Below are 55,735 nucleotides of genomic sequence, written 5' to 3' on the forward strand. Positions count from 1 at the left end.
CCACATCCGGTGTCCGCGATTGCCTTCGCGACATCCCGCGCCTCCAAAATGGCGCCCCCAGAACTAAACCTACCAGACAGCCAGCTTTGCCGGCCTAGTTTTTTTGCGGGATCGGCATTACGGCGACACTTCGAACCCCGCCGGACGCGGGATCGACGGCATGGAACACGCGGCGGCGGGAGCGCTTGCTAAGGGCCGGTCGCGCCCGATATGCCGTGTCGCTTCCGTTCGAACGGCCTGACTTTTCGCGAACGCACTCTCCCATCCAACACATTTCCCTTTCGCACACCCCATTTCGATTGAAGGACACCGCCGGATGCGCGTGGTTATCTCCCGACTCTTGAGCTCGACCAGAGGACTCAGCACGGCCCTGCGGATTGCGCCGTTCGCCCTCCTGATGGTGGCGGTCAGCCCGGCCCAGGCCCAGCGTGAGGACCAGGGCCTTCAGCTGGGATGCGCCAACGACTATTTCCGCCTCTGTGCCGGCGTGGATCCCAATAGCCAGGATGCGGAGCGCTGCATGGATCGCAACCGCGCCCGCCTGTCGCCCGAGTGCAAGGCGGCCATCGGCGACTACGACCGCCGCACCGGCGGGAAATCGCAGAAGTAAGGTGCCGCACGGCACACCGCATCACGGGCGGGACGGGCAACGACGCTGCCCGTCCCCAGACAGAGGTTTGACAGCATGACCCTGACCGTCGCGGTGCAGATGGACCCGATCCAAACGATCCGGATCGCCGGGGACACCACCTTCGCGCTCCTGCTCGAGGCCCAGGCCCGGGGACACCGGTTGCTGCACTACACGCCGGATCGCTTGTCGATGCAGGGTCAGGTCGTGACGGCCCGCGTCGAGGCCCTCACGGTGCAGGACGTGGAGGGGGCGCACGCCACTCTTGGGCCGGTCGAGCGCATCGATCTGTCGAGCGTCGATGTGGTCCTGATGCGTCAGGACCCGCCCTTCGACATGGCCTACATCACCGCAACCCACATGCTGGAGCGGATCCACCCGCGGACCCTCGTGGTGAACAACCCCGCCGAGGTCCGCAATGCGCCCGAGAAGCTGTTCGTGCTCGATTTTCCCGAGTTGATGCCCCCTACCCTGATCACCCGCGACAAGGCCGAGATCGAGGCGTTCCGGGCCGAGCACGGCGCCATCGTGATGAAGCCCCTGCACGGGCATGGCGGAGCTGCGGTGTTTCGGGTCCTGCCGGAGGACGCGAATTTCGGCTCGATGTTCGACCTGTTCTCGGTGACCTTCCGCGAACAATGGGTCGTGCAGCGTTTCCTGCCGCGCATCACCGAGGGCGACAAGCGCATCATCCTGGTGGACGGCGAGCCGATGGGCGCGATCAACCGGGTGCCCGCCCTCAACGACATCCGCTCGAACATGGTGCGAGGCGGGGCAGCGGCGGCTTCGGATCTCACGGAGCGCGAGCGCGCGATCTGCGCCGCCATCGGCCCGGAGCTGAAGCGCCGGGGCCTGATCCTCGTGGGGATCGACGTGATCGACGGAAATCTTACCGAGATCAACGTGACGTCGCCGACCGGCATTCGGGCGATCAGGCGCCTCGGCGGGCCGGACTTGGCGGTCTCGGTATGGAACGCGATCGAGGGCCGCGTCGGCAAGGTCCTGTCGGCCTGAGGGGCGCCGAGGCTCGGACGGCCCCGTGTGGCAGGTCCGGTATATCTCGGACCTGCCCCGTTCGTTCCGGCGTCAGACCAGACCGAGCTTCTGCGCCAGGCCGATCCGCTGGAGCTTGCCGGTGGCGCCCTTCGGGATCTCGTCCAGGATCATGATCTTGGCCGGCACCTTGAAGGCGGCGAGACGCTCCGAGGCGAAGCCGCGCAACTCCTTCTCGACAAGGTGGTGTCCCTCGCGTAGCACGATCGCGGCACAGACGTCCTCACCGAGCTTGTCGTGCGGCATCGCGAAGGTGACGCACTGCGACACCGCCGGGTGGTCCATGAGAATCTCGTCGACTTCGCGGGGCGAGATCTTCTCGCCGCCTCGGTTGATGATCTCCTTGAGGCGCCCCGTGATGGTCAGGTAGCCCTCGGGTGAGAGCGAGCCCTGGTCGCCGGTGCGGAACCAGCCCTGCTTGGTGAAGGCCTCCGCATTGGCCTTGTCGTTGTTCTCGTAGCCAGACATCACGTTGTCGCCGCGGATGACGATCTCGCCGGTCTCACCGGCGGGCAGGGGCTCGCCATCCTCGTCCACGATGGCGATCTCCGGACCGGCCGCGAGACCGACCGAGCCGGCGTAGTGCGGGCGCGGCGGCAGCGGGTTCGAGGCCATCTGGTGGGAAGCCTCCGTCATGCCGTAGGCCTCGATCAGGGGTGCGCCGAAGACCTCCTCGATCTCCTTCATGACCTGCGGCGGCATGGAGGAGGAAGACGAGCGGATGAAGCGCAGGGGATTGGCTTCGATGGTCTCCCGGTTGCGGGAGGCGCGGCCGAGGATCGCCTGGTGCATCGTCGGCACCGCCGTGTACCAGGTCGGGCGGATCTCGCTCATCCAACCGAAGAACTTCAGGGCGTTGAAGCCCGGGGTGCAGCAAACCTGGCCGCCGGCCGAGAGCGGCGCCAGGATGCCGGCGATCAGCCCGTGGATGTGGAACAGCGGCATGATGTTGAGACCGCGATCCTCGGCCGCGAAGGCCAGGGTGGTGCGGATGTTGCGAGCCGAGGCGCAGACGTTCGATTGCTTGAGGGGCACGATCTTGGGGCGCGAGGTGGTGCCCGAGGTATGCAGCACGAGGCCGATATCGTCGGGATGGGCTGGGCCGCCCTGGGCCGCCGGGGCTGCGGTGGAGTCCTCGAAAGACAGGGTGAAGCTGCCCGCGCCTTCTGCCGGGGTGGGGGTCAGGCGCACCACGGGTACGCCCAGGCGCGCAGCCACGGCCACGGCCGGGCTCTCGGAGCCCGCGGCGACGACCAGCAGGCGAGCGTTGAGGTCGGAGAGGTAGAACGTGAACTCGTCCGCCTTGTAGCTCGGGTTGAGGGGGGCCGCCGTCGTGCCTGCTCCGATGGCGATGAAGGCGGCCGCCATCTCCGGCCCGTTGTCGAGGACGATGCCGACCCGATCGTTCCGACCGATGCCCTGCGCGTTGAGGGCCGCGATCGTCCGGTCCGTGAGCGCACGGAGACGGCCGAAGGTCAGCGGCACGCCACCGGGGCTCGACAGGGCGGTGGCCTCCCCGGCCCCCGCGCGGATCAGGGCGTGGAGAGTGGTGGCGGCGGTCGTCGGTGCGGCGGTCTCGGCCATGGTCATCGTCCTCGAATGTCTGGGGTTCAGGCCGGCGTGATGGAGAGGCGCCCCTGCGCCCGCTCCAGGCTCTGGGCGAGGAGGCGCATCAGGGCGTAGACGGTGTCGATATGGGGCGTCGGGGTGTCGGTGAGGCGCCCGAGTTCGATGATCGAGCCGACCAGGGCCTCGAGCTCGATTGGCCGCCCGGCCTCCACGTCCTGCAGCATCGAGGTCTTGTGGGCGCCGACCTTCTCGGCCCCCGCGATGCGGCGCTCGATGCCGAGCTTGAAGGTGACGCCGAGGCGGTTCGCGATCGTCTCCGCTTCCCGCATCATGTCGGCGGCGAGCGCCCGGGTTTCGGGAAACTGGCAGATGTCCACCAGGGTGGCGTGGGCCAGCGCCGAGATCGGGTTGAAGCTGAGATTGCCCCACAGCTTGAGCCAGATCTCCGCCCGGATGTCGCTGGTCACCGGTGCGCGAAAGCCCGCCTTGATTAAGGTCTGGGCCAGGGACTGCACCCGCGCCGACATCGAGCCGTCGAGCTCGCCGAGGCCGAAGCGATGGCCCTCCACCACCTGAACCACGCCGGGCTCGGTGAGCACGGCCGCCGGGTACACCACCGACCCGATGACGTGCTTCGGGTCGAGGTGCTGGGCGATGAGGCCGGCCGGATCGGCGGTCTCCAGGTGCGTACCTGTCAGGTCCCCGCCATACCCCTGCGAAAAGTACCACCACGGGATGCCATTCTGCATCGTCACCACCATCGTCTCGGGTCCGATGAGGTGGTGAAGGTCGGCTGCGATCGGCCCGACCTGATGCGCCTTGACGGTGAGGAGCACGATGTCGTGCTGGCCCGCCTCGGCCATGGACTTGGTGGCCTTCAGGTTCGTGACGTGGATCTCGGAGCCGTCCTCCTCGATCAGCCGCATGCCGTTTCGCTGGATGGCGTCGAGGTTGGCGCCGCGCGCGATGAAGGTGACGTCCTCGCCCGCATGGGCGAGGCGCACGCCGAGAAATCCTCCGATGGCGCCGGCGCCGACGATCGCGATGCTCATATGGGTGTCCTCAAAACCTGTCCTGATCACGTCCGCTTCGTGGGAGTCGGGTGTCTCATGAAACGCCGTTCGACAACACGCCGATGCCGGCGATCTCGACCTCTACCGTGGCGCCCCTGGGGATCGGGCCGCTGCCCACCGAGGTGCCGCAGGCGATGAGGTCGCCGGGCTCCAGGGTCATGTCCCGAGAAAGCTCGGCCACGAGTTCGGCGGGCCGGCGCATCATGTCGGCGAGCGGATAGCGCTGGCGCTCGCGTCCGTTCACCCGCACCGCCACATCGAGCCCCTCGGGATCGATGTCGGTGGCAATCACCGGACCGAAGGGGCCGAAACCGTCGAAGCCCTTGGAGCGGGTCCAGTGCACGAAGCTCGGGTCGGCTTTCAGCGCTTCCAGCGCGGTGACGTCGTTCACGCAGGTGTAGCCGAAGATGTGGGCGGCCGCCGTCTCCGGCGTGAGGTCTCGGCCGCGCCGGCCGATCACGATCCCGAGTTCGCCCTCGAACAGCAGCCGGCCGGAGCCCTCAGGCGCCGTGATCGTCTGCCCGCTGGCGAGGTAACAGCTCGCCGGCTTCACGAAGTAGAGCGGCACATCGGGCCGGGTGAGCCCCTGCTTCTCGGCCGAGGCGTGGAAGTTGTTCCACAGGGCGATGTACTTCGACGGTCGGCACGGAAGGTCGAGGGTGACCTCGGACAGCAGCAGGATCGCGCCGGTGGGTGTCGGATCGGCGAACAGATCGCCCGCGTGAACGTGGATGGTCTCGCCGTCGAGGCGGCCGAAGCCGCTCGCGCCGTGGTGGAGGTAGCGGAGCCAGCGTGCCATCGGGTCAGCTCCGGGCGATGAATCGGGCGCGCATCGGCTTCAGCACGAAGAGCGCGAGGAACCCGGCCAGGAAGGCCATGCCGGAGGCGGCGTAGAACACGTTCTGCCACGAGCCGGTCTTGGCCTGGATCATGAGCAGGATCGGCAGGAGCAGGGCGGCGGTGCCCTTGGCGGTGTAGAGAAGGCCGGCATTGGCCGCCGCGTTCTTGTCGCCGTAGGTGTCGCTGCAGGTGGCGGGGAACAGCGAGTAGATCTCGCCCCAGGCGAAGAACACGAGCCCAGTGAGCAGCACGAAGGCCATCGGGATATGAGCGAACATGCCGAGCGCCAGGATGCCGGCGCCCTCGATCATGAAGGCGATGACCATCGTGTTCTCGCGCCCGATCTTGTCCGAGACCCAGCCGAAGAACGGCCGCGTCACACCGTTGAGCACCCGGTCGATGGTGAGCGCGAAGGTCAGGGCCGGCAGGGTAATGCCGATGAGCGAGACCTCGACCCCCGCGACCTTGAAGTCCTTGGCGATGGGAGCGAGGGAGGCGGCCGCCATCAGGCCACCGGCGGCCATCATCACGAACATCAGGTAGAGCAGCCAGAAGACCGGCGTCCGGACCATCTCGGCGGTCGAGTACTGGCGCCGGGTGACGGTGTTCACGGTCGCGGTGCGGCCGGCCAGCATCCGATCCTTGAAGGCGGCGCTCGGCGAGACGAGGAGCAGGGCCGCCAGCATGACGACCAAGCCCTGGCCGAGGCCGAACACGAAGAAGGTGTGCTGGTAGCCGGAATCGCGGATCATGTTGGCGATCGGGATCACAGTCAGGGCCGAGCCCGCGCCGAAACCGGCCGCGGTGAGGCCGGCCGCGAAGCCGCGCCGGTCGGGAAACCACTTCAGGGCATTGCCGACGCAGGTGCCGTAGACCGCGCCCGCGCCGACGCCACTGATCGCGGCGGCCGCATAGAGCATGGTCAGCGTGTCGGCGTAGGAATTCATCACCCAGCCCAGCGCGCAGAGGGCGCCGCCGAAGATGGTGACCAGGCGCGGGCCGTACTTGTCGACGAACCAGCCCTCGATCGGCACCAACCAGGTTTCCATCACCACGAAGATCGTGAAGGCCCACTGGATCGCGGTGCGTTCCCAGCCGAACTTCTGCTGGATCGGATCGACGAACAGCGTCCAGCCATACTGCAGGTTGGCGATCATCGACATGCAGAGCACGCCGAGGACGAGCTGTCCCCACCGGCCGAGCGGTGGCGCATCCACTTTCGCAGCAAGCTCCCTGCGGCTTGCAGCAACGTCGGCGGGCGCGATCGACGTCGTCCCGGGCGGGACAGGCGCAGCAGTACGCGCGGTCATGGGCGTCTTCCTTGACTCAACTCTTGTTTGCGGATTTCGGTTTTATCGGCAATTATTTTGAATTCAAGGAGCTATACCTCGGCCAAACCTGTGGTTCGTCTGCAAAATTTTTGGGTTAAGCCCCTAAAAAATTTGAGATGCTGCTCAATTCGCGCATTCGGCCCGTAGATTTTCTTGCAGTGCAAAGGACGACGTTTGCGGTGCGACATCAGAAGTGCAGTGGACAGGCTCAGGCCAGGCGGGAAACTGTCGGATATGGAACCAACGGGAGCAGGCACCGTTACGCTTGCCAGACGACGCCGGGTGGCATCCTGCGACCGGACGTTCAGCCTGGAACCAACTTTACGGAGCGTTTGATGAGCAGCACGACGGACAAGATCAAGGGTCTCGCCAACGAGGCCGTCGGCAACATCAAGCAAGGCATCGGTTCGGCCACCGGCAATGAAAAGCTGCAGGCCGAGGGCAAGGCTCAGGAACTGAAGGGCGAAGCCCAGAAGACCGTCGGCGATGCCAAGGACGGCATCAAGGGCGCGGCCCAGAGCGCCGCCGACGCCGTCAAGAAGATCTGAGCGGATCGTCCCTCGCCTCGGTCCCTGACGGGCCGAGGCGTCGCGCCGTCGGGCCGACCCACAGCATCATCGAAACAGTCCTGGCCGGAGTGCCCGCGCGCGTTCGGGTGTTCTGACTAGGGCCGAGACGAGAAGGATCTTCAAGATGAACCGCGACCAGATCGAGGGTGGAATCCGGAACATCCAGGGCCGCGGGCGCTCGGCCCTCGGTGCCGTGACCGGACGGGTCCGTCCGCAGGCCGAGGGCGCCTACGACCAGGCGGCCGGTGCCGTCCAGTCTGCCTATGGCCGGGCCCGTCATGCCGCCGATGACCTGCAGCGCGACGGAGCCCACCGTGTCGACGAGGCCCGCCACAGGGGCCGGGCCATCGCGGGCAACCTCCAGGACCGCGGCCGGCTCTACCAGGACGAGGCCGTGCGACGCGGCCGCGCCATCGCCCGCCGGGCCGACGAGAACAAGGGTGCCACCCTCCTCCTCGTGGCCGCGGCCGCCTTCGGCGCCGGCTGGCTCCTGCGCCGCACCCGCTGAATCATCGATCCATTGCCTGAGAGGGGGGCCGGGGCGTTTACGCGCCCCGGCCCGCTTCGCGTTCGACGGTGCGGCAGCCCCTCTTGGATGAGGCATGGTTTCCGTGGCACGCAGGATGGCGCGCGGCGTCTCGATCGCTTCGCCCGAGGAGAACGGCGATGCCGATACACCAATGGGCCGAGTTGACGACGGACGAGATCCGGGATCGCGACATGGGTCGCACGATCGCGGTGCTGCCCGTCGCCGCCATTGAGCAGCACGGCCCGCACCTGCCGCTGGCCACCGACGCGATCATCGCCGAGGGCTATCTCGCGCGTCTCATGACGTTGCCGGCCCAAGATCTCGACGTCCTGCTCCTGCCGGTCCAGGTCGTCGGCAAGTCGGACGAGCACGAGAGTTTTCCCGGGACCCTGTCGCTGACCACCGCGACGGCCCTGCAGGCCTGGACCGGGATCGGCGATGCCGTCCGCCGCGGCGGCTGCGGCAAGCTCGTCATCGTGACCTCGCATGGTGGCAACAGCGGCCTGATCGATCTCGTGGCGGGGGATCTGCGCGGGCGCCACGCCATGGTGGCGGTGACCACCGCCTGGAGTCGGTTCGGTTATCCCGACGGGCTGTTCCCCGAGGCGGAGATCCGTCACGGCATCCATGGCGGCGGTATCGAGACCGCCCTGATGCTGGCCCTGCGGCCGGATCTGGTGCGGCGTTCCGAGATCGCGGATTTCACGCCGCGCACGCTGGCGATGGAGCGGACCTTCACCCATCTGCGCGCGGGTCGTCCTGCCGCCTTCGCCTGGCGGGCGGAAGATCTCAACCCGGCCGGCGCCATCGGCGACGCCCGCCTCGGTACCGCGGAAGCCGGGGATCGTGCCCTCGACCACGGCGCCCGCGCCTTCCTCGAGCTGCTGCGCGACGTCGACCGCTTCCGCTTGGCCGAGTGAGAGGGCGACGATCGTGACGTCGGTCCCATGCGCTCCGTAACCTCCGGGAAGCCCGGCGCGAACAAGCCTGATGCGAGAGAGCCGACCTCCCGGATGTCGACCTCTTGGATCATGGAGCACCCCCGATGGCCTGTGCCGTCCCGGCCGGACACGATCGGCCGACCCCGCAGGCCCGCGACCCCTTCGGCTGGGCGACGGTCGCCCGGCCCGCCGCGGCGGCCAGCGGGCGCACCGAGCGCATGAGCCGGGATCAGGCTCTGGCGTGCGATATGGCGGCCGCCCAGGCGGGCGACGCGGAGGCCTATCGCCGCCTCTTCCGCGACTGCCTTCCGGTGATCGCCGGACTGGCGCGGGCGCAGGGGGTCCGGGCGGAGGCGGTGGACGATGTGGTGCAGGACGTGCTGCTGACGATCCACCGGGCGCGGGCGACCTACGATCCGGCCCGGCCCTTCCTGCCCTGGCTGCGCGCCATCACCCGGCGCCGGGCCATCGACGGGATGCGCCGGGCGAGTCGCCGCCCGCGGGAAGTCCACGACCCCATCGCCTACGAGGCGGAGGTCGATCGCGGGCCGGCGCCGGGCCACCACCTGGAGGCGCGCGACCGGGAGCGGGTCCTGGCCCGGGCCGTCGCCGCCCTGCCGGATGGCCAGCGCCAGGCCGTGGAGCATCTCGCCCTTCAGGAGCGCAGCCTGGAGGAGACGGCCGCCCTGACGGGGCGCACCAAGGGTGCCCTGAAGGTCAACCTGCACCGGGCCTTGAAGGCCCTGCGACGGACGCTGGGATCGGGTTCCGCGGACCGGGACGAGGCCGCGTCCCGGCCGGGCGAGCGAGGAACCCACGATGTCTGACACGGCCCGCACGTCTTCGCATGACCGCCTGATGGACAGCCTCGCCGGCGGTCTGCGGCCCGTCCGGCGCCTGCCCGGGCCGGCCTTTCGGGCGCTCGCCTGGTGCGCGGCCGCCGTCGGGATGGGCCTGGCCCTGATGCCCTTCGCCGATCTCGAGGCCCTGCGCATCCGCATGGCGGTGGCCGATCTACGCTACGCCGCCCTCGGCGCGGTGCTGACCGCCGTCGCGGCGGCGGTCGCCGCCTTCCAGACCAGCGTGCCGGGGCGCGCCTCCGCCTGGGCGCTCCTGCCCCTGGCGCCGGCCGCATTCTGGATCGGGGCCAGCGGCGCCGGCTGCCTGCGCGACTGGGCGGTCCCCGGGGCCGACCCCGCCGACATGCACCAGACCGGGGGGTGCGTCGCCTTCCTACTCGCCGTCTCGCTTCCGTTGTCGCTGGTCCTCGTCTGGATGCTGCGGCGGGCCTGTCCCCTGCGCCCCAACCTCACGGCGGCGCTGGCGGGGCTCTCGGCGGCGGCGGCCGCGGCGGCGCTCCTGGTGCCGTTCCATCCGCACGACGCCACCGCGACGGACCTCGCCCTGCACGCGCTCGTGGTCGGTCTCGTGATCGGGGCCAACGGGCTCGCCGGCGGACGCCTGCTGCGGCGGGGCTGAGGGACGCGCCGGTATACCGGCGGGGTCGTGTCGAGGTCGCGGGGGTTTCGCCCCGCGCCGCTCAGCCGGCGCGGATCGCGGCCGCGACCTCGCCCGGATATTCCTCGTGCGGGCTGAGCGCCCCCGGCACCGAGGCCCGGGCGACCCGGCCGGTGGCGATCAGCGCGTCCATCTCGGCGCCGGAGCGGCGCGGCGCCCGCTCCGGCCGCAGGACCAGGACCGGCGGCAGGCCGGGGGCCTCGAACAGGTCGAGGAAGTCTCGGCGAGTCGCGAACGGGTCGAGGCCGCCGGTGACGAAGGCGGCGGTGCCGAAGCGGCCGCCGTTCTGGCGGGTGATGGCGTGCTTGTCGGCGATGACCCCGGGCGTGACGTGGTCGGGGTCGGCATAGACGTGGGCGCGCATCATCCGGCCGATGACGGGGCGGCTGATGTTGATGCGGTAGAGGGCGTCGCCCAGGAGCGGCAGCTCGACGGCCCGGCGCAGGCCGGCGAACAGGCCCTGGCGCTCGGGCCCCAGGGCGGTGGGCAGCGGGCCCCGCCAGGTCGGGGCGACGAGGACGAGGCGCGCGAAGGCCCCGGGATGGCGCCGGGCCGCGGCCACGAGGTAGCCGGCGGCGTGGCCGGCCCCGACCCCGAGGGCGTAGGGCCCGGGGGCCGCCGCCAGCAGGGCGTCCAGGAAGGCGTGCATCGTCTCCGGATTCATCGGCACCCGGGCGCGGACATGGTCGCCGAAGCCCGGCCAGTCCGGCACGAGGCAGCGATAGGCATGGCCGAGGTCCTTGGCCAGGGGCCGCATCTCGACCCGGGCCGAGATCGAGGACAGGGCCGGCAGCAGCAGGGCCTCGGGGCCGCTGCCGACGACGTCGTAGGGCGTCGGCACGCGACGCCCGGCGAAGGTCAGCGCGAAGCTGCGGGCGGAATGGGCCGGGTCGATCATCGTTACGCCTCTCCCTCGCATCCGAACCGATGTCACCGGCCCCAGATGGGGCAGGGCCGGCCGCACCGGCACGCGACCGAGCGCCGCCCCGACAGGGGCGCCGCCCGGCCCCCGGTCGAGCGACCCGGCGACGCCCCCGGGATCAGGTGCGCAGGAGTTCGTTGATGGCGGTCTTGGCGCGGGTGCCGGCATCGACGCGCTTGACGATCACCGCGCAGTACAGGCCCGGGCCGGGGCTGCCGTCGGGCAGGTCCTTGCCCGGCGTGGTGCCGGAGACCACCACCGAGTAGGGCGGCACGCGGCCGTACATCACCTCGCCGGTGGTCCGGTCGATGATCTTGGTCGAGGCGCCGATGTAGACGCCCATGGAGAGCACGCTGCCCTCGCCGACGATCACGCCCTCGGCCACCTCGGCGCGGGCGCCGATGAAGCAGTTGTCCTCGATGATGACCGGGTTGGCCTGGAGCGGCTCGAGCACGCCCGCGATGCCGGCGCCGCCGGAGATGTGGCAGTTCTTCCCCACCTGGGCGCAGGAGCCGATGGTGACCCAGGTGTCGACCATGGTGCCCTCGCCCACATGGGCGCCGAGGTTGATGAAGCTCGGCATCAGCACGGCGCCGGGGGCGATGTAGGAGCCGCGGCGCACGACGCAGCCGGGCACGGCCCGGAAGCCGGCCTCGCGAAACTGCTTCTTCTTCCAGCCCTCGAACTTCGAGGGCACCTTGTCCCACCAGGTCGCGCCGTCGGGGCCGCCATGGATGATCTCCATGTCGTTGAGGCGGAAGGAGAGCAGCACCGCCTTCTTGAGCCACTGGTTGACCTGCCAGTCGTCGCCGACCTTCTCGGCGACCCGGGCCTTGCCGGAATCCAGGAGGTCGAGGGCCGCGTCGACGGCCTCGCGCACGGCGCCCTTGGTGCCGGTGTCGATGCCGGCGCGCTCCTCCCAGGCGGTCTCGATGGTGGCGGCGAGGTCGGTGGGGGACGCGGGGTGCGACATGGGGCAGGTTCCGGCAACGGATCGGGACGGGCCCCGTGCTTACAAAAGCCCGTCCGGCCTGTCACCTTCGCGGCTGCGGTCCGTGGGGCGGCCCGGGCGGCCGTCCCATCCGGCTGGGCTCAGCCGGTCGTCATGGGCTTGGCGCTGGCATGGCCGCAGGCGTCGTAGCGGCGCTCGATGAGGAAATAGTCCCTCATGGCGGTGTTGTAGTACTTGGCCGAGACGGCGACCTCGCGCCGGCCCGGGCGCCCCTCGGCGATGGCGCTGGGCACCCGCTCGATGGTGCAGCACTCGGTCTTGTCCCCGAGATAGTCGAGCCGGTTGGCATAGGCCCGTCCGCCGTGATCGCCGTTCCTGACGATGTCGCGGATCATGATGTCGACATAGGCCTCGTCGGGCAGGGTGGCGTTGGTCTCGTAGCAGACCAGCAGGCGGGTCGACTGCTCGTAGATCAGGTAGCCCGCGCCCATGACCGCCAGGGCGAAGAAGGCGACGGCCGCCGTCTGCGTCCTCCGGCTCATCGGTTGATCCTCCTGGCGCTCCGCCATCGCATGCCCCTCCGCCGGGCGACGACCCGGGCCCGGAGGCGCACGGGGCCCGGGCCCGTGAGCCCGAACCGGGGAGTCACGGGCGCCGGATGTCACGTCCGGCCGAGCATGCGCCCGATTCCATCACAAAGGGTTTCCGCGAGGCGGTTCGACCCTCACAACGGTCGGCCTCGCTCCGGGGTGAGGCCCCGGCTCGGACCGCCCCCGAGGGGGTCGCGGGCGACCGAGCCGGGGGCGACCGTCGTTCACTCCCCGTAGAAGCGCTGGATGCGCGCGGCCCGATCGGCGCGATCCGCGAACCGGGCGTCTCCGTCGGATTGCGCCTGCCGGACGGCGGCGGCGTGCGAGAACACCCGCGCCGCACCGAAATCACCGTGGAGCGCAGCAACGTTCGCGGCATGCACGTCTCTGCGAGACTGAATGGCGCGAACATTCGCGCTATGGGCGGCGTGTTGCGCGACGATCGCCGTCCGCAGGCTCTCCTGAGCCTGCGCGGGCACCACGAGCCACGCCGAACCACTGACGAGACATCCGGCCAGGACCATTTTGACGCCGTTCATGACAGTGTATCCTCAATCTGATCGATGATCACCGATGACGCGACAGGCTCCTTCCATCCCGTAGGACGGATCAGGAGCCTGGGTCCGAGTCGGACTTAGTGTCTTTGTCCGGACTCGACTAGGCCTATAGCCTGTGGAAATCGAAGATCCCTCGACGGCCCGCGCCACGGGTGCCCCGCCGGCGCATCGCGACCGCGAGGGTCCGCGGACCTGCGGCGGCGGTGACGAGGGCCCCGCGCCGGCTCCGTCACCGGATCGGGGGCGAAAGCCGTGGGCCGCCCTGGACGGGGGGCGCGACCGGATGCGGGCGGCTACGGCGCGATGCGGTCGAACCGGTCGCCGAGGCGGACGAGGTCGCCCGCGAACGCGGCGAGGTCGGCGCGCAGCTCGCCGTGGATCGCGCGGGCGGCGTCGGGAAACTCCTCCAGCACCCGGCGCATCAGGGTCGGGGTGATGCGGACCACCTCGGCGGGGCTCGCCGCGTCGGCGTCGCAGGGACGCTCGCCGCGCTGGAACAGGGCCAGGCGCCCGATCAGGCTGGAGCGCCCGACCGTGACGGGGGACGCACGGTCCCCCCGCGGGGTCAGCGTCAGGGTGCCCGACATCACCACGAAGCCGCCGTCGCCGCGCTCCCCGCGCGCGAACAGGCGCTCGCCCGCCGCGAGGCTGCGGCGCTCGGCGGCGAAAGAGAGCAGGCGCAGGGCATCCCGGCCCAGGAAGCCGAACAGCGGCGCGGCGCTCAGAATCGCGATGTCGTCGTCGAGCCCCACCTGCCGTCCCGTCCTTGGCCGCGCTGTCGGGGAGCTTAGCCGAACCGGCCGGCGGGCGAAACGGCGGGGACGCCGCGTCGAGGCAGGCCCGGACGCGTCGCCGCCGGAGGTCGACGCCCCCGTGCGCTCCCCCGTGCGGGGGCCGGGATCGCCGGACGCTCCCCTACGGCAGCAGCTTGTAGCCGCCGCCCTCGGTGACGAGGATCGCGGCGAGCGCCGGGTTCGGCTCGATCTTCTGGCGCAGGCGGTAGATGTGCGTCTCGAGGGTGTGGGTGGTGACCTGGGCGTTGTAGCCCCAGACCTCGGCCAGCAGCGTGTCGCGGCCGACCACCTCGCGCCCGGCCCGGTAGAGGAAGCGCAGGATCGCGGTCTCCTTCTCGGTGAGCTTCAGCTTCGAGCCGCGCTCGCCCACCAGGAGCTTGGCGCCGGGCCGGAAGGTGTAGGGGCCGATCTGGAACACCGCGTCCTCGCTGGCCTCGTGGCTGCGCAGGTGGGCGCGGATGCGCGCCAGCAGGACGGCGAACTTGAAGGGCTTGGTGACGTAGTCGTTGGCGCCCGCCTCCAGGCCCTCGACGGTGTCGTCCTCGGAATCCTGCGCCGTCAGCATGATGACGGGGCCGCGATAGCCGCCGCGGCGCATGGCCCGCACGGCCTCGCGCCCGTCCATGTCGGGCAGGCCGACATCCATCACCGCCAGGTCGATCCGATCCTCCGTGACGCGGGTGATCGCGCTCTGTCCGTCCAGGACGGTCAGCACGGTGAATTCGTCGTAGAGATCGAGCTGCTCCATCAGCGTCTCGCGCAGCGAGGCATCGTCGTCGCAGATCAGCAGGCGATGGGTATTCGGCATCGACCGAAGGACTTTCAGGCAGTTTGCAGGATCCGCCAGCGGTGTTCGGGTCCGCGGGCGGGCGGTGAGAGACAGGATCGACGGTGACGCCGCGATCCCGAGGCACGATGATGACACGCGGGCATCGTCTTGCCGTCAGGAAATCACACCGGGGTCATTAAACCAACAATCCGGGCTGCGCACAATACGGTTGTGCGCAGCCTAACACTGCGGAAACGGTGAAGCCCCAAGAAAAGTTTCAGCGGATGTAGCCGCCAATTGGTCCCGTCGCCGTTTCGCGCGGGGTGCGGCCGGATGGGGCCGGCCGGATTTGGCAGCCGCGCGGGCCCGCGCGATAAGCGCCTCATGAAGCGGACCCCGACCTCGACGCGGCAGCGTCCCCCGACGCCCACCACCCTCCCCCGCCTGCGCGTCCGCGCCCTGGTGACGGACCGGAGCCGGGGCCAGCTCCTCGCGGGCGCCGCCGTCATCCCCTGCGCCCTCGGGCGGAGCGGGATCGTGCAGGTGAAGCGCGAGGGCGACGGCGCCTCGCCCCGGGGCACGGTCCGCCTGCGCGGCGGGGTCTACCGGCCGGACCACTTCGCGAGCCGGCCGGCGAGCCCCCTCCCCCTGCGCCCGAGCGCCCCCGGCGACGGCTGGTGCGACGACGCCCGCGACCGGCGCTACAACCGGCCGATCCGCCTGCCCGCGCCGGGGGTCGGGCACGAGCGGATGTGGCGGGAGGACGGGCTCTACGACCTCGTGGTCGACCTCGACCACAATCGCGGTCCGATCCGGCCCGGCCGCGGCTCGGCGATCTTCCTGCACGTGGCGCGGGGCGGCTTCCTGCCCACCGAGGGCTGCGTCGCCCTGCGCCGGGCCGACCTCGTCCGCCTCCTGCGCCGGGTCGGCCCGGGCACCCGGATGCGGATCGGCTGAACCGGGTTCAGGTCAAATCCGCTGGATCCCTTCGGGAGGGCGGTTCTGGGCCTCGTTCGAACGCCGCGCGGGCCCGCAGGGCGGCGAGGCTCGCCGATTCCCCCCGATTGCCCCGGCGACCGGGGCCAGGCTGGCGATCCTCGTATCCGCCTCTCTCCTCCTGCGGGGCCGAGGCGGCGTGGGACGGGCGTGAACGCCCCCTGCCGAAAGGCGGCCGGCTCGGCAGACCCCCAGAAGAATTGCCGGCTCAGTAAGCGTGTAGCCGGCTTTTCCTGCTCGTCCCGGCCCGGTTGTTCCGGGGACCCGATCGGGCATTCCCGACGTAGGCGGCCTTCCCCGCGCCGTCGTTCCGGAGCGCCGGAGGCGTGCAATCCAGAAACGCCGGCAGTGGAAAGGCCTGCACCACCGCGATCTCGTGGTCCGGCCTCTCGTCCTGGATTCAGGACGAGCGTCGGCCCGCATCCGGCTCCTCCGCTCCCTGGCGGCCCTCCTTCAGCAGGTCGAGGGCCTGGGCCCGCATCCGCTCCCAATCGCCCAGGGCCCAGTCCATTTGCCGGCGCAGGAAATCCTGCTGGAGCTGGAGCATCGCGGGCAGGGTCCGCGCGGCCATCAGGCCCTCCACCAGGGCGAGGTTGGCGGCGAGCTGCCGGTGGGTGGTGCGGGCCACCAGCCGGCCAGCGGCCTGCAGGTCGGCGTCGAGGTCGGTGCGGGCCGCCCGACTCAAGGTGGCCAGGCGATCCAGATGGTCTTCCAGGGCCTCCGTGACGGCATCGCGGGCGGCCTCGGCGCGCCGGAGGGCCGGGTCTGTCTCGGGCGCCGGGCCGGGCTCCGGGGCCGGGCCGGGCTCGGGCGCGGCGCGGGAATCGGGTGTGGTCTCGGGCTCGTTCGATGACATCCGCGGGTCTCCCGAAGCCGGAGCCGGGACGGGCTCCGCGCGGACCGCGCCGGTCGTGGCGCGGTCCTGTCTTCCCGATGCGGCGCCCGTCCCGAAGGCGCTGCCGATCCCGAAGCCGCGGCGCGAACGCCCGGCCTCAGTGACCGGCCTTTTTCGGCCCGTCCTTCCGGGGCATGTAGAGGTCCGTGATGGTGCCCTCGAAGGCCTCCGCCGCCAAGCCGATCGTCTCCGACAGGGTCGGGTGCGGATGGATGGTCAGGCCGATATCCTCGGCATCCGCCCCCATCTCGATGGCGAGGGCCGCCTCCGCGATGAGGTCGCCGGCCGACGGGCCGACGATGCCGCAGCCGAGGATGCGGTCCGTCTCGGGGTCGAACAGGACCTTGGTCAGACCCTCCTCGCGCCCCAGGGCCAGGGAGCGCCCGGAGGCGGCCCAGGGGAACACGCCCTTGCCGACCTTGATGCCCTTCGCCTTGGCCTCGTTTTCGGTCATGCCGACCCAGGCCACCTCGGGGTCCGTGTAGGCCACCGAGGGGATCACCTTGGCGTCGAAGGCGCTGGACTTGCCGGCGGCGACCTCGGCCGCGACCTTGCCCTCGTGCGTCGCCTTGTGGGCCAGCATCGGCTGGCCGACCACGTCGCCGATGGCGAAGATGTGGGGCACGTTGGTGCGCATCTGCTTGTCGACGGCGATGAAGCCGCGGGCGTCGACGGCGACGCCCGCCGCCTCCGCGCCGATGCGATGGCCGTTGGGGCGCCGCCCCACCGAGACCAGCACCTTGTCGAAGGTGTCGCTGGCCGGCGCCGTGCCGCCCTCGAACGAGACCTTCAGCCCCGCCGGGGTCGCCTCCACGGCGGTGACCTTGGCCTTGAGGTGGATCGCCTCGTACTGCTTCGCGATCCGCTTCATCAGCGGCGTGACCATGTCCTTGTCCGCACCCGGGATGATCTGGTCCATCAGCTCGACGATGGTCACCTTCGAGCCCAGCGCGTGGTAGACGGTGGCCATCTCCAGCCCGATGATGCCGCCGCCGATCACGAGGAGGCGGGCCGGCACCCCGTCGAGTTCCAGCGCCCCGGTCGAGTCGAGGACGCGCGGGTCGTCGTGCGGGATGAAGGGCATCCGCACGGGCTCGGAGCCGGCCGCGATGATGGCGTGGTCGAAGCCGATCACGCGGGTCCGGCCCTCGTGCTCCACCGCGACCTGATGGGGTGAGACGAAGCGGGCCTCGCCCGTCACCACCGTGACCTTGCGCTGCTTGGCGAGGCCCGAGAGGCCGCCGGTGAGGCGCTTGACCACCCCGTCCTTCCAGCTGCGCAGCTTGTCGATGTCGATCTGCGGCGCGGTGAAGGAGATGCCGTGCGCCGCCATGGCGTGGCTCTCGTCGATGACCTTGGCCGCGTGCAGCAGGGCCTTCGAGGGGATGCAGCCCACGTTGAGGCAGACGCCGCCGAGGCTCGGCCAGCGCTCGACCAGCACCACCGACTGCCCGAGATCGGCCGCCCGGAAGGCGGCGGCCGAGGAGCCGTAGCCGGCCTGACCCTCGCCCGGGGCGTGGCCGGGGACGCCCGCGCCGTTTGCGGACGCCCCCGCGCCCGCCTTGGTGGTGTCCGTCACGGTGGGCTTCGGCGCACCGGTGGCGGCGGCCTCGGCCATCACCAGGATCAGGTCGCCCTGGCTCACCGTGTCGCCGGGCTTGATCCGCACCTCGGCCACCGTGCCGGCCACCGGGGACGGGATGTCCATGGTGGCCTTGTCGGATTCCAGCACGATGATCACGTCGTCGACCGCGATCACGGCGCCGGGGCCGACGCTGACCTCGATCACGGGCACGTTCTTGAAGTCGCCGATATCCGGCAGGTGGACGTCGTTGCTGCTCATCGGGTCACCTCGCTCGTTGGGTCGCGTGGGCCGGCCTTCGTCAGACGACGAGGCGCCGGACGTCCTCGAGGACGTGGGCGAGGTGGCGGGTGAAGCGCGCGGCGAGCGCCCCGTCGATGACGCGGTGGTCGTAGGAGAGCGAGAGCGGCACGATCAGGCGCGGCGCGAACTCGGTGCCGTTCCAGACCGGGCTCATCTTGGAGCGAGCGACGCCGAGGATCGCGACCTCCGGGGCGTTGACCAGCGGCGTGAAGGCGGTGCCGCCGATGCCGCCCAGGCTCGAGATCGAGAAGGTGGCGCCCTGCATGTCGGCCGCCGAGAGCTTGCCGTCGCGGGCTTTGGCCGAGATCGCACCGAGATCGCGGCTGATCTCGACGAGGCCCTTGCGGTCGGCCTCCTTGATGACCGGGACGACGAGGCCGTCCGGCGTGTCCACCGCCACGCCGATGTTGTAGTAGCGCTTGAGGATCAGGGCGTCCTTCTCAGGCGACAGCGAGGCGTTGAACTCGGGATGCTTGCGTAACGCCGAGACCGCGGCCTTGATCAGGAAGGCCAGCAGGGTGACGCGGTAGCCCTTGTCCTTGAGCTCCTTGCCGGCATTGTCGAGTTCCTTGCGGTAGGCGTCGGTCTCGGTGATGTCCGACTCGTCCTGGTGGGTGACGAGCGGCACGTTGAGCCAGGACCGGTGCAGGTGCGCGCCGGAGATCTTCTTGATCCGCGACAGGGGTTGGGTCTCGATCGGGCCGAACTTGGCGAAGTCCACCGCCGGGATCTCCGGGATGCCCATGCCGCCGCCCTGGAACGCCGCCGTGCCGGCGGCCGCGGGGGCGGCCGAGCGGGTGAGATGGCCCTTCACGTCCTCCTTGGTGATCCGGCCCTTCTCGCCGGTGCCCTTCACCGCGCTCAGGTCGAGGCCGAGTTCGCGGGCGAGGCGCCGCACGCCGGGGCTGGCATGGACCTGGGAGAAGTCGGGCAGGGTGTCGGCCGGGGCGGGCGACGGGGCAGGCGCGGCGGCCGGGGCCGGGCTTGGGGCCGGGCTTGGGGTCGGGGCCGGCTCCTGCTTGGCCAGCAGCGCGGCGCTGTCGGCGCCGGCCGGGGCCTCGGCGGCCTTCGCGGGGCTGCTCGACGCCTCGCCCTTGAACACCAGGAGCGGCGAGCCTTCGCTCACCGTGTCGCCGAGCTTGACCAGGATCTTCTCGACCACGCCGGCGCTCGGTGAGGGCACGTCCATGGTCGCCTTGTCGGATTCCAGCGAGACCAGCGGGTCGTCGGGCCCGATCGTATCGCCCTCCTTCACGTGGATCTCGATGATCGGGATGTCCTTGAAGTCGCCGATGTCCGGGATCTGGATCTCGATGCCCACTGCGCGTTCTCCCTGGCTCTGAGTCGAGGCCTCTCGCGGGCCCCCTCGTGCGGTCGCTTATCGTCGATGATGGCGGAAAGGGTCGGGGCGCCGGCCACGGGCGGGCGGGCGGCGCCGGAATCAGACGGTCCAGGGTGCCGGCCGGTCCGTGTCGATGCCGTACTTGGCGATGGCGTCGGCCACGGTCTGGGCCGGGATCACGCCGTCCTCGGCCAGGCTGTGCAGGGCCGCCACCACGACCCAGTGCCGGTTGACCTCGAAGAAGTCGCGCAGGCGGGCCCGGTAGTCGGAGCGGCCGAAGCCGTCGGTGCCGAGCACGCGGTAGCGGCCCGGAACCCAGGTGCGGATCTGGTCGGCGAACAGGCGCATGTAGTCGGTGGCCGCGATGACCGGGCCGGTGCGGCCGGTCAGGCAGGTCTCCACGTGGGAGAGGCGCCGGCCCTCCAGCGGGTGCAGGAGGTTCCAGCGCTCCGCCGCCATGGCGTCGCGGCGCAGCTCGGTGAAGCTCGGGCAGCTCCAGATGTCCGACGCGATCCCGAAATCCCGCTCCAGCAGCTCGGCCGCGGCGATGACCTCCCGCAGGATGGTGCCCGAGCCCAGGAGCTGGACCCGGTGGCCCTGGGTCGTCTCCTTCGGGCCGTCCTTGAAGAGGTACATGCCCTTGATGATGTCGGCCTCGGCGCCCTCCGGCATGCCGGGGTGCTCGTAGTTCTCGTTCATCACGGTGATGTAGTAGAACACGTCCTCCTGCTCGGCATACATCCGGCGCAGGCCGTCCTGCACGATCACCGCCACCTCGTAGGAGAAGGTCGGGTCGTAGGAGACGCAGTTCGGGATGGTGGACGAGATCAGGTGGCTGTGGCCGTCCTCGTGCTGCAGGCCCTCGCCGTTGAGGGTGGTGCGCCCGGCGGTGCCGCCGATGAGGAAGCCCCGCGCCCGCATGTCGCCCGCCGCCCAGGCGAGGTCGCCGACCCGCTGGAAGCCGAACATCGAGTAGTAGACGTAGAACGGGATCGTCGGCGCGTCGGAATGCGAGTAGGAGGTCGCGGCCGCGATCCAGGACGACATCGCCCCCGGCTCGTTGATGCCCTCCTGGAGCATCTGACCGTTCTTGTCCTCCTTGTAGTACATGAGCTGGTTGGCATCCTCCGGCCGGTAGAGCTGGCCGACCTGGGAGAAGATGCCGAACTGGCGGAACATGCCCTCCATGCCGAAGGTGCGGCTCTCGTCGGGCACGATCGGCACGATGCGGTTGCCGATGTTCTTGTCGCGCAGCAGCGTGTTGAGGATGCGCACGAAGGCCATGGTGGTGGAGATCTCGCGGCCCGCGGTCTCCTTGAGCTGGGCCGAGAAGGCCGAGAGCGGCGGGATTTCCAGGGCCTGCGAGGTGCGCCGCCGGGCCGGGAGCGGGCCGCCCAGGGCTTCCCGCCGCGCCATCAGGTAGCGGTGCTCGGGGCTGCCCTCGGGGAACTTGATGAAGGGGATCTCCTTCAGCTGGTCGTCGCTCAGGTCGATCTGGAAGCGGTCGCGGAACTGGCGCAGCACCGCCTCGCCCATCTTCTTCTGCTGGTGGGTGATGTTCTGGCCCTCGCCGGACTCGCCCATGCCGTAGCCCTTGACCGTCTTGGCGAGGATGAGGGTCGGCTGGCCCTTGTGCTTGGAGGCGGCGCTGTAGGCGGCGAAGACCTTGCGCGGGTCGTGGCCGCCGCGGGTGAGGCGCCAGATGTCGTCGTCGCTCATGTCGGCCACCAGGGCCGCGGTCTCGGGGTAGCGCCCGAAGAAGTGCTCGCGGATGTAGGCGCCGTTCTTCGACTTGAAGTCCTGGTATTCGCCGTCGACGCATTCCTCCATCAGGCGCGCCAGCATGCCGGTGCCGTCGCGCTGGATCAGGGCGTCCCAGCCCGAGCCCCACAGCACCTTGATGACGTTCCAGCCGGCGCCGCGGAAATCGGCCTCGAGCTCCTGGACGATCTTGCCGTTGCCGCGCACCGGCCCGTCGAGGCGCTGCAGGTTGCAGTTGATGACGAAGACGAGGTTGTCGAGCTTTTCCCGGGCCGCGAGCGCGATGGCGCCGAGGCTCTCCGGCTCGTCCATCTCGCCGTCGCCCATGAAGGCCCAGACCTTGCGGCCGTCCGTCTGCGCGAGGTTGCGGTGGTGCAGGTAGCGCAGGAAGCGCGCCTGGTAGATCGCCATCAGGGGGCCGAGGCCCATGGAGACGGTGGGGAACTGCCAGAAATCCGGCATCAGCCAGGGATGGGGATAGGACGACAGGCCCTTGCCGCCGACCTCCTGCCGGAAGCCGAGGAGCTGGTCCTCGGTGAGGCGGCCCTCCAGGAAGGCGCGGGCATAGACGCCGGGCGAGGAATGGCCCTGCACGTAGATGAGGTCGCCGCCGTGGCTGGCGTCGGCCGCCCGCCAGAAATGCATGAAGCCGGTGTCGTAGAGGGTCGCGGCCGACTGGAAGCTGGCGATGTGGCCGCCGAGCTCGGACGAGTCCTTGTTCGCCCGCAGGATGATCGCGATGGCGTTCCAGCGGATGGCCGAGCGGATGCGGTGCTCGATCGCCCGGTCGCCGGGATGCGGGTCCTGCTTCTCGGGCAGGATCGTGTTCAGGTAGGCGGTGTTGGCGGAATACGGGACGGGCGCGCCCTTCTTGCGGGCCCCGTCGATCACCTGCTCGATCAGGTAGTGGGCCCGCTCCGGCCCGTCGACGTCGAGGACGCCGTCCAGCGAATCGAGCCATTCCTGCGTCTCGACGGGATCGAGGTCGCGGTTCCGCTCCATGGCATCCTCCTTGGATTTTTCCCGGCGGCTCTCACGGGCCACCCTGTATCGCGCTAACCCTTCAGCAGCGTTCGTACCAACGCCACCCAAACGCGTTTTGCGTTATGGGGCAATGGCTTCTGCCGAGCAGAACGTTTTTGGTTTGCGAATTTTGTTACGGGTTTGAATTTTTTTGTCTGGCTTTCCAGACCGGCGTGCGCGGCCTTGTCGGGCCCGGCGCCCCCCCAGGCATGCCGCTGTGCCGGTCAGCGCTGGGTCCGGATGATCCAGCCCATGCAGATTCCCGCCAAAACGACTCCCAACACCGTGGCGGCTGTTCCGAGAGCCGTCGCGTGGGTCCAGGCGACATGGCTGGCCACCAACAGGGCGAACCCAATCCCGAAGCCGACGGCGAGGATCATGGGGCGTGGACGACGGGACGGCCGGGACGGTAGCCCTGAGGCGCGGTCTCGCAGCAGGGAGGCAATTTCAGTGCAGCCCGCGCGCAAAGCCGCGCGACGTGAGCCGCCCGGGTTCCGCGCCGTCCGGCGCGCCACGGGAGAAACAATAACGAGGAGGGCCATCGCGACGGAAAGGTGGAGGACGCTCCGAGTTTTATGAGGGCTTGGCGCGGGCTCGTTCAAGGTCGACCTCGCTGCGGAATCCCCTCGGGGATGGGCAGAAGACCGAAGCGGGACAGGGTCCCGCTTCGATGAAACCGTCCTCTCTCAGAGGGACGACAGGGCGCCGGACCCGGCGCGCGGCCCTCAATGCACGAGGATCTTCGACAGGAAGTTCTGGGCGCGCTCGGAGCGGGCGTTGGCGAAGAAGTCTTCCTTGGTGGCGTCCTCGACGATCTCGCCCTTGTCCATGAAGATCACGCGGTTCGCGACCTTGCGGGCAAAGCCCATCTCGTGGGTGACGCACATCATGGTCATGCCCTCGCGGGCGAGCTGGACCATGACGTCGAGCACCTCGCCGACCATCTCGGGATCGAGGGCCGAGGTCGGCTCGTCGAACAGCATCACCACCGGGTTCATGGCGAGCGCCCGGGCGATGGCCACGCGCTGCTGCTGGCCGCCCGAGAGCTGGCCGGGAAACTTCTTGGCGTGGGCCGAGAGGCCGACCCGGTCGAGGAGCGCCAGGCCCGTCTTGAGGGCGGTGTCCTCGTCGCGATTGAGCACCTTGCGCTGCGCCAGGGTCAGGTTCTCCGTGATGGAGAGGTGCGGGAACAGCTCGAAGTGCTGGAACACCATGCCGACCCGGGCCCGCAGCTTCGGCAGGTTGGTCTTCTTGTCGTGTACGGGCGTGCCGTCGACGACGATCTCGCCCTTCTGGAAGGGCTCGAGGGCGTTGACGCACTTGATCAGGGTCGACTTGCCGGAGCCCGAGGGCCCGCAGACCACGACCACCTCGCCCTTGTTCACGGCGGTGCTGCAATCGGTGAGGACCTGAAAGTCGCCGTACCATTTGCTGACGGACTTCATGGTGATCATGGGCCCCGTGGTCACGGGGGCCTGGGCGGTGTTGAGCGACGTGGGGTTGGGCGACGTGGTCATGGCGGAAATCCTCGTCTGGGGTGCGGCGACGCCTCGTCCGGGGGAGGCCTGGACAGGAGAGGCCGGGCGTCAGCGGATGATGGCGATCTTCTTCTGGAGGCGGCGCACCGCCAGGGAGGCCACGAAGCAGACCGCGAAGTAGACCACGGCCGCGAACAGGTACATTTCCACGAGGCGGCCGTCGCGCTGGGCGATCTTCGAGGCCGCGCCGAGGAAGTCGGTCACCGAGAGGACGTAGACCAGCGAGGTGTCCTGGAAGAGGACGATGGTCTGGGTCAGCAGGATCGGCGTCATGTTGCGGAACACCTGGGGCAGGATCACGCTGCGCATCGAGGCGAAGTAGGTCAGGCCCAGCGCCGAGGCCGCCGCCGCCTGCCCCTTGGGGATCGACTGGATGCCGGCGCGCATGATCTCGGAGAAGTAGGCCGCCTCGAACAGGGTGAAGGTCACCAGCGACGAGGTGAAGGCGCCCACCGTCATCGGCCGGTCGGCGCCCATGACCCACTGCCCGAGATAGGGCACCAGGAAGTAGAACCAGAAGATCACCAGCACGAGGGGCAGCGACCGCATCAGGTTGACGTAGCCCTTGGCCACCAGCGGGATCACCGGGATGCTGGAGAGCCGCATCATGGCGATGAGCGTGCCGAGCACGATGCCGCCGATGGCGGCGAGCGCCGTCAGCGTCAGGGTGAAGCGCATGCCGTCCAGGAACAGGTAGGGCAGCGCGGAGGTGATGACGGAGAAGTCGAAATTCGCGAGCATCGCGGCGATCCTTGAGGATGAGGAGGCGGAGGGCGGACCCTCAGCGATGGCCCGGGACGGCGACGCGGCGCTCGATCCAGCCGGAGGTGAAGATCACCACGACGTTGATCAGGACGTAGAGGACGGTGGCGGCGGTGAAGGCCTCGAACACCTGGAACGAGAATTCCTGCATGGCGCGGGCGCGGGCGGTGAGCTCGAGCAGGCCGATGGTGAGGGCGACCGAGGTGTTCTTGAGGTTGTTGAGGAATTCCGAGGTCAGCGGCGGGAGGATCATCCGGTAGGCGCTGGGCAGGAGCACGTAGCGGTAGGTCTGGTAGACCGTCAGGCCCATGGCGGTGCCGGCCATCTTCTGGCCGCGCGGCAGGGCCTGGATGCCGGCGCGCACCTGCTCGGCGACGCGGGAGGCGGTGAAGAAGCCCAGGCACACCACCGCCGTGTAGAACGGCGCGTTCGGCAGCTGCTTGATCCAGCCGCCCCAGGATTCGGGCAGCACCTCCGGCAGGACGAAGTACCAGAGGAACATCTGCACCAGCAGGGGGATGTTGCGGAACAGCTCGACGTAGGTCGTGCCGATGGTGTTGGCGACCTTGGAAGGCAGGGTCCGCATCACGCCGATGAGCGAGCCGAGGAAGAAGGCGATGACCCAGGCGCAGAGCGCCGTCACCACCGTCCACATCAGGCCCGAGAGGAGCATGTCCGCGTAGGTCCCGGTGCCTTCCGGGGAGGCTTCGAAGAAGATGCCCCAGTTCCAGTTGTAGTTCATCGCGTCGTCGTCCCCTGTGATCGGGCATCCGGGCGAGCGCCCGTGGCAGGCATGCGGGCGCGCGCCCGTGAATGTGGCGGTGCTGTGTCGGACAGTGCCGAGACCTTGAGCGGAAGGTCCAGGGCCTTGAGGGTCGCGCCCCGGTCCCACACTGACATTTCCAGAGATTTGCTGCTTTTCCGGGCATCCCCCGGCGCAGGCCATGCGACGGCCGTCGCCCCGCCCCACGGGGGCGGCGCGGCGGCCTTCCGGCGATTCGGCCGGGCATGGAGGGGGTTGGGACGGATCGGTCGGGACCCAGGGCGGCACATCGGTGCCCGTCCCAAGCATCATCCGGACCAGAGCCTACAGGGGCAGGCCGGCCCCCGGCTCAGGCGCGGGCGGGTGTGGCCGCGGGAACACCCTGCGGGGCCGGCCGGCCCAGGGTGAGGATCAGCGCGGCGGCGGCGAGGCAGAGCGCCCCGGCGGCGAAGAAGGCCGGCAGGTAGCTCGCGAGTTCGGTCCGCGACAGGCCGGCCCCGTAGGCGATCGTCGCCGCGCCGAGCTGGTGGCCGGCGAAGACCCAGCCGAAGACGAGGTTGGCGCGCTCGCGCCCGAACCGCGCCGCGGTGAGCCGCACGGTGGGCGGCACCGTGGCGATCCAGTCGAGGCCGTAGAACACCGCGAACAGCGACAGGCCCACGAAGGAGAAGTCCGAGAACGGCAGGAACATCAGCGAGAGGCCGCGCAGGCCGTAGTACCAGAACAGGAGCCAGCGGTTGTCGTAGCGGTCGGAGAGCCAGCCCGAGGCCACGGTGCCGATGAAGTCGAACACGCCCATGGCCGCGAGCACGCTGGCCCCCTGCACCGGCCCGATGCCGTAATCGGCGCAGAGGGGGATGAAGTGGGTCTGGATCAGCCCGTTGGTGCTGGCCCCACAGATGAAGAAGGTGGCGAACAGCACCCAGAACACGCGGGTGCCGGCGGCGTCCCGCAGGGCGGACAGGGCGCCGTTCGCACTCGGTCCCGGCATGGCCGGGGGCGCGAGGGGACGGGTCTCGCCGTAGGGCGCGAGCCCGAGATCCTCCGGCCGGTCGCGCATCAGGGCGAGGACGCCGAGACCCGCCGCGAGGAGGAGCGCGCAGATCACCAGGAGGGCGGCGCGCCAGCCGAGCGCCTCCGTGAGGGCGGCCAGCAGGGGCAGCACGACGAGCTGCCCGGTGGCGGAACTGGCGGTGAGGAGGCCGACCACGAGGCCGCGCGATCGCGAGAACCAGCGCGTCGCCACCGTCGCCCCCAGCACCAGGGCGGTGAGCCCCGTGCCGATGCCCACCACCACGCCCCAGAGCAGGACGAGCTGCCAGACCCGGGTCATGCCCAAGGAGGCCAGCAGGCCGCCGGCGATGAGGGCCAGGGCCAGGAGCACGATCCGGCGCGGGCCGTAGCGGTTCATCAGGGCGGCGGCGAAGGGGCCCATCAGGCCGAACAGGACGAGGCGCACGGCGAGCGCCGAGCCGATCGTCGCCGTGTCCCAGCCGAACTCCTTCTGCAGGGGCAGGATCAGCACCCCGGGGGCCCCGACGGCGCCCGCCGTCACCAGCATGGTCAGGAAGGTCACGGCGGCCACCGCCCAGCCGTAATGGACGCCGCGGCGGGCGAGGCCCGCCGCGACGGCGTCGGAGAGGCGAAGGGTGGGGTCGGTGGCCATGGCGCATCGCTCCGGAGCGCCGGCTGCCGAGGCGCTGCGCCCTCCATAGGGGCATGGACACGGATGAGCCAAGGGGCCCGGTCCCGCCGGCCCGGCCCGAGCGCGCTCGCGGCCTTGGCCGGCGCCCTGGCGGTGGACCGCGCCGGTGCGAGGCGGCGCCCTAGTCCCTACGCGGGCGGGCGCCGAAGATCGCGGTGCCGACCCGGACATGGGTCGCGCCCATCTGGATCGCCGCGGGGTAGTCCGCGCTCATGCCCATGGAGAGGATCGGCAGGTTGTGGCGCTCGGCGATCCGGGCCAGCAGGGCGAAGTGCGGCGACGGCGGCGCCTCGGCGGGCGGGATGCACATCAGCCCCTGGATCGCGAGGCCGTGGGTCTCGCGGCACTCCGAGAGCAGGGTGTCGACCTGGGCCGGGGAGATGCCGCCCTTCTGCGGCTCGTCGCCGGTATTGACCTGGATCAGGAGCTTGGGCGCCCGTCCGACCCGCGCGATCTCCTTGGCGAGCGCCGCCGCGAGGGAGAGCCGGTCGAGGCCGTGGATGACGTCGAACAGCTCCACCGCCTCCCGGGCCTTGTTGGATTGCAGCGGGCCGACGAGGTGGAGCTCCACATCCGGGAAGCGCTCGCGCAGGGCCGGCCACTTGGCCTTCGATTCCTGGACGTAGTTCTCGCCGAACAGGCGCTGCCCGGCCTCGAGCGCCGGCAGGATGCCCGCGGCGGGAATCGTCTTCGACACCGCCACCAGGGCGACCGAGGCGGGGTCGCGCTCGGCATCCTCGGCTGCCTGGGCGATCTGGTGGCGCACCGCCGCGAGCCCGGCCACCACGTCGGCGGCGTTCGGGGGGGGCGGGGCGGCGTGGGGAGCGGCTTCGGGAGCGGCGTCGTCGGAGACTGTGTCGGCCATGCTGCCTCGCAGGGAAGGGGTTCGGTGAACCGGTCGGCCCGGGAACTACCATCCCGGGCGCGGGCCGCGAAGGACAACGCGCATCGCGCCGACGCGGCCCCCGCGACGCGGCTCCCCCGGCGGGCGGGACGACCCGATCCGTGTTGACCCCTCCCCTCCCCGTGGTAGTCCGGCCCCCAGCCTCTCAGGGCGCGCCCGCACCGTGCGGGGCGCGCCCCTCACCCCCGAACCCCGGCGCCGGCCCATGACGACCACCCCCGCCCCCAAACCCGCTCCCGAGCGCTACAACGCCAAGGAGACAGAGCCGCGCTGGCAGCAGGCGTGGGATGCGGCGGCCATCTACGCCACGAAGAACGACGATCCGAAGCCGAAATACTACGTGCTGGAGATGTTCCCCTACCCGTCGGGGCGCATCCACATGGGCCACGTGCGCAACTACGCCATGGGCGACGTGGTGGCGCGCTACAAGCGGGCGCGGGGCTTCAACGTGCTGCACCCGATGGGCTGGGACGCCTTCGGCCTGCCGGCCGAGAACGCCGCCATGGAGCGCAAGGTCAACCCGCGCGACTGGACCTACGCCAACATCGCGACGATGCGCGGCCAGCTCCAGAGCATGGGCCTGTCGCTGGACTGGAGCCGGGAGATCGCGACCTGCGACCCCGACTACTACAAGCACCAGCAGCGCATGTTCCTCGACTTCCTGGCCAAGGGTCTGGTGACGCGCCGCACCGCGAAGGTGAACTGGGACCCGGTGGACCACACCGTGCTGGCCAACGAGCAGGTCATCGACGGGCGCGGCTGGCGCTCGGGCGCCCTGGTGGAGCAGCGTGAGCTGACCCAGTGGTTCTTCAAGATCACCGACTTCGCGCAGGATCTCTACGACGCCCTCGACGGCCTGGAGCGCTGGCCCGAGAAGGTCCGGGTGATGCAGAAGAACTGGATCGGCCGCTCGGAAGGGCTGGAGGTCCGCTTCGCCCTGGAGGCGCCGCCGGCCCATGTCGACCCCGAGGTGAAGGTCTACACGACGCGGCCCGACACCCTGTTCGGGGCGAAGTTCCTGGCCATCGCCGCCGACCACCCGATCGCCGCCGCCCTGGCCCCGGCCCACCCGGCCCTGCAGGGCTTCATCGAGGAATGCCGGCGCACGGGCACGGCCCAGGCCGCCATCGACACGGCGGAGAAGCTCGGCTTCGACACCGGCCTCAAGGTCCGCCACCCCCTCGACCCGTCCTGGCTGCTGCCGGTCTACGTCGCGAACTTCGTGCTCATGGACTACGGCACCGGCGCGGTGTTCGGCTGCCCGGCCCACGACCAGCGCGACCTCGACTTCGCCAACAAGTACGGGCTCGGCAACACGCCCGTGGTCTGCCCGGAGGACCAGGACGCGGCCAGCTTCGTCATCACCGACACCGCCTATGACGGCGACGGGCGGATGATCCACTCGCGCTTCCTCGACGACATGACCACGGACGAGGCCTTCCACGCCGTGGCCAACCGCCTGGAGGCGGAGATCCTCGACGGAGAGCCGGTGGCGCAGCGTAAGGTGCAGTTCCGCCTACGCGACTGGGGCGTCTCGCGCCAGCGCTACTGGGGCTGCCCCATCCCGATCATCCACTGCGAGGCCTGCGGGCCCGTGCCGGTGCCGGTGGCCGACCTGCCTGTGAAGCTCCCCGACACGGTTTCCTTCGACGTGCCCGGCAACCCCCTGGAGCGCGACCACGCCTGGCGCAACGTCCCCTGCCCCACCTGCGGGCAGCCGGCACGGCGCGAGACCGACACCATGGACACCTTCGTGGATTCGTCCTGGTACTATGCCCGCTTCACCGCCCCCTGGCTGCAGGACGCGCCCACCGACCGCGCCGCGGTCGACCAGTGGCTCGCCGTCGACCAGTATATCGGTGGCATCGAGCACGCGATCCTGCACCTGCTCTACGCCCGCTTCTTCATGCGGGCGATGAAGGCCACCGACTGGTCCGGCGTCTCGGAGCCCTTCGACGGCCTGTTCACGCAAGGCATGGTGGTCCACGAGACCTACAAGGATGCGGCCGGGGCCTGGGTGCCGCCGGCCGACATCCGGATCTCGGCCGAGTCCGGCAGGCGGGAGGCGTTTCACGTGAAAACGGCGGCGCCGATCACGATCGGCGCCATCGAGAAGATGTCGAAGTCGAAGAAGAACGTCGTCGACCCGGACGACATCATCGCCAGCTACGGCGCCGACACCGCGCGCTGGTTCATGCTCTCCGACTCGCCGCCCGAGCGCGACGTGATCTGGACCGAGGACGGCGTCCAGGGCGCGGCCCGCTTCGTCCAGCGCGTCTGGCGTCTCGTCTCCCTGGCGAGCACCGTGGCGGCACCGGAGGCCACCGGCGACGCCGCCCTGCGCAAGGCCGCCCACAAGGCCCTGGCCGCCGTGGAGGAGGATGTGGAGCGCCTGCGCTTCAACCGCTGCGTGGCGCACATCTACACCCTTGCCAACGCCCTCGACGAGGCCCTGCGGGGCGGCGTCTCGCGGGCCGTCGCCGGGGAGGCGGCCGGGATCCTGACCCAGCTGATCGCCCCGATGATGCCGCATCTCGCCGAGGAATGCTGGCAGGCGTTGGGCCGCGACGGCCTGGCCGCGCAGGCGGCCTGGCCGAAGGTCGAGCGCGCGCTCCTTGTGGAGGACAGCGTCACCCTCCCCGTCCAGCTCAACGGCAAGAAGCGGGCGGACGTCACGGTGCCGCGCAGCGCCGACGTGGCGGCGGTCCAGGCCCTGGTCCTGGCTGACGAGGCGGTGCAGCGGGCTCTGGAGGGCCGTAGCCCGAAGAAGGTCATCGTGGTGCCGGGCCGGATCGTGAACCTCGTCGTCTGATCGAGGAGACCGCGCTCCGGCTTCCGGCGGGCGGAACGAGGCCTGGCACAGCGCCCGGCCTTCCCAACGCCGAAATTCGGTTCGGCGCGCGCGACGCAGCCCTCCTCCCCAGCGGATCTCGGGCCTGCCCGACATCCATGGCGCTTGTGGGAAGGCGTTGGAGGTGGGGGTGGTTGGGCGACCCTCGCGTTGCGGAGGCAAGTGGAACCGCCCCCACCCCGGACCCCGCCCCTTTAAGAGGAAGGGGGACGCCCACATTGTCCACACCCCCGATCCGGCGACCATGATCCTGCCGGATAGGAAACGTAAAGCTTGGCGCGAATAGGCTGTCGTCGAACTCCGGTTCGCCGTACAGACGGGCGGGACGAGACAGCGGGACGGCAGCGGGCATGATGCGCTTGGCAAACGGGGCGATGGCGGTTCGGGTCGCGGCAACCGGTTCGGTCGGCCGGGCCGTGCGGGTCGCGGCCGTCGCCGCCCTGGCGCTCAACCTGTCGGCCTGCTTCCGCCCCCTCTACGGCCCCACCGCCTCCGGCGAGCCCATGGCCGCCCTCCTCGCCTCCGTCCAGGTGGACGACGTGGCGATGGCGCAGGGCCAGGAGCGCCTGGGGCATTACCTGCGCAGCGAACTCATCTTCGATCTCGACGGCTCGGGCCAGCCCTCCGCCAAGCGCTATCGCCTGAAGATGCAGGGCAGCGAGTCGGTGCAGACCCCGATCGTCTCCTCGCAGACCGGTCGCGCCGAGGCCGGCACCATCGTCGGAACCGTGAAGTACGCCCTGGAAGACCTGAGCGGCACGAAGATCATCAGCGAGGGCGTGGCGACCTCCACCGCCACCTACGACCGCTCGATCCAGCGCTTCGCCAGCCTGCGGGCCGCCCGTGACGCCGAGATCCGCCTCGCCAAGGTCCTGGCCGAGCAGATCAAGACCCGCATCGCCTCCGTGCTGGTGACGAAGCCCTGAGCGGGACGGGCGCGTGACCGCCGTCAAGGCCGGCGACGTCGACGGGCTGATCCGGCGCGGGCCCGATCCGCGCATCGCGATCCTCCTCGTCTACGGCCCGGATACGGGCCTCGTCTTCACCCGCGCCAAGGCGCTGGCGGAAGCCTTCGTCAGCGATCCGGGCGACCCCTTCGCCATGGTGAAGATCGATGGGGACGTGCTGGCCCAGGACCCCGGCCGCCTCGTGGACGAGGCCGGCACGGTCGGACTCATCGGCGGCACCCGCACCATCTGGGTCCGGTCCGGCAGCCGCAACTACGCCCCCGCCGTCGAGGCCGCCCTGAAGGCCGAGATCCAGAACGCCCGCATCGTGGTGGAGGGCGGCGACCTCGCCAAGAGCGCGCCCTTGCGGACGCTCTGCGAGAAGTCGCCGAAGGCCCTCGCCCTGCCCTGCTATCCCGACGACGAGCGGGCCTTGGGCGACCTCATCGACCGCACCCTGCAGGACCAGGGCCTGCGCATCGCCCGCGAGGCGCGGGACGTGCTCGCCACCAGCCTCGGCGGCGACCGCGGCGCCAGCCTGTCGGAGATCGAGAAGCTCGCCCTCTACGCCCGTGGCCAGAGCCAGGTGAGCCTCGACGATGTCGAGGCGGTGGTCAGCGACGTCGCCGGCAGCGTGCTCAACACCCTGATCGATGCGGCATTCGCCGGGCGCAGCGGCGAGGTCGAGCGCGATTATCGCCGCTTCCGCCACGAGGGCATGGATCCCTCGGTGATGCTCGGCTCGGCCCTGCGGCACGCCCTGACGCTCCTGGCCACGCGGCTCGCCGGGGAGGGGCAGAGTGCCAGCCTCATGGTGGCGAACTGGCGTGGCCTGCATTTCCGGCGGAAAGCCCTGGTGGAGACCCAGCTCGCCCGCTGGTCGCCCCCGGCCCTGCGCCACGCGATCCAGCTGTTGCAGGACTCCGTCCTGGCCTGCCGCCGCGCGGACCCGGACCTGGCGCACGCGCATGCCTCGAGCACCCTCCTGCGCATCGCCGGCGAGGCGGCCCGGCGGCGTTAGCGATCGGTCTGGCTCAGGCCTCCGCCTGCCCCAGGTTGAAGCGCTGGCACAGGGCTTCGAGCTCGGCCGCGTTCTCGTAGCGGATGCGGATTTCCCCCGCCCCGGCCACCTTCGACTTGACGGCCACCGTCATGCCGAGGGCGCGGGCCATGGCCTGCTCCAAGGTGCGGATCTCCGCATCCTTCACGGCCGCGCGCCGGGGCCGGCCGGGGCGGGGGCCGTCGCCCTCCGGCACCTCGGCGGAGGCCAAGGCCTCGACCTCGCGGACCGACAGGCCCTCCTCCACAATCCGGCGGGCAACGCCCTCGGCATCCCGCACGGCCAGGAGCGCGCGGGCATGGCCGGCCGTGATCTCACCGGCCACGACCCGGTCCTGAATCGTCGGGGCGAGCTGGAGCAGCCGAAGGGTGTTGGCGAGGTGGCTGCGGCTCTTGCCGAGGATCTCCGCGAGCTCGCTCTGGCTGTACTGGAACTCGCTCATCAACCGCTCGTAGCCCGCGGCCTCCTCGATGGCGTTGAGGTCCGTGCGCTGGACGTTCTCCAGGATGGCAAATTCGAGGGAGGTCCGATCGTCGATCTCCACCGTGACCACCGGCACTTCGTGGAGCCCGGCCCGCTGGGCCGCGCGCCAGCGGCGCTCGCCGGCGACGATCTCGTAGGTGTCCGGCACGCCGGCCAGGGCCCGGACCACGATGGGCTGGATGATGCCGCGCAGCTTGATCGAAGCCGACAGCTCCTCGAGGTCGGATTCGTGGAAACGGCGACGGGGGTTGCGCGGGTTGGGACGCAGGAATTCCACCGCGACCTTGCGCTGCTCCTGCGACTTGCTCGCCGCGGCACTGTCATCGCCGAAATCGCCGATCAGGGCCGCGAGGCCGCGCCCGAGCCGGGGCCGCACCACATCATCCGCCATCGCCACCTGCTTCAACTCCGAACCTTCGGGAAACGCTTGTCACACACCGGGGGCAGGGGGCCCCCGCATCGGTCACGCGGCGACGGGCAGACGCCCCTCGCGCTGGATGATCTCGGAGGCGAGGCGCAGGTAGGCCTGCGAGCCCGCACATTTGAGATCGTAGAGCAGCACGGGCTTGCCGTGCGACGGCGCCTCGGACACGCGGACGTTGCGGGGAATCATGGTCTCGTAGACCTTCTCCCCCATGAAGCTGCGCACATCCGCCACCACCTGCGCCGACAGGTTGTTGCGGGGATCGAACATGGTCAGGACGATGCCCTGGATGGTGAGGCGCGGATTGAGGGCGCCCCGCACCTGCTCCACCGTGCGCAGCAGCTGGCTCAAGCCTTCGAGGGCGAAGAACTCGCATTGCAGGGGGACCAGCACCGCGTCGGAGGCCGCCAGGGCGTTGATCGTCAGCAGGTTCAGGGAGGGCGGGCAGTCGATCAGCACGTAGGTGACGCCCGCCGTGGCGCCGACCTCGCCGACGCCCTTCAGCACGTTGCGCAGGCGATGGGCGCGGTCCGGCGCGCTCGCCATCTCCAGCTCCAGGCCGAGGAGGTCCATGGTGGAGGGGGCCACCATCAGGCGCGGCACCGCGGTGGGGATGCAGGCCTGTCCCAGGGACGCCTCGCCGGCGAGCACGTGGTAGGTCGAGACCTTGCGCTGGCGGCGATCGATGCCGAGACCCGTGGAGGCGTTGCCCTGCGGATCGAGGTCGATCACCAGGACGCTCTCGCCGATGGCCGCCAGAGCGGTGCCGAGGTTGATCGCCGTCGTCGTCTTGCCGACGCCCCCCTTCTGGTTGGCCAGGGCCAGGATGCGCAGCGGCCGATCCGGATGCGCTCCGGTCGTCGGTACGGCAGTCGGATCGCTTGTCATGAATCCACGCGAGATAGGGTCGTGACGCGGACGATCCGCGCTTCCGACTCGGTTCGGCTCGGCACGAGATCGTAAACGAATCTCCACCGTTGCGCGGCCTCGGTCAATTCCGATTGGACATCCCGTCCTTTCGGAAACAGGCCGACCGTGCCGGTTGTCAACAGCGGCTCCGCCCAGGCGAGCAGCTGGGCGAGGGGGGCGAGCGCCCGGGCGCAGACCACCGCGACGCCGCGATGCGTGCCGATGACCTGCTCGATCCGGGCGTTGTGCACCGTCGCAGGCGCGCCGGTGAGGCGCGCGGTATCGGTGAGGAAGGCGCATTTGCGCGCATTGCTCTCGACGAGATCGACCCGAAACCCGGGACGCTCCCGGCCTGCGATGGCAAGGACGAGGCCGGGAAGTCCCGCCCCCGCACCGAGGTCCAGCCAGGTGTCGGCCTCCGGCGCGAGCTCCCGAAGCTGGAGCGCGTCGGCAATGTGGCGGGTCCAGACTTCGGACAGGGTGGCCGGTCCGACCAGATTCTTGACCGTTTGCCAGCGCCGGAGCTGGTCGACATAGAGGTCGAGGCGCTGCGCTGTTTCACGTGAAACACCCGCAGCGGCCAGGACCCGATCGCGGTCGCGATCAGAGGCCATGGGAGGCCCCACGCTCGGCCCGGCGGGCATGGGCGGCGAGGAGCGTAAGGGCGGCGGGGGTCACGCCCTCGATGCGGGCCGCCTGCCCCAGGGTTCCCGGACGCACGGCTTCGAGCTTCAGCCGCATCTCGTTCGACAACCCGGAAATGCCCGCATAGTCCAGGCGGATCGGCAGGGCCACGGCCTCGTCCCGGCGGAAGGCCGCGATGTCGGCCCGCTGCCGGTCGAGATAGACGGCGTAGGTGGCATCCGTGCAAAGCCGCTCGGCCACGCGGGGCGGGACCGCCGCGAGTTCCGGCCAGACCACGCAGAGGCGCGCCCAGTCGATGTCCGGGTAGGACAGGAGCTGAAAGGCGCTGCGGCGGATGCCGTCCTGGTTGAGCGCGATGCCGGCGGCCCCGGCCTGGTTCGGGCTGAGACTCAGGCGGTCGAGCTGCGCGCGCGCGGCCTCGAGGGCCGTCTGCCCGGCGGCGAAATGCGCGGCGCGGTGCCGCCCGACGCAGCCGAGGGCAGCGCCCTTCGGCGTCAGGCGCTCGTCAGCATTGTCGATGCGCAGGGAGAGCCGGTACTCCGAGCGCGAGGTGAACATGCGGTAGGGCTCGCTCACCCCATGGGTGACGAGATCGTCGATCATCACGCCGAGGTAGGATTCGGCCCGGTCGAAGGTGGCGAGGGCCGAGCCGCCGGCGAGGCGGGCCGCGTTGATGCCAGCCACGAGCCCCTGCCCCGCCGCTTCCTCGTAGCCGGTGGTGCCGTTGATCTGCCCGGCCAGGAACAGGCCCGGCAGGCGCTTGGCCTGGAGGGTCGCGTCGAGTTCGCGGGGGTCCACGTAGTCGTACTCGATGGCGTAACCCGGCCGCAGGATCGCGGCACGCTTCAGCCCGGGGATCAGCCCGATGACGTCGCGCTGCACGCTCTCGGGCAGCGCGGTGGAGATGCCATTGGGGTAGACGGTCGGATCGTCCAGGCCTTCCGGTTCGAGGAAGATCTGGTGGCCCTCGCGATCGCCGAAGCGCACCACCTTGTCCTCGATGGACGGGCAGTAGCGCGGCCCCCGGCTGGCGATGCCGCCGGAATACATCGGCGAGCGGTGCAGGTTGGCGCGGATGAGGTCGTGGACCGCCTGTGTCGTGCGGGTGATGCCGCACTGGATCTGCGGCGTGGTGATTCGCTCGGTAAGGGTCGAGAACGGGACGGGGTCCGCGTCGGCCGACTGCATCTCCAGGCAGGACCAGTCGATGGTGCGCCCGTCGAGGCGGGCCGGCGTGCCGGTCTTCAGGCGGCCGAGGGCGAAACCGGCGCGGTCCAGTGTCCGGGCCAAGCCCACGGACGGCGCCTCGCCGACCCGACCGGCGGGGATCTGGGTCTCGCCGATATGGATGAGGCCGCGCAGGAAGGTGCCGGTGGTCAGCACGACGGCGGCGCAGGGGAGGGTGCGCCCATCGGCCAGGATCACCCCCGAGACGCGTCCCCCGGCGAGGGCGAGGTCGGCCACCTCCCCTTCGATCACCGCCAGGTTCGCGGTCCCGGCGATGGCCGCCTGCATGGCGCGGGCGTAGAGCTTGCGATCGGCTTGGGTGCGGGGACCGCGGACCGCGGGACCCTTGCGTCGGTTGAGGAGCCGGAACTGGATGCCGGCCGCGTCGGCGACCCGCCCCATCAGGCCGTCGAGGGCATCGACCTCGCAGACCAGATGCCCCTTGCCCAGACCGCCGATGGCGGGATTGCAGGACATGGCACCGATGGTGGCGGCCTGATGGGTCACGAGGGCCGTCCGCGCGCCGATCTGGGCCGCGGCGGCCGCCGCCTCGACGCCGGCATGGCCTCCACCGACGACGATCACGTCGTAGGAATCAGGGGTATGGTGCATGGGATCGATTAAGCGGCTGGCGCGCCGATGGTCAATCGATGGTTCGACCACCGCGTGGTTTTCACGTGAAACCGCCGCCCCGTGGTCCCAGGGTCACAGGCCGGGGTCGACTCGGCTCACTTGCCGATGCAGAAGCCGGAGAACAGCCGATCCAGCATCTCCTCGACGCTCACATGCCCTGCCACTTCGCCCAGCGCGCGCACGGCGAGCCGGAGATCCTCGGCGGCGAGCTCGGGAAGGGCGGCCCCCGCCAGCAGGCGGTCGAGATCCTCGCGGCAGCGGGTCAGCCCCAGCCGGTGGCGTTCGCGGGTGATCAGGGCATCGCCGCTCCCGACTGCTCGGGAAGCCTCGGCCTCGATGGCAGCCAGCAATCCGTCCAGGCCCGCGCCGGTGATCGCCGAGATGCCGATCGCGCTCTCCGGCACGCCGACGGCGGGCTCGAGGTCGCGCTTGGTCCGCACGCGGAGCACCGGTCCCTCCGGCATCGGCTCGAGCGTGGTCTCCGGCGCGTCCGGGCCGTCGAGCATCACGACGAGGTCGGCCTGCCGCATCCGGGCCCGTGTGCGGCGGATGCCCTCCGCCTCGATGGCATCGCCCGCCTCGCGCAGGCCGGCGGTGTCGACCAGGATCACCGGCAAGCCGCCGAGGTCGCAGCGGACCTCAATGACGTCGCGGGTGGTGCCGGGGATGGCCGAGACGATGGCCGCCTCGCGCCGGCTCAGGGCGTTCAGCAGCGTCGACTTGCCGGCATTGGGTGGCCCGGCAAGGACCACGGTGAAACCATCCCGCAGGCGCTCGCCGCGCCGGGCATCGGCCAGGACCGTTGCGATCTCGTCGCGGATCGCGCGGGCCTTCTGCGCCAGGGCGGCGTCCAGGGCCGCGTCGTCGACGTCCCCTTCGTCGGAGAAATCGAGGGCCGCCTCGACGCCCGCGAGGAGATCGATGAGGCGTGCGCGCCAATCGGCCACCCGCCCGCCCAGGGCCCCATCGAGCTGGCGCAGGGCCTGGCGTCGCTGCGCCTCGGTCTCGGCATCGATGAGGTCGGCGATCCCCTCGGCTTCGGTGAGGTCCAGACGGCCGTTGAGGAAGGCCCGGCGGGTGAAGGCCCCGGGCTCGGCCGGTCGACAGTGCGGGATCTCGGCCAGGGCTTGCAGGACCGCGCTGCGAACGGCCAGGCCGCCATGCAGGTGCAGCTCCACCATGTCCTCGCCGGTGAAGCTGGCGGGGCCCGGCATCCAGGCGACGAGGGCCTGGTCGAGTGGCGTGCCGTCGGGGCTGCGCAGCGTGCGCAGGGACAGGCGGCGGGGCGGGGGGAGGGGGCCGGCGAGGGTGCGAATCACCGCGGCCGAGGCCGGTCCGGAGATCCGGATGACACTGACCGCCGATCGACCCGGGCCGGTGGCAGGCGCGTAGAGGGTGGGGGTTTCGGTCATCGGCGCGGCGCCCCGGACGCCAATCCCTGACGCGTCAGGCAATCGTTAACCAGCTAATAAACTTGTTTCAGCCGGAAATCTTCGAGCGGGCGAGGGCACCGACCGGACCCGCAGGCTGATGCCGTGCGGGTCCGGCCGGGTCGGTCTCAGGTGTTCATCGAGTCGAAGAAGTCGTTGTTGCTCTTGGTCTGGCGCAGCTTGTCCATGAGGAACTCGATGGCGTCGGTGACGCCCATCGGGTTGAGGATGCGGCGCAGGACGTAGGTCTTCTTGAGCGCATCCGGCGGCACCAGGAGCTCTTCCTTGCGGGTGCCCGAGCGGGTGATGTCGATGGCCGGGAAGATGCGCTTGTCGGAGACCTTGCGGTCGAGAATGATCTCTGAGTTGCCGGTGCCCTTGAACTCCTCGAAGATCACCTCGTCCATGCGCGAGCCGGTGTCGATGAGCGCGGTGGCGATGATCGAGAGCGAGCCGCCCTCCTCGATGTTGCGGGCGGCACCGAAGAAGCGCTTCGGGCGCTGCAGGGCGTTGGCGTCGACGCCGCCCGTGAGCACCTTGCCGGAGGACGGCACCACGGTGTTGTAGGCCCGGCCCAGGCGGGTGATCGAATCGAGCAGGATGACCACGTCGCGGCCATGCTCCACGAGGCGCTTGGCCTTCTCGATCACCATCTCGGCGACCTGCACGTGGCGGGTGGCCGGCTCGTCGAAGGTCGAGGCGATGACCTCGCCCTTCACCGAGCGGATCATGTCGGTGACTTCCTCGGGGCGCTCGTCGATGAGCAGAACGATGAGGTAGCATTCCGGGTGGTTGATGGTGATCGACTGCGCGATGTTCTGCATCAGCACGGTCTTGCCGGTGCGCGGCGGCGCCACGATCAGGGCGCGCTGGCCCTTGCCGATGGGGGCGACGATGTCGATGATCCGCGGCGAGAAATCCTTCTTGGGGGGATTGTCCAGTTCGAGCTTGAAGCGCTGCGTCGGGAAGAGCGGCGTCAGGTTGTCGAAATGGACCTTGTGCTTGATCTTCTCCGGGTTCTCGAAGTTGATCGTGTTGACCTTGAGCAGCGCGAAGTAGCGCTCGCCGTCCTTGGGTCCGCGGATCGGCCCCTCGACGGTGTCGCCGGTGCGCAGGCCGAAGCGGCGTATCTGCGTCGGCGAGATGTAGATGTCGTCGGGACCCGGCAGGTAGTTCGAGTCGGACGAGCGCAGGAAGCCGAAGCCGTCCTGCAGCACCTCGACGGTGCCCGCCCCGATGATCTCGACCTCCTTGGCAGCGAGCTGCTTCAGGATGGCGAACATCAGTTCCTGCTTGCGCATGGTCGAGGCGTTCTCGACCTCGACCTCTTCGGCGAAGGCGATCAGGTCGGTCGGCGTCCTGGACTTGAGGTCCTGGAGCTTGACCTCGCGCATGCCGTCGAGATCGGCGGCGACGATTCCGCCCTCGGCCGGGCTTTCCACGGGGAGGGTCTCGTACGGTGACGTCATGGGGGATTCAGAACCGGCGGGAAGGGCGAGGCGGGGCAGAGGGTCGGACGGGGCAGTCGGGGAGTTTGGTCGCCGGGCGCCGTTTCGGCGCCGATCAGTCGGTCCGTCCTGGGGAAAGACGGCTCCGCGCATCGTCTTGGCGGAGCCAGGGGCTCACGGATGCAACACGGCGTAACGAGGAGAGGCCTCAGCGGTAGCGCGTTTCCCGGCTTTTCGCAAGGTCCGTCCGTCGGGGCACCGCCAGGAGCCCTCAGCGGCGGCGCAGGCGGACGTAGAGGGCCCCGGCGCCGCCGTGGTGGCGGGCCGCCTCCTCGAAGCCGAGGACCACGGTGCGCAGCTCCGGCGCGCGCAGCCAGTGGGGCACGCTGCGGCGGAGCACGCCGCGCTCGGAGAAGGCGTCGTCGTAGGTCGGGCCGCCCTTGCCGGTGACCACGAGGACGTGGGTGTGGCCCGACGCCCGGGCCCGCATCAGGAAGCCGATCAGCGCCCCGTGCGCCTCCGCCTGGTACATCCCGTGGAGATCGATCCGGGCATCGACCTGGAGGGCGCCCCGGCGCAGGGCAAGGCGGACGCGGCGCTCGAGACCGGGCGCGGTCGGCGGTGCCGGTGCCAGGACGGGGGAGGGCAGCGCCGGCGGCGGGTTCGGCTTCAGCGCCGCGCGCTTGGCCAGCGTCCGGGGCATCGGTTTCGGGGGCGCGGGCTTGGCGGGACCCGAGTTGGTGATGGCGGACTTGGCGATGGCGGACTTGGCGGGGACGACCTTGGACGACGCCCCCGCGGGCGTCGCCGGGGCCGGCGTGGCGGCGGCCGGCTTGCCCGCCGCGCCCCGCCCCGCGAGGCGGCCGCGCAGGGGCGTGATCAGCCGGGCGATCTCGCTCCACAGATAGGCGTCCTCCCCGGAGAGGCCGCGCGGGCGCCGGGGCGTCTTCATGGGGCGGACGTCCCGGATTTCGGGAGCAGGACGACGAAGCCGACGGCGTCGCGCAGGTTGCCGGCGGCGATCCCCGCCTCCGCGCCGGTGCCGAGATAGAGGTCGCCGCGCGCCGGGCCGACGATGGCCGACCCCGTGTCGGCGGCGACGACGAGGCGCCCCGGCTCGGCGGATCCGGCGATCCGGCCCTCGAGCCAGAACGGCAGGCCGTAGCGCCAGAGGGTGGCGTCCACCGCGAGGTTGCGGCCGGGGCTCAGGGGCACGCCGGCCCCGCCGGGCGGCCCGAGCGTCGGGTCGTCGATCTCGGCCAGGCGGAAGAAGATGTAGGAGGCGTTGGCCCGCATCAGCCGGGCGGCGTGCCGGGGGTTGGCCCGCAGCCAGCCGGTCCAGCGGGCCAGGGTGAGGCCGTCGAGGGGCAGGTGCCCCTCCGTCACGATGAGCTTGCCGATGGAGGTGTAGGGCCGGCCGTTGCGGCCGTCGTAGAGGACCCGGACGGAGCGCCCGTCGGTCAGGCGGACCCGGCCGGAGCCCTGGACCTGGAGCACGAACAGGTCGACGGCGTCGCGCAGGTAGAGGAGGGGGCGGGCGCGGGCGCCCAGGGCGCCGTCCTCGATCGCGGCCCGGTCGGGATAGGCCTCGAAGCCGTCGCCGGTCCGGCGCGCGGCGCGCAAGGACGGGTCGAGGCCGGGCCGCGTCTCGCCGGGCTCCAGGCTGACGAGGTCGTCGGGCCGGGCCAGCACCGCGGCGGTGAAATCCGGGCTCGGGGTGACGGTGCCGACGAGTTCCGGCTCGAAGTAGCCGGTGAGGAAGCCCGTGCGCTGCTCGGGCTTGCCCCCGGCCGAAGGCCTGACGATCCGGTAGGGCGTGAAGGCTTCGGCGAAGAAGCGGGCCGCCGCGGCGTCAGCCACGGGCTCGGGCACGGACTCGGCCCGGGCGCAGGCGGTCCGGAGCGCCTCGGGCGCGCCCGCGACGGTGGCGGGCTGGGGCGTCCCCGGCGGGGTCCGGCAGGTCCGGCGGAAGGCCGCGAGCGCCGCGCCGGCGTCGGGGCCGGGGAACCCCAGCAGCGAGGCGGGATCGACCGGCTCCAGTACGGCCCCGCCCACGCGAAACGGCTCGGCCGCGGGGGCGGCCGAGCCGGGGGAGGGGAGGCTAAGGGCGGCGAGGAGACTCGCCGCGGGACGGAAGAACCGGATCACGCGACCTTGGGCACCTTGAGGCTCAGGCGCCGGCTTCCGTGGCGACGAGCTGCCAGTTCGGGTCGCGGGTGCCCAGCGTCCGGGCGAAGGTCCAGACGTCCGGCACCTCGACCACCGCCTCGGCGCTGCCGTTGGTCACCTGCCCCTGCGCGTTGCGGGTGGCGGTAATGAGGTGGGAGAGGAAGTGCACCGTGACCTGCGCGACGCGGTTCTTCACGTCGACGGCCACGATCTCGGCCTTGTCGAGGGAGACGAAGGTGGTCTCCACGGTCTCGCGGCGGGCCTCGCGGGCGTCGATCTCACGCTCGAAGCCCTCGCAGACCTCGCGGGAGAGCAGGCTACGCAGGGTCTTGCGGTCGCCCTTGGCGAAGGCGATCACGATGGCCTCGTAGGCGCTGCGGGCCCCCTCGACGAAGGCGCGCGGATCGAAGGCGGGCTCGACCTGGACGATGGATTCGAGGCCCTGGGCGATGGCCGAGCCGGGCTCGGCGATGCCGCGCCAGTCGCGCACGTCGGTCTTCACCGCGGTCTGGCCGCGATCGGCCGGGGGCTGGACCCGGTCGGCGCCGGGCAGGCGCACGACGTTGTCGCCTTCCCCGCGGGCCGGCGGCTCGGTGCGGCTGCGGTCCACCGGCTTGAAGGGCGAGCGCTCCGTGCCGGTCTTCTGACCCAGCACCGAGCGCAGGCGCCAGATGACGAAGACCGCCAGCGCGAGAAAGATCAGGGTCGTCAAGTCGAAGGAGTCCTGCATCACTGATCCGATCGTGGCCGTGGCACGAATACGTTACTTCACGGGGCTCTGGAAACCCGGCCCGGGTCCTCGGCTGACATGCGTGGCCGAGACACGCCCGGCCGAATGGGTCCGGCCAGGAAGGATCTGGCCGGGAGAGATCTGGCCAGAAAGATCTGGCCATGTCGCGCATTCCCCCGGCCCCGCGCAAGGCGCAGGCCGGGTTCCTGCGCGCGGAAGTCTCGATCGGGGTCGAACCTCCGGGCTCGTGCGGAGATATGGATATCGCGGGCGGCGATTCCAGGCGAGGGCGCGCGCCTGCGCCGCCTTGACCCGGCGGCGGCCCCGACGGGTCCCGCGTCCCGGGCTCCTGGGCTCGCCTTGTCCCGTGCGGGCGAGCGTGATAGCGCGCTATCGCGCGGGCCGGGCGGTGGTGGCAGGCCAGTGTGCAGGCCGGTGCGCCCGGTTCCGGGCGACCGGGATCGGCGCCCACGGGGTTCGCCCCCGGGAGAGCGCATCAGACCCGGGCCCCACCGCGCCCCGACGATCCAGGAAGAGGACAGAACGCCATGGCCGACACTCCGGCACCGAACGGCAACGGTGGCGCCACGGCGCAGACCGACGACGCGACGCCGACGATCAACGCGCTCGCGCAGTACACCAAGGATCTCTCCTTCGAGAATCCGAATGCGCCGCGCTCCCTGCAGCCGCAGGAAAGCGGGCCGCAGATCAACATCCAGGTGAACGTCAACGCCAAGCAGGTGGCCGAGTTCGATTTCGAAGTCGACCTGACCCTGGAAGGCGATGCCAAGATCGCCAACGAGGTGCTGTTCGCCTTCGAGCTGACCTATGCGGGCATCTTCCGCATGCGCAACATCCCGCAGGACCAGCTCCACCCGGCCGTGATGATCGAGTGCCCGCGCCTGCTCTTCCCCTTCGCGCGCCAGATCGTCGCCGAGGCCGTGCGCAACGGCGGCTTCCCACCCCTCTACATCGACCCGATCGACTTCGTCGGCCTCTACCGCCAGAAGGCCATGGAGGCCCAGGCCCAGGGCGAGACCGGCCCGCTCGCCTCCTGAGAGCGCGCGTCGCGCCCCGTCCGCCCGGGGCGGGATCCGGGGTTCTGAGGATCGAAGGCCGGACTTGAGGATCGAAGGCCGGACTTGGCCGTTACTCGCAGCCAGTCCGGCCGCGGCCCCGCGTGCCGCCGGTCGCCGGATCGCCTCAGCCCCGGGATCGCATGCTCGCCACACACCACCTCGCCCTGATCAACGTCTTCACGGGCGACATCCAGGGCGGGCTCGGACCGTTCCTCGGCACCTGGCTCGCGGAAGCCGCGTCGTGGAGCCCCTCGCGGATCGGCTTCGTCACCACCCTGGTGGGGATCGGCTCCCTCCTCCTCAGCGGCCCCTTCGGCGCCCTGGTCGACCGCCTCGGCCGGCCCCGGATGCTGATCGCCGTGGCCTGCGGCGCCATCCTGTGCGGCACCCTGCTGCTGCTCCCCGCACGCGGCGTCATCCCGGTCTTCGCCGCGCAGATGATGGCGGCGGCGGGCGGCACGCTGCTGCTGCCGGCCGTCACCGCCCTGACCCTCGGCATCGTCGGCAAGGACCGCTTTCCGAAGCAACAGGGCCGCAACCAGGCCTTCAACCATCTCGGCATCCTGCTCGCGGCCGGCGGCATCAGCCTCGGCACCGGCTGGTTCGGCCCCGCCATCGCCTTCTGGGTGCTGGGCGCCATGGCGGTGCTGGCCATCGTGGCGGCGCTGACGACGCCGGGGCATTGCTACAGCGAGCGCCGGGCCGTGGGCTGGCAGGAGGAGGGCGACGACACGCCTGAGCGCGCCGGCCTGCGCAGCATCGTGGCCAACCGTAAGCTCCTCGTCCTCGCCGTGGCGCTGGCCCTGTTCAACCTCGGCAACGGCGGCATGCTCTCGCTGCTCGGCCAGAAGCTGGTGGCCACCGCCGTCGACGCCACGAGCTGGACCGCCCGCTACGTCATGGTGGCGCAGCTGGTGATGATCCCTGTGGCGCTCTTCGCCGGATCGCTCGCCGACCGGCGCGGGCGGCGCCAGCTCCTCATCGCCGCCTGCGCGGTGCTGCCGGTCCGCGCCGCGCTCTCGGCCTTCATCGACGATCCCCTCTGGCTGATCTCGGCCGAAATCCTCGACGGCGTCGCCTCCGGCATCATCGGCGTGGCCGTGCCGGTGGTGGTGGCCGACCTGACCTGGGGCTCCGGTCGCACCCAGACGGCGCTCGGCGCCCTCAACGCCCTCCAGGGCATCGGCGGCGCCCTCTCGGCCTGGTACGGCGGCCTCGCCCAGGCGATGCTCGGCTGGACCGGCGCCTTCCTGGCGCTGGGGGGGCCCGCCCTCGTCGCCCTCGGCCTCGTCCTGTGGCTCGACACCACCAGCGAGAGTCGCGGCCGAGGCGAAGGTGACGGACATCCGGGCGACGGGTCGTCCGCGAACGGCGCCGCCGCCGAGAGCGGGAGCGAACCCGGCCGCGGCACCGAGAAGGCTCGGGGCGCGCGCGAGCCGGAGACCGCCTGAGGGCGGATTGCCGCCCGGCGGAACAGGCCGCCCCCGCCCCGGTTTGGCGAGGGAGCCTCAGCCACCGGAGCCCCCGACCATGCACGATCGACCCGACGGACGGACCCTGCGGGTCACCGAACCGCGCGCCGTCCCCTGGCTCAGCATCGTGTTCGGCTACGGCCCGATGCTGCCCTTCGTGGTCGGCGCCGTCACCGCCTGGGTCCGGCCCGGCGATCCCTTGGGCGAGGCCGCCCTGCTCCTGACGATCCTCTGGGGCTGCGCCATCCTGCTGTTCCTGTCGGGCGTGCGCCGGGGCCTCAGCTTCCGCACCGAGGGCGGGCCGACCCTCACCCAGATGGCCACCATGATCGGGCTGTTCAGCCTCGGCTTCGTCGCCCTGGCGCTGGCGACCCTGGACGCGGCAGTGGCCGCGCTGGTCCTGCTCCTCGTCGGATTCGGGGCGATCGCGGTGCTCGACCCGATCGCGGCACGGCGGGGCGAGGCGCCCCTGTTCTTCGCGCGCCTGCGCCCGGTGCAGATCCCCATCGCCCTCCTCAGCCTCGCGGCCCTCCTGGCCCTGAGGCTCTGAACGCCCCCTGCTTGCCGCCCCCCGCCACCCGCGATAGAGCCCCCGGGACCCCGAACAGCCCCGATGGACGCGAAGATCACCATGGCCAAGGCCGATTCAACGAAGGCCGACACCCTGAAGCCGCGCCTGCCGCGCGGTTTCGTCGACCGGCGCGCGGACGAGATCGCCGCCCAGCACCGCATGCTGGAGACGATCCGGCAGAGCTTCGAACTCTTCGGCTTCGAGGCGCTGGAGACGCCCTTCGTCGAGTACACCGAGGCGCTGGGCAAGTTCCTGCCCGACCTCGACCGGCCGAACGCGGGCGTTTTCTCTTTCCAGGACGACGACGAATCCTGGCTCTCGCTGCGCTACGACCTCACCGCCCCCCTGGCCCGGCACGTGGCCGAGCACTTCGACGCGATCCCCAAGCCCTACCGGAGCTTCCGCGCCGGCTACGTCTTCCGCAACGAGAAGCCGGGTCCGGGGCGCTTCCGCCAGTTCATGCAGTTCGACGCCGACATCGTGGGCGCCGCCTCGGTGGCGGCGGATGCCGAGATCTGCATGCTGATGGCCGACACCCTGGAGAAGCTCGGGCTCACCGGACAGTACGTGGTCAAGGTCAACAACCGGAAGGTGCTCGACGGGCTGATGGAGTCGATCGGGCTCAGCGGTCCCGACAAGGCCGGTCAGCGCCTGACCGTGCTGCGCGCCATCGACAAGCTCGACCGCCTCGGCGACGCGGGCGTGCGCGAGTTGCTGGGCGCGGGGCGCAAGGACGAGAGCGGCGACTTCACCAAGGGCGCCGGATTGCCCGATGAGGCGATCGGCCGGGTGCTGGCCTTCACCGGCTGGACCGGAGCGGGATCGGCGCCGGCCGACAACGCTACCACCCTGGCGAACTTCGAAACCTCCCTGGCGGGCAGCGCCATCGGCCTGGAGGGCGTGCGCGAGCTCGCCGAGATGGCCGCCCTGTTCGCGGCGGCCGGCTACGACGCCCGCATCCGCATCGACCCCTCGGTGGTGCGCGGGCTCGAGTACTACACCGGCCCGGTCTACGAGGCGGAGCTGACCTTCCCGGTGACCAACGAGGACGGACAGGTGGTGCGCTTCGGCTCGGTCTCGGGCGGCGGCCGCTACGACGGCCTCGTCGGGCGTTTTCGCGCCGAGCCGGTGCCGGCCACCGGCTTCTCCATCGGCGTCTCGCGCCTGTTCTCGGCGCTGCAGCTGGTGAAGAGCCCGCTGCTGGACGGCCTCGCCAAGCCCGGCCCCGTGGTGGTGCTGGTTCTCGATCGGGACAACGTCGCCGATTACCAGCGCCTCGTCGCGGCCCTGCGCGAGGCCGGCATCCGGGCCGAGCTCTATCTCGGCGGCTCGGGCATGAAGGCGCAGATGAAGTATGCCGACCGGCGCGGATCCCCCTGCGCCATCATCCAGGGCTCGAACGAGCGCGAGGCCGGCGAGGTCCAGATCAAGGACCTGATCGAGGGCGCCAAGGCGGCGGCCGCCATCACCAGCAACGCCGCCTGGAAAGCCGCGCGCCCGGCCCAGTTCTCGGTGCCGGTGGCCGAGATGGTCGAGCGGGTGCGCGAGGTCCTGGGACGCCACTTCTGACGTCCCAGGCGCACGACGGGGCCGGGGAGTCCTGCTCCACGGCCGGGAGCCGTCAGGCGACCGAGATGTCGACCTGGATGTTGCCGCGGGTGGCGTGGGAGTAGGGGCACACCACGTCGGCGCGCTTCACCAGATCCTCGGCCACCGCCCGGTCGAGGCCCGGCAGGGTCGCCTTGAGGGCGACGACGAGGCCGAAGCCGGTACCGTCGTCCCGCGGGCCGATGCCGACGCTCGACTCGATCTTGGACTCCTCCGACACCGTGATCTTGTCCTTGCCGGCCACGAACTTGATCGCGCCGAGGAAGCAGGCGGCGTAGCCGGCCGCGAAGAGCTGCTCCGGGTTCGTGCCGGCGCCACCACCGCCGCCCAGCTCCTTGGGGGTGGAGAGCTTGACGTCCACCTTGGTATCGTCGGTCGCGGCGGAGCCTTCACGGCCGCCGGTGGCATGGGCGTGGGCGGTGTAGAGTGCCTTCATGTCGGTCTCTCCTGCTGAACGAACGCGGGGATCGCACGCGTCAGTCCGGCCGGGGCCGGTCCATATCGATTGCGCGCAACCTAGTTATTTCCTCGCATAGAACTTGATTGTGCGCAATATGAAATTTGAATAAGATCGGTCCCGCGGCCGGAGTTCGGCGCGCGGCCCATCGTGAAGGATCGTTGAATATGTCGGGACGGCAGACCCGCACGCGCCGGGAGCCGGTGGCGGAGCCGGCATCCCCGGACGCCCTGAGCCTGGACAGCCAGCTCTGCTTTGCCGTCTATGCCACGGCCCATGCCTTCGGACGGGCCTATCGGGCCCTGCTGGCCGCGCATGACCTGACCTACCCGCAATATCTGGTCCTGCTGGTCCTGTGGGAGGAGGAGGGGCTGACGGTCAAGGAAATCGGCCAGCGCCTGTTCCTGGATTCCGGAACCCTGACGCCCCTGCTCAAGCGCCTGGAGGCGGCCGGCCACGTGAAGCGGGCGCGGGACCGGGCCGACGAGCGGCAGGTGAGCATCTTCCTGACCGAGCAGAGCCGGGCCCTGCGCGGCCGGATGGAATGCGTGCCGGACGAGGTGGGCGGCCTGACCGGCCTCGATCTCGAGGGGCGGCGGGCCCTCCTCGACATCCTGATGAACCTGCGCGGCGCGCTGCATGCGGGCCTCGGCGAGGGCCAGGCCGGCGCCGGCGAAGACCAAATCAGCCTCGGCGAGGGGAGGGACCGCTCCGTTCCCTCCGGCCGCGACGCCGCGCGACGTGGATCCTGAGGGACGCAAGGCATGAAAAAAGCCGCTCCCGCAGTGGCGGGAACGGCTTCCTGATCGAGCCCGGGCGGATGATCCCGGCCGGCCCCGAAGGACAGGCCGGACCGATCGCGGAACCCCGGGCCTCGGAATCAGGTCGTCAGGATCAGGACTTGGTCTTGAGGTAGGCGATGATGTCGTCGACCTTCTTGGGGTCCTTGATGCCGGGGAAGACCATCTTGGTGCCCGGAACCTTCTTCTTCGGGTCGACCAGCCACTCGTGGAGATTGGCCTCGTCCCAGGTGATGCCGGAGGCCTTCAGGGCCGCCGAGAAGGCGTAGCCGTCCGCGCCTTCGCCGGCCTTCGAGCCCACGACGCCCTTCAGGGTCGGGCCGACGCCGTTCTTCTCGAAGTTGTGGCAGGCCTTGCAGGGGGCGAAGGCCTTCTCGCCGGCGGCGGCGTCGCCCTCGGCATGCGCCGACAGAGGCAGCAGCAGGGCCAGGGCGGCGCCGAACATGACATGACGCATCGTGTTTTTCCTCCTAGAAGCGGCTTCAGCCGCTTGGGCTTATGGCAGAGCTTACCCGTTTAGAACAGATCGAGACAGGAACGCGCAAGGTCCGCCGCGATGAGCTGCGGCCAAAGGAAGCTTCCCCGGCGGCGTTCGGTTCCGCCGCCGCGGTCGAGGCCACGAACCGGATGCGCCGCGCCGGCGTTTGTCCTAAGGTCCACCGCAAAGCGCCGTCCGTCCCTCCGTCTCTCACCGCCGCTTGCTCATAGGCGATCGCGGCTGAGCGGATGATGAAGATGGCCCGCCCCCGGAGGACATGCCCATGTCGATCGCCTTTCCCGTGCCCGATGCCGCCATCGTCGCCCGCCGCGAGGCGATCATCGCGGGCCTCGCCCCCCTGGTCGCTCCGGAGGCCCTGGTCACGACGGAGGACGAGCGCCGCGCCTTCGAGACCGACGGGCTCACCGCCTACCGCAAGATGCCCCTGGCCGTGGTGCTGCCCTCCACCACCGCCGAGGTCTCGGCCGTGATGGCGTTCTGCCACGCCAACGGCGTCCGGGTGGTGCCGCGGGGCGCCGGCACCTCCCTGGCCGGCGGCGCCATCGCCCAGGAGGATGCGGTGATCCTCGGCATCTCGAAGATGAACCGCATCCTCGACATCGATTTCGAGAACCGCACCGCGCGGGTCGAGGCCGGCATCACCAACCTGGCCATCTCGGGCGCGGTCAGCCACGAGGGCTTCTTCTACGCCCCCGACCCCTCGAGCCAGCTCGCTTGCACCATCGCGGGCAACATCGCGATGAATTCGGGCGGCGCGCACTGCCTCAAGTACGGGGTGACCACCAACAACCTGCTCGGCGTGACCCTCGTGATGAACGACGGCACCGTGGTGACGATCGGCGGCACGCATCTCGACGCGCCCGGCTACGACCTCCTCGGTCTCGTCTGCGGCTCGGAGGGGCAGCTCGGCATCGTCACCGAGGCGACCGTACGCATCCTGCGGGCGGCGGAGGGCGCGCGCCCGGCCCTGGTCGGCTTCGGCTCGGTGGAGGATGCGGGCGCCTGCACGGCCGCGATCATCGGCGCGGGCATCATCCCGGTGGCGATCGAGTACATGGACCGCGAGGCGATCCTGATCACCGAGGACTTCGCCCAGGCGGGCTATCCGCGCGACGCCGAGGCCATGCTGATCATCGAGGTCGAGGGGTCCGACGCCGAGTGCACGGCGATGCTCGCCCGCATCGAGGCCATCGCCAGCGACTTCAACCCAACGAGCATCCGGGTCTCGAAATCCGAGGCCGAGAGCGCCGCCATCTGGAAGGGCCGCAAGTCCGCCTTCGGCGCCACCGGCCGGATCTCGGACTACATCTGCATGGACGGCACCATCCCCACCGGGCAGCTCCCCGGGGTGCTGGAGCGCATCGGGGCGATCTGCGCCGAGAAGGGCCTGCGCGTCGCCAACGTGTTCCATGCCGGCGACGGCAACCTGCACCCGCTGATCCTGTTCGACATCAACAAGCCGGGCGAGATGGAGAAGGCGGAGGCGGCCGGCGACGAGATCCTCAAGCTCTGCGTCGAGGTCGGCGGCTGCCTCACGGGCGAGCACGGCGTCGGCATCGAGAAGCGCGAGCTCATGCGCTTCCAGTACGCCCAGGAAGACCTGGAGCAGCAGATGCGGGTGCGGAACGTCTTCGATCCGCACTGGCTGATGAACCCCGCCAAGGTGTTCCCCCTGGAAGGGCGCCTGGTCGCCTGAATGCCGAAAGCCTGAGCGCCCAGGGTCTGTCAGGTTCCTCCTGAACCAGACAGACCCTCGATTGCGGTCACGTCGTTCGTCTCTTCGGAATAACCGATTTCCGCCGATCCCCGACGACCTCTAGGGCTCGGCGCCGAAGGCCTCGCAGCGGAAGGCGCCGTAATCGGTGCGGGCCAGGCGTTCGGCGAGCGCCGGCAGGAACAGCGTCGCTTCCTCGGCGAGCCGCCACGGCGGGTTGACCACGATGAGGCCGTTGCCGTTGAGCCGGGTCGGATCGGGTTCGGACACCATGAGGTCGAGGCGCAGGGCCGGGCGGGCGAGAACCCGGTCGAGCTGCGCCACCATGTGGTCGACCTTGGCCACGTCCTTGATCGGGTACCAGCCGAGATAGATCCCGGTGGGCCACTTGGCCACCGCCCTGGCCAAGGCCGTTCCGAGGCGGTCGATCTCGCCGAGTTCCTCGTAGGGCGGGTCGATCAGGACCACGCCGCGGCGCTCCGGCGGTGGGATCAGAGCGTTGAGCGCGGTCCAGCCGTCGCGATGCATCACCTTCGACAGGGAATCCTGGTTGAAGCGCGCCCGCAGGATCTCGGCATCCGCCGGGTGCAGCTCCACGAACACGCCCTGGTCGGTGGGCCGCAGGAATTCGCGGATCAGGGCGGGCGAGCCCGGATAGGTGTCGGCCCCGTGCCGCTCCTGCACCGCCGCCACCGCCGCGCGGTAGGGCCCGAGCAGGGCTTCCACGGCCTCGGGAAAGGGGGAGTCGAGGCGGCCCCAGCCGTCCCGCCACTCGCCGGTGCGACCGGCCTCGTCGGCGGTGAGGTCGTAGAAGCCGAGGCCCGCATGGGTGTCGATCGCCCGGAAGCCCGTGGGCTTCAGGCAGAGATGCGCCAGCACCCGGCTCAGCACGAGGTGCTTCAGGACATCGGCGAAATTGCCGGCGTGGAAGGCGTGGCGGTAATTCATGGCGTCCGGGCCTGTCTCACCCCGCCCCCCGGCGCTCCGGGCCGGGGTGGGAGCGCGGCATCATCTACCGCGCGGCGTCGATGGCGACCGCGTCGGCACGGCAATTCTGGCGCGCCACCTCGGGGCAGGGGGTGAAGCCGCGCAGGTCCTTGGCAAAGCAGATCCGCACCTCCTGGAGCTGGCCGCCCCGGCAGGTCACCGACATCATGTCGGGACGCAGGCCCCGGTTGGCCGCCACGAACTGCCGGGCGATGTCGATCGGCGCCATCCGGGTGTCGCGCTCGGGGGCCTTGAAGGCGTCCGGAAGGGTCACCGCCGCCCGGGCGTCGCGGGCCGCCTGGAAGTAGGAGACCGGGTCGAGACCCGAGCAGGTGCCGTGGGTGCGCCACTCGTGCCGGGCGAGGCCCTCGCTCGGGTAGACCTCGCCCGCCACCGCGATCGCCTGCCGGGTGGGCGACCGCTCGACGGAGGAACAGTTGGACGGGTAGCCGCGGGTGTATTGCGGCCAGAGCCCGTGGACGACGAAGCCGAGGCCGCGTCCCGGCCGGCACTGGCCCTGCGCCTCGCGCCGGGCGCCGGGCCCCTCGCAGTAGGTCGGCGACCAGGACAAGGCCAGGACGTAGAAGTCGAACGTGCCCGGCGTGCCACCGCGCTCGAAACCCTGCGCCATCGCCGGCGACGCCGGTCCGCCCGACGCCATCAGCGCCAGGGTCAGGCCCGACAGGGTGCCGCGTGCGCGCGACCGGTGCCCGGCGGCAGGGCTCACGGACGGGCTTCGCGGCAGGCCGAGGAATAGGCGTAGGCGAGGTTGCGATCCAGGCCGTGGACGCAGAACTCGATGCCCCAGTCGGCGCCGATGATCCCGAGCCCGTCGCGCACCGAGTAGTCGACCTTGCGGCGGACGCCGTCCGAGGTGGTGGCCACGGCGCTGCAGAAGCGGCGCGGGACGTAGTCGAGGCCCCAGGGGCGCCAGGCCGTGCGCTCGATGTGCTCGTAGCGCAGGATGGTCAGGGACGAGTTCCAGAACTTCGCCTCCTTCTCGGCGAAGTGCGTCGAGAGCCGCTCCAGCACCTCGGGGGCCTGGCAGCCGGGGATGTCGGCGTCGTAGTTGAATTCGCGCTCCTCGGCGGGGGTGATCTCCTCGCGGCCGGAGCGGGCGAGCGCCGGCTGGAGGGCGCCCGCCAGGACGAGGCCGAGGGCGAGGGCGGTGGAGAGGGGATTCGGGCGCATGCCGGCGTCTTTGTTCCGCTGGAGTCCGTGAAGCTGACCCGAACGATGGCGGCTCGGCCCGCCCTGTCAAGCAGGCGGCCGGCCGCGCCGTCGCTTTCCGCGGACCCTGGGGTGCGCCGGGCACACCCCGGATGCGGGACCAGCGCGCCCGTCAGTAGATCGGTTCGGCGAGGCCGGGGGCCGCGAGCGAGAGCGGCTCGGCGGCGAAATCCTCCGGGGGGAGGGCGGCCGCGACCCGGGGCGCCGGGGCGCGCGGCACCGGACCCCGCGGCGCGGCGGCGTAGGCCACCGGCGGAGCGGTCGGACGAACGGGGGCCGGGCCGTGGGCGAGCTGCGCGGCCGGAACCTTCGCGGGTTGGCGCGCCGACATCGGGGCGACGCCGTAGGGATCGTCCTCCTCCACGTCGATCGGGGCCTGGGGCGGGGCGGGCAGGCGCTCGGGCGGACGGGGCCGGGCCGTGGCGCGCGGCACGCCGTCGGCACCGAGCTGCGGTGTGAACTTGATCAGCGGCTGGCAGATGCGGCGCAGGCCGCGCGGGTCGTGCCGGGCGAGGTCGACGTGGATGTGGTCGTAGTGGAAGACGTTCGAGCCCGGCGCCAGCACGGTGGAGAACCGGGCGCAGGCCCCGAGGAAGACCTCGCGCAGGAAGCCCTGCTCGGCCTCGGTACCGCGCCAGCCGCCCTTCACGGTGATGACGTAGCCGTCGGCGAGCTTGAACGACATGATGTCGACGGCATTGCCGAAGGAATGCTCGGAGAGCTTGGCGCCGGCCTGGTTGTTGCGGCCGCGGCAGGCATAGGTGCCGGCGTTGATCTCGGCCACGGGCTGGCCGAAATACAGGTTCGCGGCCGGCTGGATCGTGTCGGCGAGCCAGGCCTCGGCCTCGGTCAGCGCCGGGCAGGCCAGGGTCACCCGCTGCTTCAGGGCGACGGTCCCCTTGCCCAGGCGGGTGACGCGATAGGGCTGCAGCATGCCGCAGACGCCCGGCCCGCTGATCTCCTTGACGGGGGTGACGAACTCCGTCGTCTCCACCAGGCGCTTGGCGTTGCAGGCCTGCTCGGTCTGGTCACGCCACGGCTCGCGCTGCTCAAACTTGTTGAGTGCACAGCCGGTGAGGCCCGCGCCGAACAGCGTCAGGGCCGAGAACGCGAATACGCTACGCCACATGACGCGGACGATGCGCCGGGTTCCGTAAACGTTGCGTCAACGATGCGGTGCGGGCGGCGTCCCTGTGGACGGGTGTTGACAGGAGGCGGCCGAGGCCGGACCAAGCCCCCATGCTCTCCCTCGTCGATCTCCGCACCCGCATCGCTGCCGGCACCCTCGACCCCGCCGGCGCCATCCGTCTCGCCGAGGCCGCCATCGCGGCGCGCGACCCCGGCATCGGGGCGATCGTCAGCCGAAATCCCGCCCCGGCGATCGCCGGCTCCGGGCCGCTGGCGGGCATCGCGGTCGGGATCAAGGACATCATCGACACCGCCGACCTGCCGACGCAGATGGGGTCGCCGATCTATGCCGGCTGGCAGCCCAGGGCGGATGCCGCCATCGTGGCGCGTCTGCGGGCGCTCGGCGCCGTGCCCCTGGTCAAGACCAGCACCTCCCCCTTCGCCAGCCACGATCCCACCGCGACGGTGAACCCGCGCGACCCCGGCCACACGCCCGGCGGCTCCTCGGCGGGGTCGGCCGCGGCCGTCGCCGCCGGGATGGTGCCCCTCGCGCTCGGCACCCAGACCGGCGGCTCCGTGATCCGGCCGGCGGCCTTCTGCGGAGTGGCGGCGATCAAGCCGTCCTTCCGGCTCCTGCCGACGGTGGGCGTGAAGACCTTCTCCTGGGCGCTGGACACCGTCGGCCTGTTCGGCGCCGGCATCCGCGACGTCGCCCAGGGCCTGAGCCTGATCGCCGACCGGCCCGCCCTCGACCTCGACCTGGACGCGGCCCCCCAGGCTCCGCGCCTCGGCCTCTGCCTCCAGGGCTTCGCCGACGCGCCCGACCCGGACGCCCTCGCCGCCCTGCACCGGGCCGCCCGCGCGGCCGAGGCCGCCGGCGCCCGGGTCGTCGACCTCGTCCTGCCGGCCCCGCTGCCGGAGGCCTGGGCGCAGCACCCCGTCATCCAGGACTACGAGGCACGCCAGGCGCTGGCCTGGGAATACGCCCACCACCGGGCGCAGCTCAGCCCGGAACTCGGCGCGCA

The 55,735-nt window shown here is 70.8% G+C and carries 52 protein-coding genes and 1 pseudogene (1 of these 53 cut by a window edge); 18 read left to right on the plus strand and 35 right to left on the minus strand.

Features of this window, described 5'->3' with window-relative positions; all coding sequences use genetic code 11:
• The first annotated feature begins 316 nt into the window (after positions 1-316).
• Positions 317-610: a hypothetical protein gene (locus ASF41_RS22710; RefSeq protein WP_056218361.1), complete on the plus strand. Its 294-nt coding sequence runs from the start codon at positions 317-319 to the stop codon at positions 608-610.
• 75 nt (positions 611-685) lie between these two features.
• Positions 686-1,642 (plus strand): glutathione synthase, encoded by a 957-nt coding sequence (gshB, locus tag ASF41_RS22715; RefSeq protein WP_056218363.1) that lies wholly within the window; start codon positions 686-688, stop codon positions 1,640-1,642.
• A gap of 72 nt (positions 1,643-1,714) precedes the next feature.
• On the opposite strand, the gene ASF41_RS22720 is transcribed toward gshB, so the two are convergent.
• From ASF41_RS22720 to oxlT, 4 genes are read right to left on the minus strand one after another with little or no spacing between them, the layout of a single operon-like run.
• On the minus strand, positions 1,715-3,271 hold the full coding sequence (locus ASF41_RS22720) for an acyl--CoA ligase (protein ID WP_056497376.1): 1,557 nt from the start codon (positions 3,269-3,271) through the stop codon (positions 1,715-1,717).
• Between the two features lie 20 nt (positions 3,272-3,291).
• Complete coding sequence (locus ASF41_RS22725) at positions 3,292-4,302, minus strand: ketopantoate reductase family protein (protein ID WP_056218368.1); 1,011 nt, start codon at positions 4,300-4,302, stop codon at positions 3,292-3,294.
• A gap of 55 nt (positions 4,303-4,357) precedes the next feature.
• Complete coding sequence (locus tag ASF41_RS22730; protein WP_056381779.1) at positions 4,358-5,122, minus strand: fumarylacetoacetate hydrolase family protein; 765 nt, start codon at positions 5,120-5,122, stop codon at positions 4,358-4,360.
• A gap of 4 nt (positions 5,123-5,126) precedes the next feature.
• A complete protein-coding gene (gene oxlT, locus ASF41_RS22735) occupies positions 5,127-6,380 on the minus strand; it encodes an oxalate/formate MFS antiporter (protein ID WP_056218373.1) in 1,254 nt (417 codons plus the stop codon).
• A gap of 449 nt (positions 6,381-6,829) precedes the next feature.
• Between oxlT and ASF41_RS22740 the strand changes: the two genes are divergently transcribed.
• The 5 genes from ASF41_RS22740 (at position 6,830) to ASF41_RS22760 (ending at position 10,012) form a co-directional block, all read left to right on the plus strand.
• The gene (locus ASF41_RS22740) at positions 6,830-7,042 is read left to right on the plus strand and encodes a CsbD family protein (RefSeq protein WP_055946396.1); all 213 of its coding nucleotides are present in this window, start codon (positions 6,830-6,832) and stop codon (positions 7,040-7,042) included.
• Between the two features lie 145 nt (positions 7,043-7,187).
• A complete protein-coding gene (locus ASF41_RS22745) occupies positions 7,188-7,571 on the plus strand; it encodes a CsbD family protein (RefSeq protein WP_056276457.1) in 384 nt (127 codons plus the stop codon).
• Positions 7,572-7,729: 158 nt separating this feature from the next.
• Positions 7,730-8,512 (plus strand): creatininase family protein, encoded by a 783-nt coding sequence (locus ASF41_RS22750; RefSeq protein ID WP_056497379.1) that lies wholly within the window; start codon positions 7,730-7,732, stop codon positions 8,510-8,512.
• Between the two features lie 239 nt (positions 8,513-8,751).
• A complete protein-coding gene (locus ASF41_RS22755; RefSeq protein ID WP_056497578.1) occupies positions 8,752-9,360 on the plus strand; it encodes an RNA polymerase sigma factor in 609 nt (202 codons plus the stop codon).
• Positions 9,353-10,012 carry an NrsF family protein gene (locus ASF41_RS22760; protein WP_056497382.1) on the plus strand — a complete coding sequence of 220 codons (660 nt, stop codon included), beginning with the start codon at positions 9,353-9,355 and terminating at the stop codon, positions 10,010-10,012. The genes ASF41_RS22755 and ASF41_RS22760 overlap by 8 nt, the downstream gene beginning before the upstream one ends.
• Positions 10,013-10,073: 61 nt before the next feature.
• Here the strand turns inward: ASF41_RS22760 and ASF41_RS22765 are convergent, their stop codons facing one another.
• The 6 genes from ASF41_RS22765 to ASF41_RS22790 form a co-directional block, all read right to left on the minus strand.
• A complete protein-coding gene (locus ASF41_RS22765; protein WP_156653452.1) occupies positions 10,074-10,949 on the minus strand; it encodes an alpha/beta fold hydrolase in 876 nt (291 codons plus the stop codon).
• Positions 10,950-11,091: 142 nt separating this feature from the next.
• Positions 11,092-11,946: a 2,3,4,5-tetrahydropyridine-2,6-dicarboxylate N-succinyltransferase gene (gene dapD, locus ASF41_RS22770; protein ID WP_056218385.1), complete on the minus strand. Its 855-nt coding sequence runs from the start codon at positions 11,944-11,946 to the stop codon at positions 11,092-11,094.
• Positions 11,947-12,065: 119 nt separating this feature from the next.
• Positions 12,066-12,467: a hypothetical protein gene (locus tag ASF41_RS22775; RefSeq protein WP_156389744.1), complete on the minus strand. Its 402-nt coding sequence runs from the start codon at positions 12,465-12,467 to the stop codon at positions 12,066-12,068.
• A gap of 272 nt (positions 12,468-12,739) precedes the next feature.
• Positions 12,740-13,054, minus strand: coding sequence for a hypothetical protein (locus ASF41_RS22780; RefSeq protein ID WP_056218394.1), 315 nt, complete (start codon positions 13,052-13,054; stop codon positions 12,740-12,742).
• 311 nt (positions 13,055-13,365) lie between these two features.
• Positions 13,366-13,824 (minus strand): cyclic nucleotide-binding domain-containing protein, encoded by a 459-nt coding sequence (locus tag ASF41_RS22785; RefSeq protein ID WP_056276444.1) that lies wholly within the window; start codon positions 13,822-13,824, stop codon positions 13,366-13,368.
• Between the two features lie 163 nt (positions 13,825-13,987).
• Complete coding sequence (locus tag ASF41_RS22790) at positions 13,988-14,674, minus strand: response regulator transcription factor (RefSeq protein WP_056497389.1); 687 nt, start codon at positions 14,672-14,674, stop codon at positions 13,988-13,990.
• 345 nt (positions 14,675-15,019) lie between these two features.
• Between ASF41_RS22790 and ASF41_RS22795 the strand changes: the two genes are divergently transcribed.
• Positions 15,020-15,592, plus strand: coding sequence for a L,D-transpeptidase (locus tag ASF41_RS22795; protein WP_056497392.1), 573 nt, complete (start codon positions 15,020-15,022; stop codon positions 15,590-15,592).
• A gap of 439 nt (positions 15,593-16,031) precedes the next feature.
• On the opposite strand, the gene ASF41_RS22800 is transcribed toward ASF41_RS22795, so the two are convergent.
• The 10 genes and pseudogenes from ASF41_RS22800 to ASF41_RS22840 all read right to left on the minus strand — a co-directional run bounded on the left by ASF41_RS22800 (position 16,032) and on the right by ASF41_RS22840 (position 28,170).
• Complete coding sequence (locus ASF41_RS22800) at positions 16,032-16,487, minus strand: hypothetical protein (RefSeq protein ID WP_056497394.1); 456 nt, start codon at positions 16,485-16,487, stop codon at positions 16,032-16,034.
• A 136-nt stretch (positions 16,488-16,623) separates the two neighbouring features.
• A complete protein-coding gene (gene lpdA / locus ASF41_RS22805; RefSeq protein ID WP_056497397.1) occupies positions 16,624-18,369 on the minus strand; it encodes a dihydrolipoyl dehydrogenase in 1,746 nt (581 codons plus the stop codon).
• A 40-nt stretch (positions 18,370-18,409) separates the two neighbouring features.
• A pseudogene (gene aceF / locus ASF41_RS22810) lies at positions 18,410-19,753 on the minus strand (dihydrolipoyllysine-residue acetyltransferase); the annotation flags it as partial.
• Positions 19,754-19,852: 99 nt separating this feature from the next.
• Positions 19,853-22,516 carry a pyruvate dehydrogenase (acetyl-transferring), homodimeric type gene (gene aceE / locus ASF41_RS22815; RefSeq protein ID WP_056351795.1) on the minus strand — a complete coding sequence of 888 codons (2,664 nt, stop codon included), beginning with the start codon at positions 22,514-22,516 and terminating at the stop codon, positions 19,853-19,855.
• Between the two features lie 245 nt (positions 22,517-22,761).
• Complete coding sequence (locus ASF41_RS25385) at positions 22,762-22,917, minus strand: hypothetical protein (RefSeq protein ID WP_156653453.1); 156 nt, start codon at positions 22,915-22,917, stop codon at positions 22,762-22,764.
• 345 nt (positions 22,918-23,262) lie between these two features.
• On the minus strand, positions 23,263-23,991 hold the full coding sequence (locus tag ASF41_RS22820) for an amino acid ABC transporter ATP-binding protein (protein WP_056497581.1): 729 nt from the start codon (positions 23,989-23,991) through the stop codon (positions 23,263-23,265).
• 132 nt (positions 23,992-24,123) lie between these two features.
• Entirely contained in the window at positions 24,124-24,816 is a 693-nt protein-coding gene (locus ASF41_RS22825) for an amino acid ABC transporter permease (protein WP_056497402.1), read from the minus strand.
• Between the two features lie 40 nt (positions 24,817-24,856).
• The gene (locus ASF41_RS22830) at positions 24,857-25,579 is read right to left on the minus strand and encodes an amino acid ABC transporter permease (RefSeq protein WP_056218421.1); all 723 of its coding nucleotides are present in this window, start codon (positions 25,577-25,579) and stop codon (positions 24,857-24,859) included.
• A gap of 370 nt (positions 25,580-25,949) precedes the next feature.
• Positions 25,950-27,266, minus strand: a complete 1,317-nt coding sequence (locus ASF41_RS22835; protein WP_056497408.1) for an MFS transporter — start codon at positions 27,264-27,266, stop codon at positions 25,950-25,952.
• A gap of 160 nt (positions 27,267-27,426) precedes the next feature.
• The gene (locus ASF41_RS22840; RefSeq protein WP_056351799.1) at positions 27,427-28,170 is read right to left on the minus strand and encodes a YggS family pyridoxal phosphate-dependent enzyme; all 744 of its coding nucleotides are present in this window, start codon (positions 28,168-28,170) and stop codon (positions 27,427-27,429) included.
• A gap of 244 nt (positions 28,171-28,414) precedes the next feature.
• Between ASF41_RS22840 and leuS the strand changes: the two genes are divergently transcribed.
• From leuS to holA, 3 genes are all read left to right on the plus strand, one after another.
• On the plus strand, positions 28,415-31,021 hold the full coding sequence (leuS, locus tag ASF41_RS22845) for a leucine--tRNA ligase (protein ID WP_056497411.1): 2,607 nt from the start codon (positions 28,415-28,417) through the stop codon (positions 31,019-31,021).
• Between the two features lie 413 nt (positions 31,022-31,434).
• A complete protein-coding gene (gene lptE, locus ASF41_RS22850; protein ID WP_056276722.1) occupies positions 31,435-31,986 on the plus strand; it encodes an LPS assembly lipoprotein LptE in 552 nt (183 codons plus the stop codon).
• 13 nt (positions 31,987-31,999) lie between these two features.
• The gene (holA, locus tag ASF41_RS22855; protein ID WP_056497415.1) at positions 32,000-33,028 is read left to right on the plus strand and encodes a DNA polymerase III subunit delta; all 1,029 of its coding nucleotides are present in this window, start codon (positions 32,000-32,002) and stop codon (positions 33,026-33,028) included.
• A 13-nt stretch (positions 33,029-33,041) separates the two neighbouring features.
• Here holA and ASF41_RS22860 read toward each other — a convergent pair whose 3' ends face one another.
• The 9 genes from ASF41_RS22860 to ASF41_RS22900 form a co-directional block, all read right to left on the minus strand.
• Positions 33,042-33,941, minus strand: coding sequence for a ParB/RepB/Spo0J family partition protein (locus ASF41_RS22860; RefSeq protein ID WP_056497583.1), 900 nt, complete (start codon positions 33,939-33,941; stop codon positions 33,042-33,044).
• Between the two features lie 72 nt (positions 33,942-34,013).
• Complete coding sequence (locus ASF41_RS22865; protein ID WP_056218438.1) at positions 34,014-34,862, minus strand: ParA family protein; 849 nt, start codon at positions 34,860-34,862, stop codon at positions 34,014-34,016.
• On the minus strand, positions 34,859-35,497 hold the full coding sequence (gene rsmG / locus ASF41_RS22870; protein ID WP_056497417.1) for a 16S rRNA (guanine(527)-N(7))-methyltransferase RsmG: 639 nt from the start codon (positions 35,495-35,497) through the stop codon (positions 34,859-34,861). The genes ASF41_RS22865 and rsmG overlap by 4 nt, the downstream gene beginning before the upstream one ends.
• Positions 35,487-37,367, minus strand: a complete 1,881-nt coding sequence (mnmG, locus tag ASF41_RS22875; RefSeq protein ID WP_056497420.1) for a tRNA uridine-5-carboxymethylaminomethyl(34) synthesis enzyme MnmG — start codon at positions 37,365-37,367, stop codon at positions 35,487-35,489. The genes rsmG and mnmG overlap by 11 nt, the downstream gene beginning before the upstream one ends.
• A gap of 116 nt (positions 37,368-37,483) precedes the next feature.
• On the minus strand, positions 37,484-38,800 hold the full coding sequence (gene mnmE, locus ASF41_RS22880) for a tRNA uridine-5-carboxymethylaminomethyl(34) synthesis GTPase MnmE (protein WP_056497425.1): 1,317 nt from the start codon (positions 38,798-38,800) through the stop codon (positions 37,484-37,486).
• Positions 38,801-38,946: 146 nt separating this feature from the next.
• Positions 38,947-40,212 carry a transcription termination factor Rho gene (rho, locus tag ASF41_RS22885; protein WP_407067315.1) on the minus strand — a complete coding sequence of 422 codons (1,266 nt, stop codon included), beginning with the start codon at positions 40,210-40,212 and terminating at the stop codon, positions 38,947-38,949.
• A 325-nt stretch (positions 40,213-40,537) separates the two neighbouring features.
• The gene (locus ASF41_RS22890; protein ID WP_056497428.1) at positions 40,538-41,218 is read right to left on the minus strand and encodes a Smr/MutS family protein; all 681 of its coding nucleotides are present in this window, start codon (positions 41,216-41,218) and stop codon (positions 40,538-40,540) included.
• Entirely contained in the window at positions 41,215-42,414 is a 1,200-nt protein-coding gene (locus tag ASF41_RS22895; RefSeq protein WP_407067313.1) for a murein transglycosylase A, read from the minus strand. The genes ASF41_RS22890 and ASF41_RS22895 overlap by 4 nt, the downstream gene beginning before the upstream one ends.
• A gap of 22 nt (positions 42,415-42,436) precedes the next feature.
• A complete protein-coding gene (locus ASF41_RS22900) occupies positions 42,437-43,165 on the minus strand; it encodes a Tim44/TimA family putative adaptor protein (protein WP_056497430.1) in 729 nt (242 codons plus the stop codon).
• A gap of 548 nt (positions 43,166-43,713) precedes the next feature.
• On the opposite strand from ASF41_RS22900, the gene secB reads away from it, so the two are divergent.
• From secB to hisS, 4 genes are all read left to right on the plus strand, one after another.
• Entirely contained in the window at positions 43,714-44,223 is a 510-nt protein-coding gene (gene secB, locus ASF41_RS22905; protein ID WP_056218455.1) for a protein-export chaperone SecB, read from the plus strand.
• 161 nt (positions 44,224-44,384) lie between these two features.
• A complete protein-coding gene (locus tag ASF41_RS22910) occupies positions 44,385-45,695 on the plus strand; it encodes an MFS transporter (protein WP_082504754.1) in 1,311 nt (436 codons plus the stop codon).
• Between the two features lie 79 nt (positions 45,696-45,774).
• Complete coding sequence (locus ASF41_RS22915; protein ID WP_056218460.1) at positions 45,775-46,266, plus strand: DUF3429 domain-containing protein; 492 nt, start codon at positions 45,775-45,777, stop codon at positions 46,264-46,266.
• Between the two features lie 63 nt (positions 46,267-46,329).
• On the plus strand, positions 46,330-47,856 hold the full coding sequence (gene hisS, locus ASF41_RS22920; protein WP_407067314.1) for a histidine--tRNA ligase: 1,527 nt from the start codon (positions 46,330-46,332) through the stop codon (positions 47,854-47,856).
• A gap of 52 nt (positions 47,857-47,908) precedes the next feature.
• Here hisS and ASF41_RS22925 read toward each other — a convergent pair whose 3' ends face one another.
• The gene (locus ASF41_RS22925) at positions 47,909-48,331 is read right to left on the minus strand and encodes an organic hydroperoxide resistance protein (protein WP_056497434.1); all 423 of its coding nucleotides are present in this window, start codon (positions 48,329-48,331) and stop codon (positions 47,909-47,911) included.
• A gap of 188 nt (positions 48,332-48,519) precedes the next feature.
• Between ASF41_RS22925 and ASF41_RS26510 the strand changes: the two genes are divergently transcribed.
• Complete coding sequence (locus ASF41_RS26510) at positions 48,520-49,104, plus strand: MarR family winged helix-turn-helix transcriptional regulator (protein WP_156394222.1); 585 nt, start codon at positions 48,520-48,522, stop codon at positions 49,102-49,104.
• Between the two features lie 142 nt (positions 49,105-49,246).
• On the opposite strand, the gene ASF41_RS22935 is transcribed toward ASF41_RS26510, so the two are convergent.
• A complete protein-coding gene (locus tag ASF41_RS22935; protein WP_056218463.1) occupies positions 49,247-49,609 on the minus strand; it encodes a cytochrome c family protein in 363 nt (120 codons plus the stop codon).
• Between the two features lie 304 nt (positions 49,610-49,913).
• Here ASF41_RS22935 and ASF41_RS22940 point away from each other — a divergent pair, with 304 nt between their 5' ends.
• Positions 49,914-51,347 carry an FAD-linked oxidase C-terminal domain-containing protein gene (locus ASF41_RS22940; protein ID WP_056218466.1) on the plus strand — a complete coding sequence of 478 codons (1,434 nt, stop codon included), beginning with the start codon at positions 49,914-49,916 and terminating at the stop codon, positions 51,345-51,347.
• A gap of 120 nt (positions 51,348-51,467) precedes the next feature.
• Here ASF41_RS22940 and ASF41_RS22945 read toward each other — a convergent pair whose 3' ends face one another.
• From ASF41_RS22945 to ASF41_RS22960, 4 genes are all read right to left on the minus strand, one after another.
• Complete coding sequence (locus ASF41_RS22945) at positions 51,468-52,313, minus strand: 23S rRNA (adenine(2030)-N(6))-methyltransferase RlmJ (protein WP_056276391.1); 846 nt, start codon at positions 52,311-52,313, stop codon at positions 51,468-51,470.
• 64 nt (positions 52,314-52,377) lie between these two features.
• Entirely contained in the window at positions 52,378-53,013 is a 636-nt protein-coding gene (locus tag ASF41_RS22950; RefSeq protein WP_056276715.1) for a ribonuclease T2 family protein, read from the minus strand.
• A gap of 62 nt (positions 53,014-53,075) precedes the next feature.
• Positions 53,076-53,543, minus strand: coding sequence for a hypothetical protein (locus tag ASF41_RS22955; protein ID WP_056218471.1), 468 nt, complete (start codon positions 53,541-53,543; stop codon positions 53,076-53,078).
• Positions 53,544-53,694: 151 nt separating this feature from the next.
• Entirely contained in the window at positions 53,695-54,711 is a 1,017-nt protein-coding gene (locus ASF41_RS22960) for an extensin family protein (RefSeq protein ID WP_056218473.1), read from the minus strand.
• A gap of 110 nt (positions 54,712-54,821) precedes the next feature.
• Between ASF41_RS22960 and ASF41_RS22965 the strand changes: the two genes are divergently transcribed.
• On the plus strand, positions 54,822-55,735 hold the 5' portion of the coding sequence (locus ASF41_RS22965) for an amidase (protein ID WP_056497437.1). It continues 325 nt past the right edge of the window; 914 of the gene's 1,239 nt are visible here — the first part of the coding sequence; it begins with the start codon at positions 54,822-54,824; its stop codon lies beyond the right edge, outside the window.

The sequence above is a fragment of the Methylobacterium sp. Leaf111 genome (genome assembly GCF_001423285.1).
Classification (GTDB): Bacteria; Pseudomonadota; Alphaproteobacteria; order Rhizobiales; family Beijerinckiaceae; genus Methylobacterium.

Coding starts and splice junctions, on each gene's coding strand:
- ASF41_RS22710 (WP_056218361.1), top strand. CDS start 317: ATGCGCGTGGTTATCTCCCGACTCTTGAGCTCGACCAGAGGACTCAGC.
- ASF41_RS22955 (WP_056218471.1), bottom strand. CDS start 53,543: ATGCGCCCGAATCCCCTCTCCACCGCCCTCGCCCTCGGCCTCGTCCTG.
- lpdA (WP_056497397.1), bottom strand. CDS start 18,369: ATGAGCAGCAACGACGTCCACCTGCCGGATATCGGCGACTTCAAGAAC.
- ASF41_RS22830 (WP_056218421.1), bottom strand. CDS start 25,579: ATGAACTACAACTGGAACTGGGGCATCTTCTTCGAAGCCTCCCCGGAA.
- rho (WP_407067315.1), bottom strand. CDS start 40,212: ATGCGCGAGGTCAAGCTCCAGGACCTCAAGTCCAGGACGCCGACCGAC.
- ASF41_RS22860 (WP_056497583.1), bottom strand. CDS start 33,941: ATGGCGGATGATGTGGTGCGGCCCCGGCTCGGGCGCGGCCTCGCGGCC.
- ASF41_RS22890 (WP_056497428.1), bottom strand. CDS start 41,218: ATGAAGACGCCCCGGCGCCCGCGCGGCCTCTCCGGGGAGGACGCCTAT.
- ASF41_RS22765 (WP_156653452.1), bottom strand. CDS start 10,949: ATGATCGACCCGGCCCATTCCGCCCGCAGCTTCGCGCTGACCTTCGCC.
- ASF41_RS22935 (WP_056218463.1), bottom strand. CDS start 49,609: ATGCGTCATGTCATGTTCGGCGCCGCCCTGGCCCTGCTGCTGCCTCTG.
- leuS (WP_056497411.1), top strand. CDS start 28,415: ATGACGACCACCCCCGCCCCCAAACCCGCTCCCGAGCGCTACAACGCC.
- ASF41_RS22840 (WP_056351799.1), bottom strand. CDS start 28,170: ATGGCCGACACAGTCTCCGACGACGCCGCTCCCGAAGCCGCTCCCCAC.
- ASF41_RS22750 (WP_056497379.1), top strand. CDS start 7,730: ATGCCGATACACCAATGGGCCGAGTTGACGACGGACGAGATCCGGGAT.
- ASF41_RS22950 (WP_056276715.1), bottom strand. CDS start 53,013: ATGGCGTCGGGCGGACCGGCGTCGCCGGCGATGGCGCAGGGTTTCGAG.
- ASF41_RS22775 (WP_156389744.1), bottom strand. CDS start 12,467: ATGAGCCGGAGGACGCAGACGGCGGCCGTCGCCTTCTTCGCCCTGGCG.
- ASF41_RS22755 (WP_056497578.1), top strand. CDS start 8,752: ATGAGCCGGGATCAGGCTCTGGCGTGCGATATGGCGGCCGCCCAGGCG.
- ASF41_RS22825 (WP_056497402.1), bottom strand. CDS start 24,816: ATGCTCGCGAATTTCGACTTCTCCGTCATCACCTCCGCGCTGCCCTAC.
- ASF41_RS22730 (WP_056381779.1), bottom strand. CDS start 5,122: ATGGCACGCTGGCTCCGCTACCTCCACCACGGCGCGAGCGGCTTCGGC.
- ASF41_RS22835 (WP_056497408.1), bottom strand. CDS start 27,266: ATGGCCACCGACCCCACCCTTCGCCTCTCCGACGCCGTCGCGGCGGGC.
- mnmG (WP_056497420.1), bottom strand. CDS start 37,367: ATGCACCATACCCCTGATTCCTACGACGTGATCGTCGTCGGTGGAGGC.
- ASF41_RS22940 (WP_056218466.1), top strand. CDS start 49,914: ATGTCGATCGCCTTTCCCGTGCCCGATGCCGCCATCGTCGCCCGCCGC.
- ASF41_RS22915 (WP_056218460.1), top strand. CDS start 45,775: ATGCACGATCGACCCGACGGACGGACCCTGCGGGTCACCGAACCGCGC.
- ASF41_RS22945 (WP_056276391.1), bottom strand. CDS start 52,313: ATGAATTACCGCCACGCCTTCCACGCCGGCAATTTCGCCGATGTCCTG.
- lptE (WP_056276722.1), top strand. CDS start 31,435: ATGGCGGTTCGGGTCGCGGCAACCGGTTCGGTCGGCCGGGCCGTGCGG.
- ASF41_RS22925 (WP_056497434.1), bottom strand. CDS start 48,331: ATGAAGGCACTCTACACCGCCCACGCCCATGCCACCGGCGGCCGTGAA.
- ASF41_RS22795 (WP_056497392.1), top strand. CDS start 15,020: ATGAAGCGGACCCCGACCTCGACGCGGCAGCGTCCCCCGACGCCCACC.
- ASF41_RS22820 (WP_056497581.1), bottom strand. CDS start 23,991: ATGATCACCATGAAGTCCGTCAGCAAATGGTACGGCGACTTTCAGGTC.
- secB (WP_056218455.1), top strand. CDS start 43,714: ATGGCCGACACTCCGGCACCGAACGGCAACGGTGGCGCCACGGCGCAG.
- ASF41_RS26510 (WP_156394222.1), top strand. CDS start 48,520: ATGTCGGGACGGCAGACCCGCACGCGCCGGGAGCCGGTGGCGGAGCCG.
- ASF41_RS22910 (WP_082504754.1), top strand. CDS start 44,385: ATGCTCGCCACACACCACCTCGCCCTGATCAACGTCTTCACGGGCGAC.
- ASF41_RS22800 (WP_056497394.1), bottom strand. CDS start 16,487: ATGTCATCGAACGAGCCCGAGACCACACCCGATTCCCGCGCCGCGCCC.
- gshB (WP_056218363.1), top strand. CDS start 686: ATGACCCTGACCGTCGCGGTGCAGATGGACCCGATCCAAACGATCCGG.
- aceE (WP_056351795.1), bottom strand. CDS start 22,516: ATGGAGCGGAACCGCGACCTCGATCCCGTCGAGACGCAGGAATGGCTC.
- ASF41_RS22720 (WP_056497376.1), bottom strand. CDS start 3,271: ATGACCATGGCCGAGACCGCCGCACCGACGACCGCCGCCACCACTCTC.
- dapD (WP_056218385.1), bottom strand. CDS start 11,946: ATGTCGCACCCCGCGTCCCCCACCGACCTCGCCGCCACCATCGAGACC.
- ASF41_RS22725 (WP_056218368.1), bottom strand. CDS start 4,302: ATGAGCATCGCGATCGTCGGCGCCGGCGCCATCGGAGGATTTCTCGGC.
- ASF41_RS22865 (WP_056218438.1), bottom strand. CDS start 34,862: ATGACAAGCGATCCGACTGCCGTACCGACGACCGGAGCGCATCCGGAT.
- rsmG (WP_056497417.1), bottom strand. CDS start 35,497: ATGGCCTCTGATCGCGACCGCGATCGGGTCCTGGCCGCTGCGGGTGTT.
- ASF41_RS22760 (WP_056497382.1), top strand. CDS start 9,353: ATGTCTGACACGGCCCGCACGTCTTCGCATGACCGCCTGATGGACAGC.
- ASF41_RS22740 (WP_055946396.1), top strand. CDS start 6,830: ATGAGCAGCACGACGGACAAGATCAAGGGTCTCGCCAACGAGGCCGTC.
- ASF41_RS22780 (WP_056218394.1), bottom strand. CDS start 13,054: ATGAACGGCGTCAAAATGGTCCTGGCCGGATGTCTCGTCAGTGGTTCG.
- mnmE (WP_056497425.1), bottom strand. CDS start 38,800: ATGACCGAAACCCCCACCCTCTACGCGCCTGCCACCGGCCCGGGTCGA.
- ASF41_RS22960 (WP_056218473.1), bottom strand. CDS start 54,711: ATGTGGCGTAGCGTATTCGCGTTCTCGGCCCTGACGCTGTTCGGCGCG.
- hisS (WP_407067314.1), top strand. CDS start 46,330: ATGGACGCGAAGATCACCATGGCCAAGGCCGATTCAACGAAGGCCGAC.
- ASF41_RS25385 (WP_156653453.1), bottom strand. CDS start 22,917: ATGATCCTCGCCGTCGGCTTCGGGATTGGGTTCGCCCTGTTGGTGGCC.
- ASF41_RS22900 (WP_056497430.1), bottom strand. CDS start 43,165: ATGCAGGACTCCTTCGACTTGACGACCCTGATCTTTCTCGCGCTGGCG.
- ASF41_RS22745 (WP_056276457.1), top strand. CDS start 7,188: ATGAACCGCGACCAGATCGAGGGTGGAATCCGGAACATCCAGGGCCGC.
- ASF41_RS22790 (WP_056497389.1), bottom strand. CDS start 14,674: ATGCCGAATACCCATCGCCTGCTGATCTGCGACGACGATGCCTCGCTG.